The sequence below is a fragment of the Bradyrhizobium australafricanum genome, assembly GCF_020329495.1.
Lineage (GTDB): Bacteria > Pseudomonadota > Alphaproteobacteria > Rhizobiales > Xanthobacteraceae > Bradyrhizobium > Bradyrhizobium australafricanum.
In genome coordinates, this window is record NZ_JAGKJL010000067.1 from 1 (window position 1) to 42829 (window position 42829).

Below are 42829 nucleotides of genomic sequence, written 5' to 3' on the forward strand. Positions count from 1 at the left end.
AGATTGGGTGGAGAAGAAGGTCAGGCGCCATCTGGCGCGGGCACGGCAACGAAAGGGCTTCGGCTGGGAGCAGTGGAGTAAATCATGGCTGTACGATACCCTGAAGCTGTTCAACGACTACCGGGTAAAACACGGCTGACGAAAGCTGCCCAGCGTGATAGGTCCCATAAACCTTGATGCGAAGCGAATGGGGGCGCGTAGTGCGGGAAATCCGCATGCTGCGTGCGATGAGGCGGGGGCTGGAAACGTACACATCCAAGGCTCTTGGATGTGCGGCGCGCCAGTCCTCGACCCTACCACAGCTAACCTGGCGGCCACAGAGCGCGGGCTGACGCAGAAATCTGGAGGTGGAGCTATTTTGAGGAGTCCCAACGCACCCGATCTGTGATTCATTGGGTTGCATGGATGCTGATCGCGACGCGATTCCGGATGACGTTGCCGCCCTGAAACAGGCGCTGGCGGTCGAGCGCGCGAAGGCTTTGGAGATCGCCGCTGAACTCGCGGTTGCCCGCGCGAAAGCATCGGAAGACGAGGCGCTGATCGTCCAGCAGAAGCTGCAGATAGCCAAGCTAAAGCATCAGATCTACGGCCAGCGGTCGGAGCGTTCGTCGCGCCTGATCGAGCAGTTGGCGTTGATGTTCGAGGAATTGGCAGCCGACGCCACTGAAGACGAGCTGGCGGCAGAGCGCGCTGCGGCCAAGGCAACGACGGTGCGCGGATTTACGCGCAAGCGCGGCGAACGCCAGACGTTCCCTGAGCATTTACCGCGCGAACGAGTGGTGATCGAGCCGCCGACGGCTTGCGAGTGCTGCGGCGGCAATCGTCTGCGCAAGCTCGGCGAGGACGTGACCCGGACACTGGAAGTGGTGCCGCGCCAGTGGAAGGTGATCGAGACGGTCCGGGAAAAGTTCTCCTGCCGCGACTGCGAGAAGATCAGCCAGGCCCCGGCGCCGTTCCATGCCGTCGCGCGGGGATGGGCCGGCCCGAGCCTGTTGGCCATGATCATGTTCGAGAAGTTCGGCCAACATCAGCCCTTAAACCGCCAGGCTGAGCGCTATGCCCTGGAAGGCGTGCCGATCGCGCTGTCGACCATGGCGGACGCCGTGGGATCGGTCTGTGCGTCGCTCGATCCCCTGCTGCGCCGCCTCGAAGCCCATGTCATGGCGGCCGAGCGCCTGCATGCCGATGATACAACGGTGCCGGTGCTGGCCAAGGGCAAGACCGATACGGCACGGTGCTGGATCTACGTCCGGGACGATCGGCCGTTTGGCGGCGCCGGGCCGCCGGCGGCGATGTTCTACTACTCCCGCGACCGTAGGGGCGAGCATCCCCAGGCGCATCTGGCGGGGTATGCCGGCATCCTGCAGGCCGACGCCTATGACGGGTACAACCAGCTCTATCTGGCGGGACGCCACCCTGGACCGATCCGGGAAGCGGCGTGTTGGGTCCATGCGCGGCGCCCATTCTTCGCCATGGCCGATATCGAAGAGAATATGCGTCGCAAGGCCACCGGCAAGAAGGAGATCCCGCTCTCGCCTATCGCGGTTGAGGTCGTACGGCGGATCGATGCGCTGTTCGAGATCGAGCGCTCCATCAATGGCAGAAGCCCCGAAGGGCGCCGGGAGGTGCGACAGACGCTGAGCCGGCCTCTGGTCGAGGACCTGCAGGTCTATATGCGGGAGCAGCTCGCCAAGCTGTCCCGTGGGCACGACCTGGCGAAGGCGTTCAACTACATCCTGAAGCGCTGGGCGAGCTTCACGCTCTTCCTGGAGGATGGCCGCGTCTGTCTCTCGAACAATGCCGCCGAGCGAGGATTAAGAGGTATCGCTCTTGGACGAAAATCCTGGTTGTTCTGCGGCTCTGATCGCGGCGGACGGCGCGCGGCTTCCATGTATAGCTTGATCGTCACGGCCAAAATGAACGGCGTCGATCCGCAGGCCTGGCTCGCGGATATCCTTGCCCGCATCGCCGCCCACCCAGCGCATCAGCTTGACGAGCTTCTGCCCTGGAATTGGACGCCAACTTCGGCGACTGCTGCGCAAGCGGCGTGATCTGCGTACTGATGACGCTCCTACGCGACGACTAACCCGTCTGTGGCCCACGCCGGATGCTTACGATATTTATCGCTGATGTTAGTAGGGGAGATGTTGTCCAATTGTGGCTTCCGCTTCTGGCCCATCGCGACATATTGCGCTGCCGCACGAACTTGGTCGCTATAGGAGCAAAGCGGACGTAGTCACCAGTCACATGAGGCCGTCGGATCTATAGGCCACTCTCTATACGACGGGCAGGCCGAATGCGCCGCATGGCAGGCTCAATCTCTTCAGACAGACGGGTCGTGTTCGGCGTAGCAAGGAGTGGTCGGTTGGTTCGAAAAAGAGATACCTCCCTGCCGTGTTTGGGATCCCGTCCCGCCGAGGTGGAAGCTCAAGTATGACGACCGGCTTCCGGCTTACTTCTTTGGCCCAGGGGCCGCGCGGAGGATAAAGCACGTCCAGCCTGTCGCAGACCTTGGCCAGACTGTTCCCGGTGATTCCGAATTCCTCGGCCGGCCGGATCATTCACCTAGCCATTGATGTAGAAGCAATAAAACATCACCGCCAAGGCGTGGCGAGATCCCCCTAACCTTCGGCGATCAGCCGCCTTCGCTTCTGGCAGATGCCCAGCTCGATACGAGTATAGGCCTGACGAACAAAATAAGCCGAGATTTCGAGAGGAAATCCCTGCCTAGTTGTTCAGTCCCGTGAGTTTAGCAACGGCCTGGATCGGGGCCTGGTAGCCGAGGCATTTGAGGCGAGTCCGGTTGTAGTCGTGGACGAATTTGGCGATGAAGGTGTCTCGATCGGCATGGTCGATGAAGGTCCGCCGGGCGCTGCCGCGCTTTTGTTCGCGGCCAATGGCTTCGGCGATGCGCCGGTTGAAACGTTCGACGAGTCCGTTGGTCTGCGGATGGTAGGGCTTGGTCAGGCGATGCTGGATGCCGCACTGTCGGCAGAGTTGATCAAAGGGGTGGTCGCCGGAAGGCTTCCCGGGCGGCTTGTTCTTCTTGTCGACGGCGAAGCGGTCGGTGAACTCGGCACCGTTGTCGGTGAGGATAGTGTGAACCTGGTGCGCAAAATCAGCCAGGAAGCGCTTAAGGAAACCGGTCGCGGTGGCCCCGTCCCGCCTGGAATGGATCTCGACAAAGACGTAGCGGGTGGCGCGGTCGATGGCGACAAAGGCATAGCTGGTGCGGCGCTGCAGGGACGGCAGATACTTCACGTCGATATGGATGAAGCCGATGCTGGCGGTCTCGAAGATGCCGACCTTGGGTTTGTCAGGCTTGGCGAGCCGGCTGATGCCATTGCGCTGCAGGCAGCGGTGAATGGCGCTGCGGGACAGCTTGGCATTGATGCATCGCTGCATCACCTCGACGATGTCATCCAGCGGCAACTGCAGCGACGTCCGCAGCTCGCAAACCGCCCTTTCTTCGACAGCCGACAGGCTGGTCACCAGGTTCTTCGGCCGGTGCGAGCGATCTTCGACCGTCGTGCGGTCGCGCCAACGATAGATCGTGGTCTCGCTGACCCCCAGTTCCGTCGCCAATTCGGCGACCGACTTCCGGCTGCGCTGGATATAGGCGCGCGTCTTCGGTGTCGTCGTGGCGTTCGCGTGCAGGCTCAGTTCCATGACCCGAGGTGCTCCCTGACAAAGGCCACGCCTCGTTCTACACCGATTCCATCAAACCAATCAGCAGGGACCAAACACCTAGTCAAGGAGGAAACCCTCTGGGCGCCAGCGGACAACCATCACCGCGAAACTTCGCGCTTCGGACAGCGATGGATCGACCTCCGAGGCGCTCGGCTCATCGCATGTTTGCTGTGGCGTGACTGCGTGTGCTGACCCCATTTACAGGATGGGGGAGGGGGAGTTCCTAGCGCGCTGACCAAACTCGTTTGCGTGAAGGTAAAGGCGTCTGTTTGCAGTGGTTTACTAGTCTTTGCTCGGAAAACTTGATGGGGAGCGGGGTGCAATGTCGGCTCGTTTGTGCTGCGTGGCACGCTGATGATGTGCGAGGGAGCCGCGGTCCCTTAGCTTTGCTAAGGCAGAAGATCATAATCAATACCAGCCACGCTTGATGCCAGTGCCGAGCATTTCGTCGTAGAGATCGATGCGGCGATCGCGCAGGGGCTGATTGAAGCTGTTAAGCACGCGCTTGCTGCGGGCGTCCGACAAGTTCAGCTCTGCATAGATGATGTCTTCGTCGGACTTGCTGGCAGGACCGGCTAACGGGAAGCCGGTGTGGCTTACGATCAGGCTCGATCCCAGAAACGGCTGGTTGCGCTCGACGCCGACACGGTCGGCGGCGGCGACATACATGCTGTTGGAATGGGCGCCGCTCATGGCGAGGATATTCGCCATGACCATCGTGTTCGCGGGCTGGTCCGGCATCGGCACCCAGTTGGTCGGCACGCAAAGGATGTCGGCGCCCTGCAGCGCGGCGAGACGGTAGGTTTCCGGAAACCAGCCATCGTAACAGATCGCCACGGCCATGCGGCCGAATTTGGTCTTCCAGACGGGAACGCCGAGATCGCCGGGTTCGAAGAACAGGTTTTCCGAGCCCCACAGGTGTACCTTGCGATAGGTGCCGACGTAGCCGTCGGGCCCAGCGATTGCAGCACTGTTGTAGAGCGCGTCACCTGCCCGCTCGCAGACGCCGGCGACGATTACGAGGTCGTGGCGGCGAGCTGCTTCCAGCCAGGCTCTTGTCGTCGGACCATCGGGCACAGGCTCGGCCAGCGCGAAAGCCTCTCGGCGGCAAGCGAAGACATAGCCTGAATTGCAGAGCTCGGGTAGCACGACCAGCTGCGCGCCGTTAGCTGCCGCTTCAGTGATCTTCTCCAGCGAGCGTGCAACATTGGCTTGCTTCTCGCCAATCTTCGGCTCCATCTGGATACAGGCTACCTTGATCGGGCTTTCCGCGTGCATGGCAAGCACTCCGTCGGGGTTTGTCGGATCTCGCGCATCCTCAGATAATGGGATACATGTCCTTCCAGCCATGCGCGCGCTCATAGGCATCTGCGGCACGGATCAGGGTCATCTCATCAAAAGGGCGGCTTGCAAGTTGCAGTCCGATCGGCAGTCCGGCGCTATCGAAACCGCAAGGTAGCGAGATCGACGGCAGTCCGGCGAGATTCCAGGGGTAAGTCAACCGCCAGGAGGCCGCGAGTACGCTCTCATCGTTCGCGCCGACGCGTACAGTCCATTCGCCGATCGGCCATGCCGTCAGTGGGCAGGTGGGGCCGATTATGACGTCCACATCGGTGAAGATTTTCGCAAGATCGTCGATGAGCACGCGGCGGAGCTGCTCGGCCTTGAGGTAATCCGGACCTGTGACCAGCCGGCCCATTTCGACCAGCGTGCGCACGTCGTCAGTGAAGCCTTTGACCAGGCCGCTTGCCAGGTTGCGGCTGTGATAGGCGGTGGAGGACGACAGCTCGATCGCGAAGATCGCGCCCAGACCATAAGCGAGGACCGGCAACTCGAATTCGACCAGACGAGCGCCGGCATCGCGATAGAAGCCGATTGCCGCGTCGATGGCGGCATCGACGTCGGATTGGTTGCTCTCGAAGAAATGGTTACGGCAGATGCCGACGCGAAGGCCGGCGATTGGCTGGTTAAGCCCTCTCGTGAAATCCGGAACGTCGGCGTGGGCGGAGCCGGGATCATCAGGGTCGTGACCCGAAATGGCGTTGAGGGCATGGACGCTGTCGGCGACCGTATAGGAGAGTGGGCCGGCATGGTCGAGTGACCAGCTATGGGGAACGATGCCGGCGCGGCTCACGCGGCCGAAGGTCGGCTTCAATCCAACGGCGCCGCATAGTGCGGCCGGGATGCGGATCGAGCCGCCGGTGTCCGACCCCATCGCGATCGGGACCATCCGGGCAGCGACAGCCGCGCCCGATCCTCCGCTCGAGCCGCCGGGGACGCGGCTCATGTCCCACGGATTCTTGGATGGCGGCGTCACATTGCCCCAAGCGAATTCATGCATGCGCGTCTTGCCGATGATGATTGCGCCGGCCGCGCGGAGTTTGGCGACAGCAGCTGAATCAGCTCTCGCGAAGTTCATGTCGGAAGTCGCGGTGCCGGCGGTAGTCGGCATGTCGGTCGTGATGTAATTGTCCTTCACCGCCACCGGCACGCCATGAAGCGGGCCACGCCAGTGGCCGTCTGCAATTTCCCGATCTGCAGCTGCCGCCTGGGCGTGCGCATCGTCTGCGGTAAAGACGAAGCTTTCCAGCTTGCGATCGAGCGCCTTGATGCGTTCCGACGCATTCTCGACGAGCTCGACGCTTTTTAATTTTCCTGTGCGGAGGTCGGCTGAGAGTTCGGCGACGGAGCGCGTGATAGGATTGCCTTGCATCGAGAGTGCCTCAGCCTTGTCGGTCGGCCGGCAGTGGGGAGAACACGACGGCGGGATGAATGTCCGTCAGGTCGAGGCTCCGCAGCTTGGCGATTTCCTGCGCGATGGGCTGGAAGGCGGCGAGCACGACGGCCCTTCGTTCGGCGTCGAGGTCGATGCCGAGCGCATCGACGAGGCTGTCCAACTCATTCATCGAACTCTCCCTCACAACTGCAGCTGTTCTTGGACGCGCGCCGCAGCAGGCTCGTCGCCGGCCACGCCCTCATCAGCGATTTCACCGATCTTCAGCACCGCGTAGCGGTCGGCCATGGAAAAGGCGAACGGCACGTTCTGCTCCACGACGAAGATCGTGGTGCCGGCGCGCTTGCGCTCCGCCAGCAATATTTCCGACAGGTGCCGAACCATGGAAGGCTGTAACCCTTCCGAGATTTCGTCGATTAGCATCAGGCGCGGCGAGCCGAGCAGGGCGCGGGACACGATCAGCATCTTCTGCTCGCCGCCGCTCAACGTACCGGCCTTTTGGTTGAGGCGTCTGCCGATGATCGGGAAATAATCGCTGACACGAGCCAATCCTTCGGCAAAGCCGTGGTCGCTACGAAGGCCTAGCCTGAGATTTTCCCGGATCGTCAGGTCTTGGAACAGCGTCTGCTCCTGCGGCGTGTAGGCGATGGCCTTGCGCGCGATCAGATGCGTGGTCAGCGTCGTGATGTCTTCGCCGAACAGACGGATGCTGCCTTGCCTGGCCGGGACGAACCCAAGGATGGTCTTGAGCAGCGTGCTCTTGCCCATGCCGTTCTTGCCGAGCAGCGCGAAAATTTCACCAGAACGGATCCCGAGCGAGATGTTGCGCAGCACCATGGCTTCGCCGTAGCCGCTGCTCAGATCGGAAATGTCCAGGACGGTTTCGCTCATGGCCGCGCCTCTGCATGCGCGCCACCCGCATATATCGTCCGTACCAACTCGGAGCCGACGACTTGCGCCACCGATCCGTCCAAGAGCACCTTGCCTTGATGCAGCACGATGATCCGGGTCGAGATTTCACGGACGAAGTCGAGGTCATGCTCGATGATCAGCGTGCACAATCCCGCGCGCTGGACGAGATCGACCAGGATGCCGCCGATCAGCGTGCGCTCGGGCTTGGTGAGGCCTGCGGTCGGTTCGTCGAGCAGCAGCACACTCGGCTCCAGTGCCAGCACCATCGCAAGCTCCAGCGCGCGCTTCATGCCGTGGGACAGATGCCGGCACTCGATTGCAAGCTCGCGGTCGAGTCCGGTCGCGGTGATAACGTGACGGGCGCTCTCGGGCAGCGCGAGCGTCGGCGCGTGGCTCAGCAAGTTGGCGCGGTCCAGCCGATGACGGGCAAGGCGCAGGCATTGTGCCACCGTCAGCGTCTCGAACAGGCTGGTGGCCTGGAAGCTTCGGCCAATGCCGAAGCCCACCACAGCTTGTGGCGGTGTGCGCGCAATCGCCCGTCCGAACACCGCAACTGTGCCATCAGTTCGCTCGAAACCATCGGAAAGGCAGCGCATCAGCGTGGTCTTGCCGGCGCCATTCGGACCAATGATGCCAAGTAATTCACTGCCCAGCGCCTTGAACGTGACCCCTTCAAGCACCTTGAGGCTGCCGTAAGAGCGCGCCAGATCGGCAATGTCAAGCGCTGGCGCATCCGAGCCGGTGCCGACGCGGTGTCCTTCGCTGGCCTCAACGAGGGCAGGCACCGCAAGCATTGGTGCAACGTCGCGGCCGCTGGTTGCCGACCACAGCCGCCGCAAGGCGCTCCGGATCACGGGTGCGATGCCCTGGGGCAGCGCGACGATGACCAGCACGAAGATGGAGCCAACGATCAGCTTCCAGACATAGGGCAAATTGCCGGACAGATAGGCGCTCGTCACGTCGATGGCGACAGTGCCGAGCACGGGGCCGACCAGCGTACCGCGTCCGCCTAGCGCGACCCACATCACGAGCTCGGTGCCGAACACGAAACTGCCGATCTCTGGCGCAACCACCACCGTATAGCCAGCATAGGCATAGCCGGCGATCGAGGCGATCATCGCCATCACCACCATCAGCAGGATCTTGATGCGGGGCGCGTTGATGCCGAGATAGGTGCAGCGCTGCTCATTCTCGCGGATCGCTACTAGCACGCGGCCGAAATCGCTGTTGACAAAGAACCATGCGGCCGTCGTCAGCACGACGAGGCCGACACCGCAGATCGTGAACCAGGCCTCCACCGACAGGTCGAAGGTGTTATAGCCGACGAGGCCGCTGGAGGAGCCGGTGAAGGTGCCACCGGAGTAGAGTACCTGCACGAAGATGATCGGCAACGCCAGGGTCACGATGGCGACGTAGAGCGGCGAGGCGCCGTAGAAGAAGGAGACCCACCCGGTGATGGCGGCCACCACAGCCGATACCGCGATCCCGGCGAACAGGGCCAGCACCGCGGTTTGCAGCGAGAAATCCATGTAGGTGAAGGTGATGCCGGCGGCGTAGGCGCCGATGCCGAAGAAGGCGGCCTGGCCGAAGGTGAGGATGCCGGTGTAACCCCAGAGGATATCGACTGTCAGCGCGGTTGCTGCGTACAGGAATGACCGCACCATGATGTTGACAGTATAGGAGTCGAGGACATAGGGGCCTGCGACGGCGGCTGCGATGCAGAGCAGCGCGATCGAGCCGACGAAGCGGAGCCGAGTGGAGGCGACGCGCACGGGCAGCGTCGCCGTTGTGGTCGTGAGATCAGCCATGACCGAACCCCGCGGGCCGGATGCGCAGGAGGAGGGCGGCCAGCACCACGATCGTCAGTCCGCCGATGACAGGGCTTATGTAGGTGGAAACCAGCACCTGCGCGCCGCCGAGCGTGATCGCAGCGGTCGCAAGGCTGACAAGCGAGACCGACGACACCAGCACCAGCATGAACGCGTTGACGAGCCAGGGAACGCCCATGTTCGGATCGACGCTGGAGAGCGGCGTGATCAGTGCACCGGCGAGGCTCGCAAGGCCCGCGCCGATGCAGAAGGTGACGAAGCGGACATGGCCGCTATTGATGCCGAGGCCACGCGCCAAGGGCTCGTTCATGATCACCGCGCGCGCTTCGAGGCCAAGCCGGGTCGCGTTGAACAACGCTGCGATGCCGCCCGCGATCAGCGCAGCCGCAAGGATGAGAAACAAGCGATAGAACGAGTAGGTCTGACCGAGCAAGCTGGTGGCGCCGGCGATCGGTGTCTGTACGAACTGGATCTCGCGACCGAAGATGATGGTGATGACCTGGCCAATGATGATGCCGAGCCCCCAGGTTGCCAGAATCGCATCGAGCGGACGGTCGTACAGCGGCCGGATGATGAAGCGCTCGACGACGGCGCCGAGCACGACGCCCGCGATCGCTGCTGCCGGATAGGCGAACCAGGGATTCAAACCAAGATTCGTCACCACGAGGCCCGAATAGCCGCCGATCGTGAGGAAGCCGCCATGGGCAAAATTCACGATCTTGAGTACGCCCAGAATGATGAGAAGCCCGGCTGAGACGGCAAACAGGATCGCGGCGGTGGTGATGATGTCGAGGATGAGGGCGGTCATGCCGGTCTCCGCTCGGCTTCGATGCCGCCGAAGAGCGCCATGAGCCACTTCGGTGCATTAGAGGAATGGGGGAGTCTGGCACCGCTCATTAGCACGCGCAATCGTCTGGAGCGAAATGTCGTGGCCCAACGGAGCGAGAGCGACGCTCGGAACTGGACCGGCATGTCGCTCCGCTCACACGTGCTACATTGACGAACCCAATCACGCTCCCCGCGGGATCAGAGCTTCGGGCACTGCTCGCCCGGGTTGACGTTCGGGAAGCTCTTCACGATCTTCACCGAACCGTCGGACTGCACCTGACCCAGATACATCGTGAGCGGCGCGTGGCGCTGCGCGTTCATCTGCACCTTGCCCCGGGGACCGTCGAACGATACTTCGGCCAGCGCCGCGACCACCGGATCCACCGCAGTGCTCTTCGCCTTTTCGACGGCCGCCTTGTAGAGATAGACGGCGTCGTATTGTGGCACTGACAGGTCGTTGGGCGTCAGCAGCTTGCCGCCGAACTTCGCCTTCATGGCCGCCATGAACTTCTGGTTGGCAGGCGTATCGATGTTGGTCAGGAAGGAAGCGGAGATGAACACACCGTCGGCGTCGGCCGCCATCGTCTTCGCCGTGCCCTCGTCGACACTGAGATTGCCGACGACGGCCTTCATGCCGGCCGCCTTGTACTGCTTCTGCAAGGTGACGTTGGGAGCGCCGCCGGCGGTGGAGAACATCACAGCGTCCGGATTGGCGCTGCGCATCTTGGAGATGATCGCGGTCCAGTCGGTGGCGTCCATCGGTTGATATTCGTCGCCGACGACCTTACCGCCCTTCTTTTCGATGTAGGCCTTGGTAAAGGCCAGCATGCCGCGTCCGAACGCGTAGTCGCTGCCGACCAAGAAGAAAGTCTTGGCCTTGAACGCGTCCATGAAGTGGTCAACGATCGGGCCGACCATCTGTTCGGGGACGGCACCGTCTGCATAGAGATATTTGTTGCACGAGCGACCCTCATAGAGCGAGGTGTAGATGTATGGGACCTTGCCGCGGGTGACGACCGGGAGCATGCCGTTGCGGGCTGCGCTCGTCTGCATCGAGATCAGCGCATTGACCTTTTTCTGGAAGATCAGCGAGTCGGCAGCCTTCTGCGCGCCGGCTGCGCCCGAGCCGTCATCGGCGACCTCGAGCTCGACCTTTTTGCCGAGAATGCCGCCGGTCGCGTTGATCTCATCGACGGCGAGTTCTGCCGACTGCACGACCGACGGCGCCACCACGCTGTTCGCTCCGGAAAGGCCGGTAGGGATTCCGATCTTGATTGTATCCTGGGCGTTCGCAGCCAAGCTCGACGTCAGCACCAGTGTGACAACGACCGCGCCCGTTCCCAATCTCGACAACATCGCATTTGAACGCACATGATTGACCATGGCCGTGAAACTCCCCGCTTGAGCCGAAACGCCAAGCAAAAGCCTACTGCGGCTCAAAAGTGCGGCAAGCAGAAATAAGCGACGGAATTGCGCGAATTTTGGTCGGCCTTAGTCTTTATGTCGCTCACAGTGACATAAAGTCAGGTTGCTTGGCGCATCGCTCGCGATTTCGCCTCTGGAAACAAGCGCTTTGTGTGCTCAAGCCGACGCCATGCGGGCGTTCAGGCTGGCGATGCATCGCACAAAAATATTGCGGCGAGCCGAATGTGGAAGCAAGGATACCGTACCGGGCGCGCACGATCGCGATGTCCCGCAACTCCGCCGAGCACGCGTCAGCGGTTGCCGCGAACTGCGGCGAAGTGGCCCGTGAGTGCGCCACCGCATTTCGCTGCGGCGATGCGGCTGGCGCGCGTCTGATCGCGCGCCTTCTCTTCGGCAGTCCGATGGACTGTTATTGCGGACGCAGGCTTGGCTTCCGCGGGGCGGTCGTCAGGTCTCCGCAACTGTTCGAACAAATTGCTGACTAAGCCGCGCAGCCGCAGGTTCTCCGTAGCCAGATCTTTCATCTGCCTTGCCGCCGGAACGTCGAGCCCGCCAAATTGGCGGCGCCAGCGATAGAAGGTGCGCGGGGTAATGCCGGACGTGCTGCAGATCTCGGCCACGGGAACACCTGCGCTGGCCTCCCCAAGCAGCTGGAGTATCTCACTATTTGTGAATCGGGAACGCCTCATGGGATGCTCCGTCTCGTCGATGCGCATGCGACTATATCTTAGCGCCGGCAAACGTCTCGCCCATTGTGCGAAGAGGGGCCGGATGTGACGATCAGCCGTTGTCCTATGCAATCCGCCGGAGCCAGTTAATGCCGCGCCGCCACGAGATCTCAAGCGCCCACAAAAATATGGTATGGGGATACCTTGATAGCGCCACGCCGCCGGTCCTGGAAGTAAGCTCCGGCGACACCGTGACGCTTCACAGCTTTCCGTCAGGAGGGAAGGAGACCCTGCCGGATGATCTAAGTCTGGTTGCACCTGACTATCTGGCGGCGCTCGAAGCGCTGCCACCCGGGCCGGGATCGCATTTCATAACCGGCCCCGTCTATGTCCGAGGCGCCGCTGTCGGCGACGCCTTGCAGATCGACATTCTCGACGTGAAGGTCCGGCAGGACTGGGGCTTTGTATCTATCCTGCCGCTGCTCGGGACCTTGCCCGACGAGTTCACGGAATACGAGACCATCCATCCACGGATCGATCGGAAGCGCAACGTCTGCATCATGCCTTGGGGAAGCGAAATTCCACTTGAGCCGTTCTTCGGGATTATTGCCACCGCGCCGCCGCCGAGCTGGGGCCGCTGCGGCTCGCCGGTGCCGCGCGCGTTTGGCGGCAACATGGACAACAAGGAATTGCGTGCGGGCACGACGCTCTATCTGCCCATATTCAACGAAGGTGCCCTGTTCTTCGCCGGTGATGGTCATGCGGTGCAGGGCGATGGCGAAGTCTGCATCACCGCTCTTGAGACCGGCGTGACTGGAACGTTCCGCCTCACCGTGCGCAAGGACATGGAGATACGCTGGCCGTTCGCGGAAAGCGTGACCCATCTGATGTCGATCGGTCTTGACGAGGATCTCGATGACGCCGCCAAGCAGGCAGTAAGGGAAATGGTCCGGCACGTTTGCGCACGCACCAATCTGACTCGCAACGAGGCCTACATGCTGTGCTCGCTGGCTGGCAATCTGCGCGTGACCCAGCTCGTCGATGGCAACAAGGGCATCCACATGTTGTTACCAAAAGCGCTTCTGTAGCGATTTGCTTGCGCTATCGTAGTGCGCCTTAAAGCTTGGCTGACCTACATGTGGCACCTGTTCTGTGTCGCGCGTCGCTGCTGAACAAAGGCGAGCATCAAGGGGGTTTCAACGCTCGGCTCGACAGGGTTAATCACTATTCGCCGAAATGCCGACATAGGTCGATCCGACGCCAAAGTCGACTTTCGCCCGTAGCTGCCCGTCGATGTGATTGCGGCTGCGTCGGCCCTTATGGGCAGACCAGACAAGCTGCGGATCGGGCCTCCACAGTCGTTTCTGGTCAACCGAGCTGACGAAGAGGGCGGCACTTTAAATGCGGAGCCGGCTGTATGGCTGGTACATAGCAGTGGGAGCGAGCGGCGCCGCGACTAAAGGTGTCTTTGATCGCGCAGACGGGTGGTTTGGCGTGCTGTCAAGATGCCGCCAGCGCGGCTACGCCGTCCGGCAAGCGGCCTTGCGTGTGATCGAATGAACCGATGGCGCACCAGCTTACTTCTCAGCTACTGATCAAGCGGAACCACAGAACCTCGATAGCTTCGATTATCTGCAAGGGAGGGACGTTCATCTCCCAACGCTCGCTTGCGTTGTGGCATGCCGCCCGGAACGACTGTTTGAACGATCGACGAATCGAGTTCGGTCGTGAATCCGATTGTCGCCTAGAGCTCCGCGTGCGTCTCCATGGGGACAATGCGGACTTCGATGCATTCATCGAAGCGACCTGTCATCACGGCTTGCGCGTCGTTCTCGACGGCGTGTTCAATCACTTCGGCCGCGAAGCTTCGCGCTTCCAGCACGTCGTCACCGGCGGCCCGCGATCGCCGGAGGTCTCTTGGTTCCGCTTGACCTGGCCGGCGGGTGGAAAGGAGCGCTGACTGTGCGACCTTCGAAGGCCACCACCAGCTCGTGACGTTGAGTCGGCGAATGTCGCTATCGGTGGTTGCGCTTCTCGAAAAGGTCGTGCTCAAGAAGGAGGGGTCGTGCGCTACTGGAATCCAGAGCCTTGATGAAACGGCACAGAGGAAGTTGCGGCGCGCTCAGCAGTCCAGGGTCGTCTCTCGCTCCCACCGGGTCAGATGACGTGAAAAATCGCTCGACTCCTGATGCTTCAGCTTTAGAAAGGCGGGAACGTAGGCGCCGAGGCTCTCGCAGAGCAGCTTGGAGCCTTCCAGTGCGCGCAACGCGTCGAGTAAGTGAGCGGCAGCTTCTTCACGTCCTTTACGAGGTGACCGTCGGTATACATGTTGATATCAAGACGCTTGCGATCGGCTGTTCGTGGAGCAGACAGGCGATGCATGCCGGCCGACGGCTCGACGAAGCTCTTCTGGATTCGACGTCGGTCGATCACCCGCGAGTTCGCCGAGCTCTGCGCGGGATCCGTTACCTTGAACGGTCTGCACTCGGAGACTTCAAGTGGCGGTACGTCTGTCGTCCGCGGGGCTGGAGTGACGGAAATTCCAGGTGTCTTGTGAAATGATCGAAGTTCGATCAGGGCCCGCTCCTGACGGCGAACGACAAAGCATCTGATCGCCTCATCGAGGAGAGCATTGACCGCGGTCAGTGCTCCCAATCGGCTTTCTCGAGCGAGCGGGACAGCTGGTGCAGGAGATCGCGTAGTCTCTCCTTGTCGGACGGGGTGAATTCCCTGAAAAGTCGTGCGTCTCGTTCGCGTGAGACTTCCGTCAACTTGACCGCGAATTTTCGACCTTCGGCCGTCAGCTTGGCGATCGCAGCTCTGCCACGCGACCGTGTTTGTTCTACCGATACGAGCCCACGTTCCTCCAGGATCGCTAGGCTTCGGCTAGCGGCAGCCTTGTCGATATCCGCAGCGTCCGACAACTCGCTGACATTGAGCGAACTAATGCTCTTGAGCGTCATGATCAGGCGCCACTCGACCGCGCCAATGTTCCAGACCGAGCGATAATACGCAGTCGCGCCTCTATTGAGGCGCATGCCGATGGTCGAGACCAGCACGGCCAAATGTTCGCGCGCCAGCGTTCCGGCTATGCGCGCGCGGTCGTTCGACGCTTGCTCAACCTCGAGCTTCTTGGCCGCAGGCATTCCAGCAATCTCCCTCAGTAAATCTTCCCCCAAAGTCTCACTTTTGCGGCGCATTGATCCAGAGCAAATTTCTTGACAAAACATTTATTGATATATCAACATAGGATCCAATCTCCCAATTCAAAGAAAAAAGTGGCGAGAGCGACATGGAAGGAAACGGCTTGGTCGCCGGTCTTGATCAGGCGAGGACGTATGCCGGGGCAATCGATTGCGATCTTCATCCGGCGGTGCCCGGGATGGGCGCCCTCCTGCCGTATCTGGACGACTATTGGCGCGAGATGGTCTCCGTCCGCGCGCTCGATCGTCTCAATCTGAGTCTGACGAGTTATCCGCAGAACTCGCCGCTGTCGTGTCGCCCGGACTGGGCTCTCGAGGGTGGCGCGAAAGCGGGCTCATCGCTCCAGGCGATGAAAGGCCATGTGCTCGATCGGTTTCGGCCGCGCTATGGGATCCTGAACTGCCTCTACGGCGCGCAGGTCTTTCACAGCGAGGACATGGCGGCTGCGTTCTGCCGGGCGACCAATGACTGGATCAGGGATCGCTGGCTCAACCACGATCCGCGGCTGCGCGCCTCGATCGTGATCCCATCGCATAATGCGGAGCTCGCGGTGGCGGAGATCGATCGCCGTGCCGACGACTTCCGGTTCGTGCAGGTGCTCATGCTGGCGTCCGGCGAAACGACGCTGGGCCGACGCCATCTCTGGCCGATCTACGAGCGAGCCGAGCGTCTCGGCCTGGTGATCGGGATTCACGCAGGCAGCGCCTATCGATATGCGCCGACCGCCATCGGGTGGCCATCCCACTATGTCGAGGACTACGTGGCGCAATCCGCCGCGTTCGAGAGCCAACTGCAAAGCCTGATATCGGAGGGCGTGTTCGCGAAATTTCCCCGGCTCAAGGTCGTCGCAATCGAATCCGGGTTGACATGGTTGAGTGGGTTCATTTGGCGCGCCGACAAGACCTGGAAGGGCGTGCGGGCCGAGGTCCCCTGGGTCACGCGCACGCCGTCGGAGATCATCCGCAACAACGTCCGCTTCACAGTCCAGCCGGTCGATGCGGCGGACGACGGCGAGGCCATCATGCGGCTCGCCGATCACATCAAGTCGGATGAGTTGTTCCTGTTCTCGACGGACTATCCGCATTGGCATTTCGACGGGGATGCGGTCCTCTCCGGCCGGCTCCCTGACGGGCTGTTCCGCAAGATCGCCAGCGACAATGCGCTTGCCACTTACTCGCGATTGGCCAAGGCCGATCAGGTCGTGGAGGTTGTGCCATGAGCACGGTTGAACTCGAGCGACCGCGGCCTTCGACCTACAAGCTGAAAGTCATCGATTGCGACATCCATCCGGCGATGACGTCCTGGACCGAGGTGCACCCCTATCTGGAAAGACGATGGATCGAGCATCTGTCGGTCTATGGCAGCCACCTGCGCCACGCCTTCTCCGAGGCGCTGTCGCATCCGCGCATGTCGCCTGACGCTGCGCGGATCGATGCCTATCCCGAGGAAGGCGGGCCGCCGGGATCGAGCCTTGAATTGATGCGGAAGCAGCACCTCGATCCGAACGGGATTGAGGTCGGCATGTTGATTCCCCTGCGCTGGAATCCGGGAAGCCAGCGCAATCTCGACCTCGGCGCCGCACTGACCCGCGCGATGAACACCTGGCAAGTCGAACGCTGGGTCAAGCAGGAGCCGCGGTTGCGGGCCTCGGTGCTGGTCGCCCAGGAGGACACGGTTGCCTCCGTCGCCGAGATCGACGCCAGGGGAGGCGATCCCAACTTCACCCAGATCCTGATCCTGCCCAAGACAGATGAGCCGCTGGGCCGCCGGCGCTACTGGCCGATCTATGAGGCGGCAGTGCGAAACAACCTGCCGATCACGATTCATGTCGGCGGCACCAATGGGCATCCGTCGACCGGCGGAGGGTGGACATCCTACTACATGGAGGAACATCACTCGGTCGCCCAGACCATGCAGGCAGTGGTGGCTAGTCTCGTGTTCGAAGGTGTCTTGGAGCGCTTTCCTGAACTGCGTGTCGTCATCATGGAGGGTGGCCTCGGCTGGGTGCCATCACTCAATGCGCGCATGGACAAGCACTGGGCGCGCCTGCGCAGCGAGGTTCCCCACGTGAGGAAGCCACCGTCGGAGTATGTGCGCGAGCAGGTGTGGTTCAGCACGCAGCCGATGGAAGAGCCGGCGACGTCAGCCGAATTGATCGACCTGTTCGACCGGATCGGCTGGGACCGGCTGCTGTTCTCTACCGACTACCCGCATTGGGATTTCGACGATCCGCGCTACGCGTTTCGCGCCAACCTCACGCAAGCCCAGCGCGAGCAGCTTCTCTACGAGAATGCCCGCAAGTTCTACAGGCTGGACTGATGGTGAGGCATGTGGTTGCGACCGTGGATCAGATCCCGCCGGGTCAGCGCCTGCTGGTCCAGGTCAATGGACGCGAGATCGGCATCTTCAATGTCGAGGGCGAATATTTCGCCGTCGGCAATCGTTGTCCGCACGAGGGAGCGTCGCTGTGCAAGGGGCGCATCGTCGGGCTCGTCGAGGCAGCAGGTCCGGGCGACTATCGATACAGCCGTCGTGGCGAGTTGTTGCGCTGCCCGTGGCATGGCTGGGAATTCGATCTGCGCACCGGGCGGTCGTGGTGCGAGCCTGATCGCACCACGGTGCGGAGTTATAAGCTGAAGGTCGAGCCCGGCGGGGCGCTGATCGAAGGCGAGCTACGCGCCGAAACGTTCCAGGTCACCATCGACAAGGAATATGTGGTCCTGGAGATCTGAGGACCGGCGAAGCAAATAGCGAATAAAAGATTTTGGGAGGAGTAACGTGTTGTTCAAGCGAGTGATGCCGGCGGTTGCCGCCTGTCTTCTCAGTCTGTTGAGCGCCGCGCAAGCCGACGACGGTTCTTGGGACAAGGTCGTCGAGGCCGCCAAGAAGGAAGGCAAGGTTGTCGTCTACAACATGGCCCTGGGCGCGCCCTACTTCAAGGACGTGCTAAAGTCGTTCGAAGGAAAGTACGGAATTTCGGTCGAGAGCCTCGACCTGCGCGCGAGCGAGCTTGCCGAGCGCATCCGCACAGAGCAGGCGGCCGGCCGCTTCCTGGGTGACGCGGAAATGGTCACGACGACCATGATCGAGGAGCAACTCAAGAACGGCGATTTCGTGCAGAAATTGCCGCCGATTCCGAATGCCGCCCATCTGCGGCCGCCCTTCAAGGCCAATGAATACAGCGTCCCGGCGTTCATGCAGCCGATGGGTATCCTCATCAACACCCGGCTGGTCAAGGAGCAGGACATTCCGACCAGCTGGAATGATCTCAACGATCCCAAATGGAAGGGCAAGATCCTCTCGGACGATATGCGGCCGCTCGGCAGCGGAAACACCATGTTCGCCATCCTGGAAAAAACCATGGGCGCCGACTTCAACCAGAAGCTCGCCGAGCAAAAGCCCGTGTTCAGCCGCGACATGCGAAACGACGCCCGCCGCGTCGCGCGCGGCGAGTATGCGATCTATATCCCGCAGATCTTTGCCTTCACCTCCGATCTGAAGGGTCTGCCCGTGAAAGTCGTGATTCCGAAGGAGGGCGCACCTTACGCGGAGATGGATCTCGCGGTGCTCAGGAACGCGCCGCATCCCAATGCCGCGCGTTTGTTCATCGACCACTTCCTCAGCGTCGAGGCGCAACTGCTCTACGCCAATGCCTGGATGCTGCCGGTGAACGCTGCGGCTGCCGAGCGCGCCAATCCGGACGCGCAGCAGTTCGTGAACGCCAAGATCATCGGTCCCGCAAAACTGGCTGAGCGTACCTCGATGATGGACCTCGCCAAGAAGCTCTATCCCTGAGAGGGCCATGAGCATTTCAACCGGAGAGGGAGTGAACGACCTGGTCGAGAGGCGCTCGGCCGCCCCGAGCGGGCTCGGGCGGTGGCTGCAGGCGACTGCAGCGGGCCGCGTGACTGCTCTCGCTCTGCTCGTCGCCATTCTCGCCTTCCTTTCCGTCTATCCGTTGTCGATGCTGCTCTATGGCAGCCTGCATTCGACGCCGCCCGGGATGGCCGGAACATTCAACCTGGATGGCTATCGCGATGTCATCACACTGCAGAGCGCGGTGACACTCCTCAACACCATCGGCATTTCACTGGCCAAGACCATTCCTTCCGTGGTCCTAGCCGTCTTGCTCGCCTGGATTCTGGCGCGAACCGACACGCCGTTCCGGGGCGCGCTGGAAGTCCTGATCACGCTTCCATTCTTCATTCCCCCCATCCTCACTGCGATGGCGTGGGGCATGCTCGGCAACCCGCAGGTCGGGTTGCTCAACCAACTCTATCAATGGATCACGGGATCCGAGACCGCGCCGATCAACGTCTATTCATATGGCGGCGTGGTCTGGCATATGATGCAGTATTCGGTGCCGTTCCTGTTTCTCCTCATCGTCGACGCGTTCCGCGCGATGGATCCGAGTCTCGAAGAGGCGGCGACGATGTGCGGAGCGTCGCGCCTGAGGACCTTTCGTACGGTCACCCTGCAACTCATGCTGCCGGCGCTGACCGGCGCGGCCATTCTGAGCTTCATTCGCGGCATCGAAAATTTCGAATCGCCACTGTTCTTCGGCTCGCCGGCCGGAATTCGGGTCATCACTACCGACATCTACGATTCGATCAACCAGCGGTCGCCGCCGCAATATCAGTATGCAACCGCGATCAGCTTCGTCATCATGGCGCTGCTGTTCCTGATCGTCCTCCTGCAGCGGCGGATGCTGCGCGGCCGCAGCTTTCAGACCATCACCGGCAAGGGCTATTCGCCTTCGGTGATGAAACTCGGCGCATGGCGATGGGCAACCTTTGCGTTCTGCGTTCTATTCTTCGTAGTGACGGTGGTTCTCCCGGTCGGCCAACTTGTCATCGGCTCGTTCTTCAAGTTCTTCGGATTCTATCAGTGGGACATGCTGACGCTCGAGCACTACCGGGAGGTATTCGGCAGCAGCGAATTCTGGCGCGGGTTCAACAACACGATGTTGCTGGGTCTGGTCGGGGCCACCTTGACCATGTTGCTCGGCGCAACCGTCGCCTATGTCTCGGTCCGTACGAAATGGCGCGGCCGGCTGTTGATCGATTCGATGGCCTGGCTGCCCTGGATGATGCCCGGCATCGTCCTTGGCGTCGGGTTTCTCTGGGGGTTTGCACTCTTGCCTCACAGCATTCCGATCTACGGTACGATCTGGGCGCTGTTGTTGGCCTACATCTCGCTCGGGACGCCGCTTTCGGTGCGCGCCATGTCAAGCGCATATGCGCAGCTTTCGTTCGATCTCGAGGAGTGCTCCCGGGTGCACGGCGCAAGCTGGCTGCAGACGATGAGGCGCATCGTTCTCGCGCTGGCGTGGCCGTCCTTCGCGGTCGGCTGGGTCCTGGTGTTCTTCGGCATCATGCGCGAACTGAGCGCATCCGTTCTGCTCTATTCAGTCGGCTCCGAGGTGTTGTCGGTCGTCTTGCTGAAGCTGTGGGCGAACGGCAATGCGGAGCAGGTCAGTGTCATCGGGCTCATCATGATGGTTCTCGTGATCATCTTCCGATGGGTTCAACTCAAGTTCATCAACAGCCGCATCGGTGGAATGTGACCGGGCCTGGATCATGCCATGTCGAATGTCGTCCTTGAAAAGGTGAGCCGCGACTTCGGTGATTTCGTCGCGGTTGACGGAGTCGATCTGCGCGTCAGTGAGGGTGAATTCGTGACCCTGCTGGGGCCCTCGGGGTGCGGCAAGACCACGACGCTGCGGATGGTCGCAGGCCTCGAGCAAAATACCGGCGGTCGCATCAGCATCGGCAACGAAGTCGTCAGCGACGCGGGGCGCGGCCTCTTCGTTCCCTCGGAGCGCCGCAGGCTCGGCATGGTGTTCCAGTCATATGCGATCTGGCCGCATATGACGGTTTTCGAGAATGTCGCGTACCCGCTGCGAGTGAGACGCAAATCCACGGCTGAGATCGGCGACCTGGTCGGCAAGGCGTTGCGCCTGGTCGAGATGGCGAGTTTTGCCGAGCGGCCGGCGCCGGCATTGTCGGGAGGCCAGCAGCAGCGGGTGGCGATCGCGCGGGCCCTCGTCTTCGAACCCAAGGTGCTGCTGCTCGACGAGCCGCTCAGCAATCTGGACGCAAAGCTTCGTCTGCAGATGGGCGACGAGTTCCGGTCGATCCAGAAGCGGCTAGGAATGACGAGCCTGTACGTGACGCATGATCAGGCGGAAGCGATGGCTTTGTCCGATCGCGTGGTGGTGATGGATCGCGGCCGGATCCAGCAGGTCGGAGCGCCCGAGGAGATCTACCGCTACCCCGCAAATCGGGTTGTGGCGGCGTTCTTTGGAACACCGAACCTGCTCGAGGCCAGCGTCGAGGCCTGCGCGCGGATCGACGACCACCGTGTGCGGCTCGACGTCGTCGGAAAAGGCTGGCGTGGAGCATGCGAGTCGGCAAGCGAGATCAGGCCTGGGCAGGCCGTGACCGTGATGGTTCGTCCCGAAGACGCCCGTATCGCACCGCCCGATGCGGCCCGCAAAGACCATGAGCTTCGGTGGTCCGGGCAGATTGCGCACACGATCTTCCGCGGACCGACCCGGTCAGTCGTCGTGCAAACCGACGACGGCCGCCTCAATGTCGATGCGCCATCGTTCGGCGACTTCTCGGTCGGCGACAATGTGACCGTCCTCGTTCCGCAGCGGTCGGCCTGGGCGGTGGCGGAGCAGGTCGGCACAGGCTCGTAGCCGGTCGCGCCTGGATGTCTCTCAGCGATAGATCTGCTGAGCCAGGGACAGCATCTCGTTCATGCGTTCGGGATCCGTGGTGCCGAGAAGCTTGGTGGTCTCGATCTGCGCCACTGCCGGATCGACACCTGTCAGCGCATCGGTTGTGGTCGGCAGCAGGCCGAGCTTCGCCAGGCTCTGCTGCATCGTCTTGCCGAGGTAATGCTCCATCAGCAGCCGTGCAGCGTTGGGGTGCGGCGCATTCTTCAGCAATGCGAGATCGTAGCCGACATAGGGCAGTCCCTCTTTGGGCGCGATGAACTTGACCGGCAGGCCCTTGAGTTCGAGCAGTGATGTCAGGCTGTCAGGGATGTAGAGCGGGAGCTCGCCGCGGGCCACCCGCCGCTCGTTGGCGGGTATCTCCCTGCTGAACTTCAGTTCCTGCTGGGCGAGCTTGTCGTGGAAGCCGCGGCCGTAGAGGTCCTGCAGGACGGAGAACAGCACGCCGCCGCCGCCCAGCGTCCGCAGATCGTCGCTGAGAATCTTGCCTTTCCAGCGCGGGTCCGTCAGGTCGAGCCAGCTCTTCGGTTCGTCCGCCGACTTGACCAGCATGGTGTTCGCCAGGATGCCGTAGACGATCGCAAAAATCGGTAGCCGCATGCCGTCGGTTGGGAAATCGGCCTTGAGACGGCCGAGACTGGGGAGCGGACCGTGCGGCTCGAAAACGCGCTCCTCCTTGATCTGCAGCGTGGTCGTGGTCCGCCCGTTTTCGGAGACGTCGGCTGCGTTGCGACCTGCGGCCTGCTCGATGCGGATACGCTCCCGGACCTCGCTTGCCCGTGCTTCGAGGATGTCCACGGTGATTCCGTAGGCGGACTCGAAGTCCTTCTTGAGCTCCTTGTGCGCAGCAAGGCCGACGAAGGCGCTGTAGAGAACCACGCGGCCTTCCTTCCTTGCCGCGGCGACGAGTGCGGACCATTGCTCGTCCGCTCGCGCCGGGGCCATGATCGTTGGCAGGATCGGGGAGGCCGTCAGCCCGAACACCGCAGCGCGGCGCGTGATGCGCCCGCGCTCCTTCCAATCCGGCACGGACATCGGCGCTACTCCGCCGCCTGCTGGTTCGGTGCGCGCCAGCGAATGGCGGTCTTCAACTTGTCCTGATAGGCCTCGAGCCAGTCGATCTTCGCGTCCGCGTAGTACGATCCTGCGCGCGCGTTGAAGAACACCTCGGCATCGTCAACGCCCGATGGCACGGTGCCATCATTGGCGAATGCCCGTGCCGCGTTGAGCAGGCGGCGTCTCGTCCGCGAGATCATCACGTCGCTCGGCGCGAGATGTTCCTTGGTATGATCAACGATCGGTCCCATGCTTTCCGTGACGGCCTGGTCCTGCATCACGATGTTGCGGATGCCGGTGTAGATCATGTTGGTGCGCTGAGCCTCGCGGTCGATCTGCCAGTCATTGCCGATGTTCTGGACCGGACGCCAGCGTCCAAACCAGTCCGTGGTGTTGGGCAGATAGTCGAGACCGTCGGCTCCCGGGATGCCGCCGCCGGATTTCAACTTCGAGCTTGAGTAGGTCGCGCCCTTGGCGCGGCCGCCATAGATCGAGATCAGCATCGTGTGGGTGTCGTCCATGGGTACCCAGGCCTTCGCGACCACATGGTCGGCGAAATCGGCGTTCGGCGTCTGGGTCCAGAACGGCAGGCAGAAATGCGCCATGCGCCAGTGCATCTGACCGTTCGCTTCCGGCCGAAACGCACCGTACATCGTTCCCCAGTCGGTCTCGGTGACCTTGTACTCCGGTGCGCGGTTGGAGACGGTGTGCCGGGCTGGATGGCCTTCCTCGAAATCGTCAGGGTTGATATGGCCTGCGTGCAGGAAGCCGAAATGCGATGTGTCGATGTCGCCTTCGAGGCCCTGCAGCCAGTTGGCCTCCCGCTGCAGAATGGTGACCGTCAAATCCTGCTCGGGGACGAACAGTGCCTCGAGCATCGGCATCGGCGGTGCGTCGGCGCGTGCGCCCATGTAGACCCAGATGAGACCGGCGCTTTCGCGCACCTTGTAGCTTTTTGCACGGACCTTTTCCTTGAAATCCTGCGGGGGAGGGACGTTCGGCATTTCGAGGCAGCGGCCTTCAACGTCGAATTTCCAGCCGTGATAGACGCAGCGGATGCCGTCGCGCTCGTTGCGGCCAAGGAACAGTGAGGCGCAGCGGTGCGGACATTGATGGTCTAGCACGCCAACCCGGCCCGAGCTGTCACGGAAGGCGATCAGCTGCTCGCCAAGCAGCATCAAGCGCATCGGGTCACCGTCGACTGGTAGTTCCGAAGAGAGCGCGGCGGGGATCCAGTATTGCCGCATCATCTCGCCCATGACCGTGCCTGGGCCAACCAGCGTCAGATCCTGGCCGTCAGTCGATTTCGACATAGCGAACCTCCTTGCTTTCTTGATTGGTTATTATTTTCATTATGCAAATAATTTGCCCCTGCGTCAATGACGCTTGCGAACGCCTGACGGGTTGAGAGGTGCGGCACGACCCGTTATGGTTCTGCTCCCAACATCGCGAGCAAATCTTCTTGAACAAACTCAGCACGATCCTCCCACTTGAGAATTGGACCGGATACCGTTTTGGTCTCATCGCTTCGCGGCTGGGTAGCTTTATCGCCCCTATGTATGAAGAACGTTACGAGCTGACGATGCCGGCCTGGCGAAGCCTCGCGGTCATTTCCAGGCATCAGCCTCTGACTGCCGCGCAGCTTGCCACGCTAACCTCGTCGGATGCCTCCAAGGTGGCCCGGGCGATTGATTTGCTGGTGCGCCGCGGGCTCATTCATCGAGATCTGGACAAGGCCGATCGACGGCGCGCTAGCCTTAGATTGTCGGCCGAGGGCCGCAAGGTCTACAAGGATATTGAGAAATTTGTTGTTCGGGTCGAGCGTAAGCTCATGGCCGCGCTCGATCCGCACGAAGTTGAGGTTCTTAGGCGAAGCCTCGATAAGCTCGATCATCAACTGGAGACCGAGATCAAAGCGAAAGGCCGAGAGAAATTCCTATAACTACCTTCAGGTGCAGCAAGTGAACCCGCGAAGGATCGCGGGCGAGTCAGCACCAGCGAGACCAGCTTGAATGGCATTCGCATTCCCAGGCGCTGCGCTGGGCGAGGGCTTCCTAAGGCGCTGTTAACATCTCGCCGCATCCATTGTCTGCCTGGTTGGTCGCCGCCTCCGCCGACGTGTCAGGATCCGATCTGATGATCACCGGCTCTCTCGGACAAGAAATCCAAGCATGCTGTCTTCGAAGTACATCTGGCAACAGCCGGTATTTCTCTTTCCGATGCCTCCTATCTCAATACGTAATTGCTCAAGACATACGGTGTGATCGGGGCTCGAACGAGCGCTCTTGACACCAAGTTCGGTACGTAGTCGTGATTGCCTAACGCCAACAGTTTTCCTGATAAACTAGGTGTTTCATGTCGCGCTTTCTGCCGTCAATGAACGCTTTGCGTGCATTCGAAGCCTCTGCGAGGTATGTCAGCTTTACGTTGGCGGCCAACGAACTCGGCGTCTCGCAGGCGGCCGTCAGTCGCTTCGTGCGCATCCTGGAGGAACATCTGGGAGTAGCTCTCTTTGTACGGCTGCAGAACGGACTGGAGCTAACGGAAGCCGGGACGCTATTAGCACCGGGGCTGCGCTCTATTTTCGAGCGCGTTGACCACTTGATGCGAGAAACACAGGTCCGTGGCCGTGTAACTAAAGTGCTGACCGTGGGTATTGGCCCGACCTTGGCGACGCGATGGTTGATCCCGCGGCTTGGGCGCTTTACTTCAGCTCACCCGGATATAGAGATTCGGATTGCAACGGGCGGCGCGGTAGCACCATTCAATGAGGAATGGACGTGTGCCATACGACTGGGGCAGGACCCTTGGCCAGGGTTCGTCGCTCGACGACTTTTCACCATGGATCTCCTTCTGGTCTGCGCTCCAGAGATGGCTAGGCAACTTCGCCGTCCTGCTGATCTGGCTAACGTCCCCCTTCTTCGCGTTCGGCATGCGCCAAATGATTGGTCGCGTTGGTGGGCGGCTGCTGCTCTGCCGATGGAGATACTGGCTCGGATTACGCCGGGCCCAGTATTCGATTACTACGGCCTTGCTCTCCAGGCCGCCGCGGACGGTCTTGGAGTTGTCCTGGCGATGCGTGCCTACGTGGAGGAGGACATAGCGATCGGACGGCTGGCATCTCCGTTCCCTCTAACGGTACCGAAGATCGACGCATTCTACCTAGTCCATCGCCCGGGCAAGGAGCGAGATCCTGGTTTACAGGCCTTCACTGATTGGCTGGAAATCGAGATTGTCGAGCCGGCAGCGGTCAACAGCGTCAATTGAGCCGCAGCTTGATACAAATTACCCTGCTATCCCTTAAAGGCAGTTGCTTCATAAGCAGGTACTCGACGGGAAAAGTCGTCCAGCCAAGCGACTAGCTTCGGACGGGCGCCACGCCATTGGCCGCCGAAGCGAAGATCAAGAAAGCCAAGACCACAGGCTTTCGCTATCGCGCCGATATGCGGTCTATCATGCCACTCGAATGACGCGTCTTCCAACGCATCGAGAGCTCGATCGACTTTGCCAGCCTGGTGTTCAAGCCACTTGTCGCTGTGTGCGTCGACAGATCGCCAACGCTTTTCGTAGGCCTGAAGCAATGCCGCGTCTGTCATTCCCGAGGCCAATGCGTGTGAGAGCAGGACATTTATTCGATTGCTGCCACTTGGAATCACCGCGTCGCCGCCGGCAAGGTCGTTGAGAAACTCAAGAATGACGAGGGAATCATAGATGGCCCTGCCGTCTTCAAGCAGTAGCGTCGGTACTTTACCAAGCGGATTCTGTGTTCGAATCTCGTCTGCTGGGTCGTAGGTGTCGGCAAGACTCACTCGCACTTGACCTTCAAGCCCCAGGACCGAGACGGCGATCCGAACCTTTCGCGCATAAGGTGAGGTTGCGGAGATGCGAAGGATCATCATGGATGGTTCTTTCGTGATCGTAATTCACTTGGCGGTCGCGCTGATCGCACACGATCGACGGGAGGGCAAGGCGTCATCGAACAGTACTGCCGCGGAGGCAGGCCTATCCATTCTCAGCACTCGTGGAGCGGCGGCGAACTCGATACGAGCGCGGCTCCGGAAAAGATCTACCTCAAGAATGACCTAAAAAAGTTGGGTCTGACGCCCAACTTTCTCTGTTTGCACTCGTGCCGACGTGGGCGCAACACGTGTCTCTATGTCTGCCCTAACAATCCTAGGTCTCGCCGCGCTGATGACGGCGACAGCGTTCCTCTCCGGCATATTCGGCATGGCCGGTGGCCTGATCCTGATAGGAGTGCTGCTAGCCATCATGCCGGTCCCCGCAGCCATGGCGATGCACGCCATAACTCAGATGGCATCGAATGGATGGCGGGCATTGCTGTGGCGGCGCCACATCATTTGGAGTCAATTGGGTTTCTACTCTCTGGGCTGCGTCGCCGCGCTGGCCGTTTGGTCGTTTGTGCTCTTCGTCCCGGACAAACCTATGGCGCTACTTAGTCTCGGGATAACGCCGTTTCTTGCTCGCGCCATGCCCGCCAATCTTCGACCCGATCCAGAGCGTTGCACGCATGGATTGGTCTACGGCATGATCTGCATGTCCCTCATGCTGCTCACGGGTGTAACCGGGCCGCTGCTCGACACATTCTTCCTTGGGGCAAAGACGAACGACCGTCGTGGTATCGTCGCGACCAAGGCCACTGCACAGGTGTTGGGGCACGGTTTCAAGCTCGTCTATTTCGGCGGTTTAGCAGCGGGAGCCGCTGGGCTAGATACAATGCTGCTGCTTGCAGCAGTCGCGGCATCGATGCTTGGCACGACGCTGGCCCGACGCGTCTTGGAATCCATCAGTGATAGCCAGTTTAGGTTATGGGCGAGCCGACTGATTACCGGGGTCGCGGCCTGGTACCTCGCGCAAGGGAGCTACCTTCTCTTAGTCCGATAACTGCACTCCAGCGGCCAATTGCGAGGCACGCGAGGAGGGCGGCAAATCAGAAAGTAAACGTGTCGGGCCGAGTTTGGAGAATCCATCTGCAATGAGCGGGCGGCTGCAGTTGAACGGGCGCTCGTGTCGGTGGTCGACATAACGTCTAGCGAATAGATGCTGAGAGGGGAGTTAGTATGTCCGGAATGGTCTCTGAGAGGACGATCAAGACAGTGTCATTGCGGCTGATGCCGGTTCTATTTATCTCGTACGTCTTGGCTTACATCGACCGCATCAACATCGGGTTTGCGGCCCTCAAAATGAATGCCGACTTGAACATATCGCCGTACATCTTCGGCTTTGGAGCTGGCGTATTTTTTCTGAGCTATTTCATTTTTGAGATCCCGAGTAATCTTGCGCTGGCGAGGTTCGGCGCCCGAAAGTGGATATCTCGCATCATGGTTTCGTGGGGTATCATTTCGGCCGCAATGGCTTTCGTACAGGGGCCCACGAGCTTCATCATTGTTCGCTTCTTGTTGGGAGCTGCAGAGGCCGGTTTCTTCCCTGGCGTGATCCTCTACTTGACGTTCTGGTTTCCTCAGCAGTACCGGGCCCGGATCATTGCCGCGTTCATTGTCGCGGTGCCCGTTTCGCTCGCCTTGGGCGGCCCGATCTCGACAGCGATTCTTCATATGGACGGGATCGCAGGCCTTAAGGGGTGGCAGTGGCTGTTCTTCCTTGAGGGGCTACCGACGGCCTTATTCGGCCTAATATTCCTCACTGTGATGCCGGATAGGCCGCGCGACGCAACTTGGCTTTCTGCCGAAGAACGTAACGCTCTCCAGCGCGCAGTTGACGACGAGGAACGCGCCGTAGCCATAGCGCACGGAACTCGTATCCTAGATGCGTTGAAAGACACTCGAGTCTTAGCACTTTCATTTATTTGGTTCGCGAATACGACAGCCAACCTAGGGCTGGCGTTCTTTTTGCCACAGATCTTGAAAGGTCTCGGTCTGACTGACATGCAGACCGGGATCACGACGTCCATTCCATACGTCTTTGGGACGCTTGGGATCTTAGCATTCGGCTACATCTCGGATAGGTACAATGAGCGCCGATGGACGCTCTGCGCCGCGCTCGGCCTTACCGCAGTCGGATTGATCACAGCTGGGCTCTTGACTGGCTCGTTCCTTGCCGTCGCGGTCATGGCAGTCGCTGCGATAGGTATCTATGGCGCAAAGCCGCCGTTTTGGCCGCTTCCCACGACGTTTCTCACGGGTAGCGCGGCCGCCGCGGGGATCGCATTGATAAACTCAATTGGAAACCTGGGCGGCTTCGTAGGCCCCTATGCGATAGGCTGGATCAAGGAATCAACGCACAGTTTTGAGGCTGGCCTCTATTTTCTTGCCGGCCTCACACTTCTTGCGGCTGCGCTGACGCCCATTGTGGTCAACGCTCGCTTCACGAGTGGGCAGAAATCGAACCCCCGACTGAAGAGGGCCTGACCTAGATCTACCGAAAGGAACACGACTTATGAGCATTAGCCTAGCTCGCGTTGAAGCTTTCCTCTTTCGTGCCGAAGTGAAGGAGCCCGTGAAGACGTCGTTTGGCAGCATCCCGCGTCGTAGTGTTCTGCTGCTTCGCGTTGAGGATACTGACGGAGCGCACGGATGGGGGGAGGTTTGGTGTAACTTCCCGCCGTTCAGCGCCGACAATAAGATGCGCTTGCTCGAGACAGTCATTTGCCCGGCAGCGCTGTCGAGCACATACCTCGATCCAGCGGATGCTTGGCACACGCTGACCGCGCGCACGCATCGGTGGGCACTTCAGGGGGCAGAACCCGGCCCCTTCGCTGCTTGTCTCGGCGGTCTCGATCTTGCACTCTGGGATCTAACGGCGCGCCGCGAGAACAAGACGCTTCGTGCACTGCTCAATACGCAGCAGGCGCTTGATGCCGTTCCCGCATATGCCAGTGGTCTAAATCCAGACACCGCGCCAGAAACGGTTGCGCGATGTCGTGAAGGTGGCTTTCGAGCCTATAAGGTGAAGGTTGCCTTTGGCGCGGATAAGGACACTCGCGTTGTTTCCAGTCTTGCGAAGGATCTTCGAGCAGGTGAGCGTCTCATGGTGGACGCAAACCAAGGATGGGATCTGGTCGAAGCGCGTCGCATGGTGCCTCGGTTGGGTGCCTTCGGTCTTGGTTGGATCGAGGAGCCGATCGCTGCCGATAGACCTTTATCGGAATGGGCTGAACTGGCCTTGTTATCTCCTGTTGCTCTGGCCGGCGGCGAGAACGTGATGGGTTACGAAGGTTTCTCGGGCCTCATCGGCGACGGTTATCACGGCGTCGTTCAGCCAGACATGCTGAAATGGGGCGGTGTGACAGGTGCCTACGCCGTGGGACGGCGTGCAGTGATGGCAGGTCGCTCGTATTGCCCACACTGGCTAGGCAGCGGTGTAGGGCTGTTAGCAGCGGCGCAAGTGCTCGCTGCTGTCGGAGGTCCGGGAATGCTCGAGCACGATGTTATGGAAAATCCATTGCGCGAGGCGCTTGGCCAACCGTTCCCGCGTGTAACGAATGGAGCTTTTCCGCTTCCTGACGGCCCAGGATTGGGTGTTGAACCCGATCTCCAGCGAAGCGAAGAGTGGCTTGTGACCCGCGCAGAGTACCGTGCACCGAAGCGCTAGATCGAGACCGCATTTCGGACGGAGTCGAAGCAGGGCGGCTCTACTTAGCTATGATAGAATTCTTGGAGTGACAGATGTTAAGGTGCTTGCTGCTTACAGCAGTGATCTCTCAATCTATGGCGATCCTGTCCACGTCGGCTCCCGCACTAGCCGAGAACAAACTCGACAGCGAGCCTTTCACGATCGCGCGGCAGGGAAGCTTCTTTGTCGGTGGGAGGGAGATAAAGAGTGATGCTTTATCCACTATCCCGCAGTTCTCGCCGCAGGGCACGATTCTTGTGGACCAGATGTATGTTCACTATCAGGTCCCCCTCAATCCGAAGCCATACGCCATCACCTTGGTTCATGGCTGTTGTTTGACTGGCAAGAGCTGGGAAACCACACCAGATGGCCGGATGGGCTGGGACGAGTACTTCGTTCGCCGTGGCTTTTCGGTTTACAACGTCGATCAATCCTGGCGCGGCCGCTCAGCTGCAAGCCCTGTTGCCGTGAACTCCGCCAAGGTCGGGAAGGTGCCAGCCGACAGTTTGCCGGCGTTCATTTCCGCCGGACGGGAGGGGGCCTGGCCACTATTCCGCTTCGGGCCAGAATATCCGACTGCTTATCCAGGCCTGCAGTTTCCGATCGAGGCCCGGGAGGAATTCTGGAAGCAAATGGTGCCCGATTGGAACTATTCGATGACGCCGCCTGTACCGTCGATTCAAGGGCTCGCCGAGTTGTCACAACGTATCCAGAACACGGTTCTGATCAGTCATTCTCAGTCGGGAATATATCCATTCCAGACCGCTGCGATGAGCCCAAAGGGTATCGCTGGCATCATCTCCCTCGAGCCAGGGGCATGTCCCGCTCCAGAGTTCGACATGACCAATCTAAAGCCCATTCCAATCCTCATTCTGTTTGGGGATTTTGTCGAGACGTCAGAAGCGTGGTCGAAGAGGCTGCAGGGCTGTCAGAGCTTTGTCGCGGCAGCTAAGGCGGCGGGAGTACGAGCTGAAGTCGTGTCGCTTCCGGATGTCGGTTTGCATGGCAATTCTCATATGCTTATGCAAGACAAAAACAACTTGGCGGTTGCGGACTGGCTCATCGACTGGATGTCCAAGCGGATCGGTTCGGGCGGGTCGCGATAAGGATCACAGTGCGTTCATGGATGCGGACACACGGCTCCATCTGGCGATCGCCCGTGCCGCCAACAATCCAATTTTTGAGAACATCGGATCGACAATTCAATCAATCGTGCGGACCTGGTACCCGAGGACGTATTACATCCCTGAAACAAATGAGAGAGAGATGTCGGAGCATCGAGCAATCGCCGACGCGATCGCCATCGGCGATAGCGACGGAGCAGGGAATGCGATGCGCGCTCATCTCGTCGCCGCCAGCACCGATTGCGCCGAACATTTGCCGGGGGCGGGATCGCTCGTCTACGGACCATCAAGACTAGGCCGTGGCAATCAGGCGGTCGCAATCCTCGTAATGACGAGCAATCAATGCATGGCGCGGCAGGCGGCATCGACGCCGATCGGGTCGGTCGACTGTTCTCGATCGGTGCGGGTCGCTCGAGGTGACGTCGGCCGGTTGATGGCGAGGTGCGGGATCGAAGTCAGATCCGCCGGGCGCTCTGCGCAATGGCGCGAAGGTGCGCGGCGAATTCCGCGGCCTTGCCGGTGAGCGTCTCACCGCGGCGAGTTAGAATCCCGAACCCGCTCATGCGCGATTGAATGGGCAAACGAAGTCGATAGAGCAGGCCAGTCGTCAGATAATCCCTTATTGCCGGCTCGGATAGCATTGCAACCGCATCGGACCGCTTCAGGAGCTGGATAACGGCCAGGAACGAATTTACCTCGATTACATCCTCCGGCGTCGCCATTCCCGCCTTGCCGAACTCGTATTCGAGTATCTGGCGTACCGGCGTGGCCATCGACTGCAGAATCCACCGTTCGCCGGCGAGATCGTTCAGCTTGAGCTTCCGTCGTTTGGTGAGCGCGTGCCCGGCGCGAGCGACGACGCACAGACCTTCATCGCCAAGGGGCTCATAGTGGTAGAGGTTGTGTTGACTGAGATTGTTGAAGCGTCCGACCGCGATGTCGACCGTCCTTGCTTCTAGCATCTCGATCACATGATCGCTCGACTCGCCCCGCAGCTTGATCCTCAACAGCGGTTGGGCCTGCTTCATCTGGGTCACCGCCCGGGCGATTATGTCGGGGGCCCCGATGATGGCTCCGACAACGAGTTCGCCGATGCCTCCATCGCGCCTTGCATCAAGCGCGACCTGCATGCGGTTGAACTCCGACAGAACCCGCGATGCGAACGTCAGTACTTCCCGACCGAGCTCCGTGATCTGCATCCCACGCGGCTTGCGATCGTAAATCTTGAATCGCGCCAGCGCCTCGAGTTCCGCCAGCATCTTTGTCGCGGTCGGCTGCGTGACGTTGAGGGACGCCGCCGCCTTGCCGAGACTTCCCTGATCCCCAAGCGCAATCATCAGCTGAAGCTGTTTGAGACGGAGCTGATAGGCGAAGGCGGAGGCTTGCGTAGACGCCATCTGACATTCCAAATCCGAATACCAATCATTCAATATTCGATTGGACGCGCCGTGGATAGCCTTCGATGATCGGGCAACAAAATCAAAAGCAGGGGGGCCAGATGACTGCCGAGGCTTATGACGTCGCAGCGCGCGCCAAATTCCGATCGGCAAGTCTGTTTGCCCGGGTCAAGGCGGTTGCGGGAGCCGGGATCGGCAATGTGCTCGAATGGTACGACTTCACGGTCTACGCCTATCTCGCTGGTATCCTTGGGACCAAGTTCTTCGTGGCTGGGGACGAGAACACCGCGCTGCTGGCGACGTTCGCGGTGTTCGGCGTTGGTTTCGTGGCCCGTCCACTCGGCGGTCTCCTGATCGGCCTGTTCGGCGACAAATACGGCCGCAAGCCGGCACTTCTGCTGACTTTTCTGATGATTGCCTGCTCAACCGGCCTGATAGGTGTCCTGCCGACCTATGCCTCGATCGGCATAGCAGCTCCAATTCTCCTGGTGCTCGCGCGCCTCATGCAGGGCCTTTCGGCTGGCGGCGAGTGGGGCGGCGCGGCTTCCTTCCTGGTGGAATGGGCGCCGGCGCATCGACGCGGTTTGTACGGGAGCTTGCATCCGTGCGCGATCACCTTGGGCCTGTTGCTCGGCTCCGGCGTGACCGGGGGGCTCACCACGACGCTTGGGTCAGCCGTCATGGCCGATTGGGGCTGGCGCATACCGTTCCTGGTCGGCGCCTTGATCGGTCCGCTCGGCTTCTATGTTCGACGCAACGTGGATGAGACACCGATTTTCAAGCGCGCCATGCTTGAGCCGACGTCGGCAGTATTGGAAACCTTCTCCATGGCCCGCACGATGGTGCTCGCGTTTGCTTTTCCGGCCGTCCAGTCTGTGGTCACGTATGTCTTTGTTAGCTATTTTCCGACGTTCACGCAAAAATATGCGGGGCTTTCGCCCAGCGCCGCGCTCTGGTCCACGGCACTGGCGACGTTGGTGATGGGTCTGTCATGTCTTGCATCGGGCTGGGTATCCGACAGAACAGGGCGCAGGTTCAACATGATCGCAGCCTGCGGCCTGTTGATCTTGTTATCCTACCCCCTTCTTTCTCTGGCTTTGAGCAGTGCTTCCATTTGGAAGGTGATCCTGACGCAAAGCGTTTTTACAGCCTTGTGCGGGCTGTTTCTCGGAAGCATGCCGGCTGCGCTTGTCGAGATGTTCCCGACCAAGCGGCGGCTTACCGGATTGACGACAGCTTATAATCTGCAGTCAATGATGTTCGGCGGGTTTGCTCCGTTCATAGCATCGTGGCTGATCACGCAAACCGGCGCGCCGATCTCTTTGTCCTATTTCATCATCTTCTCGGCATTCGTCTCAGGCGCAGCATTGCTGTTGATGCCTGAGACCGCAAGGAAGGAATTGGATTGATACAGGCCGCGACTCTGTGACAGCGATGGATGCAAAGATCTGATCGTGTCGGTCGCGCCAGTCGAAACGAGCGTTCAACGAGGCAAAAAATGCGGCTTCGCGCTACAATGCTGTCGCATGCTCAACTCAGGAGAGATTATACATGTCGGGTTTACAACGAGGCAAGCCATAGGCGCCATCGCCTGCGTGGCGACGGCAAGCCTCATAAAATACAATGCATTGGCCGCTGGTCAAAATCGCGATCAATCAGACATATCCGCTTAAGGACGCTGCCAAGGTTCACGCCGACTTCGCCGGGACGAATAGCAACGGGATCGACAGTACTCCTCGTCTAGAGCAACGTGACACCTGAAGTGCGTCGCCAAGGCAAATGGCGATCCAAGCGCCGTCGGCGAGCTCGCAGCGATGCTGATTTGACAATAGCAGAACAAGAACTTGCCGATGGAGAAACGTCAATTCTGTGTCCTGGTTTCGGACAGCAGCCAGTCGCGGAATGCAGCAATCTCCGGCCTGCCAACGTCGGTTTCGCGGCCGACGAGGTGGTAACTGTCGGCGGTTCGTACCACCAGCGGACGGATCGCCAATAGTCGCCCCGCTTTGAGATCGTCCTGGACCAGTTCCAGATGCGCCACCGCGATGCCGAGCCCGTCGATCGCCGCTTGATAGGCTAGCGAGGAATTGCCGAACGACAGTCCTTCGCGAAAGCTCCCGGGTGTGACGTCCGCCGCCTCAAACCAGATCCGCCAATCGTGCGGGCGCTTCATTGAATGAAGTAATGTGCGGTCGAGCAGCTCTCGTGAATCGTGCACGGGTGGATGCTTGTTGAATTCGGCGGGGCTACAAACCGGCAGCAGCTCGATCGGAAACAGCGTGTCGTAACGCACGCCGGGCTTTGGAATGGCGGGAGTCTGAATGGTGAAGTCCACCTCGCCAGCGCTCACATCGACGAGATCGTTGGCGATCGTGACCTGCACATTGATGCTTGGGTAAAGGGTATGGAAGCGCGCGAGCCGCTTGACCAGCCATTTCATCGCCACCGTGGGAAACAGCCGTATCCGCACCACGCGATTCTGCTTGTCCCGGCGGCTGACCTGGGTCGCGAGTTCGATGCGATCAAAGGCTTCGGCAATGGCCTGCGCGTACTGTTCGCCCTGCGTCGTCAGCTTGACGTCGCGTTGATTACGGACGAACAGGCGCAGGCCAAGGAAGGCTTCGAGTTGGGCGATATGCCGGCTGACGGCGCCCTGCGAGACGTTGAGCATTTTGGCGGCGTGGGTGAAGTTCTCGGAGCGGGAGGCGACCTCGAAGGCGCGAAGTGCATTCAGCGGGGGCAATTTTCGGGCCATCAGCGCCTCCCACTGAGGGCTGATCGCGTCCGCGCCGCATTCTCTGTGTTGCTCTGAAGATAAGTCATCGTCGTGATGAGTAAATTAGCATACTCGGCCCAAAGCATTCCGCCTATTTTGACCGCATAAGCGGCGCTGAAACGCCGCTACTTGCGGGAGAAACGCTTTCTATGACCACCCCCGTTAACGCCGCGGGTCGGCTTGACCGGCTCCCGATGGGCGCATTCCAGTGGCGGATTCTCAGCCTGATCGGCCTCGGGATGTTCTTCGACGGTTTCGACAACCAGATGGCCGCCGGCGTGTTGGGCGCCCTCGTTAAGGAGGGCTGGTCGAACATGGAGACCAATGCCCACTACATTTCCATCACCTTTGCCGGCCTCGCCATTGGCGCGCTGATGACGGGGTTGGTCGGTGACCGGTTCGGCCGGCGTTTTGCCTATCAGTTCAATCTTCTGATTTTCGGCAGCATGTGCCTGCTCTCGATGCTCGCGCCCTCGATGACCTGGCTGATGGCGATGCGTTTCTTCATGGGAGTAGGGATCGGCGCAGAATATGTCTGCGGTTACGGCATGGTCAGCGAGTTTGTGCCGCCGCAACGGCGCGGTTGGGCGCTTGGCCTGATCAGCGTGGTGTCGATGGCATCGACATTCGCCGTGAATTTTACCGGACTATTCGTCATTCCGGCACTGGGATGGCGGCCGATGTATCTGATCGGCGGTTGCGGCGCATTATGGGTCTGGTTCCTGCGCCGCAAGCTTCCGGATTCGCCCCGCTGGCTCGAAGCGCGCGGCCGTTATGAAGAAGCCGAAAAGATCATGCAGGATATCGAAGCTGAGGCCTCGAAGGCGGGGCCGCTCCCGCCGGTGACATCAGTGGCCGCGCCTGCGCCGGCCTGGGTACCGATCTCCATCCTGTTCTCGCGCGGCGTCGTCACCCGCACCTTGCTCGCGATGGCGGTTTGCATCACCTGCCTGGTCGGTTCCTACAGCTTCTCCTATTGGGTGCCGACCTTCTTCGTCAAACAGGGGCTGAGTGTCACGAAGTCGCTCAGCTTTGCGACCGTCATGGCGCTGGGCAGTTCGCTCGGGCCGCTGGTCGGCATGCTGACCTCCGACTGGATTGGACGCCGTCGCGGCACCATGTTTGCGGCCTTATGGTGTGGCGTGTTCGCGCTGGCGTATTCGCAGCAGACCGACCCCGCCTGGGTGCTGATCTTTGGTTTCCTGTTGCAGGGCGGCATGAGCCTGATGATCGGCTTCGGTCTCGGCGGCTACACGCCGGAGTTGTTTGCAACCGAATATCGCTTCCGCGGCTCTGGCATCGCCCAAATGACGGGGCGGATTGCTGTCATCGCATCGCCCTACATGGTTGTGTCGCTCTACGACAATTATGGTCTCCCATCAGTGCTCTACGCCATTGCGTCGCTTTATCTGCTGTTAGCGCTTGGTATTCTCTTGTTCGGTATCGAAACCAACCAGCGCTCCCTGGAATCGATCGCGCCAGCGCGCGATGGCGAAGCGGCGGTGACAACATCGCGCTCCGCTGAAAGCGCGGCCTGATCTGGCCGCAATCCCGACATCCACACCAGAGCTCACGAAAAAGGAACTGCACATGGATCAAACGCTGCTCATCTTGGGCGATACCAACATCCAGAACCGCGAAGATCCTTTCAGCGCATTCGTCAATGTGCGTGACATGCTGACATCGGCCGATGTCTTGTTCGGACAGCTGGAAGGCCCGCTTGCCGAGCCCTCGATCGATCCCGCGCGGCCCGATATCCCGCACAAGAAGGGTTGGCGCCATTCGGGCGTCAAGGTAGGTCCGGCGCTCAAGAAGGCGGGCTATGTCGGCGTGAGCTGCGCCAGCAACGTGGCCTATCCCGCGAGCGCCGCCGTCGCCAGCGTCAAGGCGCTGGATTCGGCGGGGATCCTCCACTGTGGCGTTGGCGAAACGCTGGCCGAGGCCAGGAAGCCGGCAATCATCGAGAAGAACGGGGTTCGTTTCGGCTTCTTGAGCTACACATCAGTGTTCTGGCCGAGCAATCACGCCGCGTCAGCCAACAGCCCCGGATGCGCCACCATCAAGGCCCACGCCGCCTATGAGCCGGGCCCGCGCGCGCTGGAAATGCCGGGTGCTGAGCCGATCACGCATACATTCGCAGACGCCGACGAACTCGAGGCCATGCGGGACGATGTCCGCGCTCTGCGGACCAAGGTCGACCTTGTGATCCTTTCATGCCATTGGGGCGTGTCGTCCAAAGAGGAGCCAGTCGCATATCAGCGCGAAATAGCCCGAGCCGCCATCGACGTGGGGGCAGACATGGTGTTCGGCCACCATCCGCATGTGGTCCAGGCCGGCGAAATCTATCAGGGTAAACCGATCTTCTACAGCCTTGGCAATTTTGCGTTCGACTGGGACGTTATGCGCGGCCGTCATCTCGATGGTCTGGCGCTGCGGTGCTTGATCGCGGGGAAGAAGATCACCGAAATTGAATTACTACCGGTCCGTCGCAACGAGCACAACGATATCTGCGTACATAGTGCAGACACCGGCGCGGGCAAGGACATTCTCGGCCGTTTCGAGCAGCTGAGCAGGAAACTCGGAGACTCAATCGTCTTGTCGAGGGCCACTCACCTGCGGCTTGAGGGTATGTAAGGTTAACGCGGCTGCTGACTCCCCCGAGCCGTTGTTTTGCCGAGCGATATCCAATCAGGGGAGCAAGAGGCCTCGCTCCTGACTGCGAGGAAAGCGCCTGCCGCCTGTCAAACATTCTCCTTGGGCGGAAAAGCCCTGGATCTTCCATGTACCACTGTATCGCACTCGCCATGCGATGCTCGTCGTCTTTGTGAACTTGCGCGCGAAAAAGAAGCACGTATCTGTGCGGTCGCCGCGCTGGGCGACAACGAGTGTCCAGTAAGATGTTGATCTTCTTGCACTCAAACCTGCAACCAGAACGTATGAGTGGCCGAACGAGGGCCGTTGACCTTTCGTTTCAGGGGCGAAGTCGCACTGACGGTCTCATGCTCCGAGCACCGGCTCCTTGCCGGTGAAGGCCCTGAGTATATTCGCCGTCAGGCGCGAAAGACCGTTGTCGCAGCCGTTCCAGGCCAGCGCGCCGGCATAGGCGATGGAGCCGACCGAAAACACCCAGCCGCCTCCATCGATCGGAAACAGGACCATGTCCGATCTCACCACGTCAGGCCGCTGTGCGCCTCCCTGATCCGGGAGCGAAAGAGTGAGATCCTCGATGACGAGCTGATACTCGTTGCCAAGCCCGGTCGAAGTCCCGAGCACATAGGCATGCTCGGGACTTCCGAGCGTAACGTCGTACCTGTCGACCTCGTCTCCCACCGCTCCACCCAGCACATAGCCGTAATCGCCGACGATTTCCTCAGTGATGCCGTCGAACAATTTCGCGGCGGGCGAATTGTAGCTCGCCTCCAGACGCCGATAGCCGCAGCCCTTCGACCATCCCTCCGATGCGAAGCCCACGCCCAGCATCTTGTTCGGGGCGCGGCCGCGCGTGCGCCAGATGCCGCCGGCTTCAGTCGTCGCAACATGGGTCCGTTCGCCATAGGGGGCATCCCAGCAGCGCGTGCCGCTGTTGTCGCGGCGCACCTCGATGACCCAGGGCTTTGCACCGAGCCGGCTCGTTACCCAGTAGAAGCCGTTGCCGCCAAGATACATGACCCGTCCGCCGTCATGCAGGTATCCGTCGAGGATATCGAGGCCGGTTCGTGTCCAGTATTCCGGGTGCGAGCCCGTGACGATCGCCGCGTACCGGTCGGCCAGGTTGCGGCCGCCACGTTCGAAATCCTCGTCGGTTGCGACATGATATTCGATGCCGAGGTGCTCCAGCCATTCGACGATGTACATGTCGACGGGAAAGTGACGGTATGAGCCCGTTAGCCAGTTCGGAAAACCAGGGCGGACGTTGAACAGCGGTCGTCTGCGGCCCGAATAGCGAACCGGCGTTCCGTCGGCATGGGTATCGTAGCAGGAGCGGCCCGGCTCGGGATGTGAGAACAGGTACTGTTCGTCCTCGGGCACCACCTTGTCATGAGGCATCACCGATGAGAAATCGAGCGAAGCCAGGTGGTCGTTCGCATAGGCCAGATAGGTGTTGGTCGGCACCAGGAACAGCACGGGTGCCGAGGTGCCCAGGACCGGTCTGACAAACAGCGGAAAATGATTGCGGCGTCCGCCGGCCTCGAGCCGAACTGCGTAGACTCCGCTTTGAAGGTCCTCCGGCAGGCGGAATTCGAGATTATACCTCCAGCCGGCATCCACCATGTCGTCGTCGTGGAATTGCAGCGCACAGTACTGCTCGGGAACTTCGACGAAGGAGTCGCTTCGCCCGTCCCAGTTGCGTCCGGTCACACCGCGCTCGACGCCGTTGACAAGGTGCCCCTGTTCGCCTCCAGCGTCCGGCTCAATCGTCTCCGACGCGAAGTCCCTGCCGAGTTTCCATGCTGCCCATGCCGGCTGCGTGGGAGTCTTCCCCGCGTGCCATGCGGCGATCATCTCGGCGGATGGCTTCGCGAGGTGCAGCGTTGGCGAGTCGATCTTGCCATTATATGGCTCCAGCGGCGACCCGGACCGGCCGATGCCGGCCGCCGCGAGCAGGAGCGTTGCCGCATTTGCCGTCGCGCCGGTTGCCGCGCGGAGCGTGCGTTGTGCCCCAACCTTGGCATCAAGACGCCTGAGGTCGATGCAGACCTCGCCGTCGCCGATGGTAGTCAGGATCGAATACCAGTGTTTGGCGATGATCGCATCCGGCAAGACTGCGAGCGTTGCGCTGCCCATTCGAAGCGCAAGACCGCCTGAGATGATGACGAGCGCGACGTCGCCAATCGACCAGATGGCCTGGGGCGCGCTCCGCTCGGGGACGGTCGGCCATGCCCAGCAATGGACGCTGATCGCCGCATCGTTGATCGGTGAGGGAAGCGGAAATTCGGCGTGCGAGCCGACCACCGTGGATTGCACGCCGCCGGAAACGGTGCGGTCGAGCACCGACGAGAAATCGACCACCTTGCCCTCGATCGCTTCGTCGCGCCCGGGACCCGAGACCAGTCGCACGAGGTTTGCGCGGACGGTGGCGTGCGGCGTGCTGATCGCGAGCCGGACGACATCGCCGGGCTCGCAGGACCACTCCTCGAAATAAGCCTGGATATCCATCTGACGCCGCCCACGCTCGCTGGTTAAGTCCGCTTCGGACGCGCAATGTCCGAGCGCGCGCCCATCATTCGCGGATCAAAGCCGGCGGGGAAACATCTGTTGCGGCATTCTGGAGTCCGGGAGCAACAACACTGGAGAAGCGGACAGGCGCGCCGCGGCTGGTCCCGAAAGTCCGCGTCACAATCCGCGCAGGAACCGGTCGCCGAGCGCGACCGTTCCGTCGGTGTAGCCCGTACCCAGGCGTCGTGCGGTTTCGGTGTCCGAATGCGAAGCGAGCCAGGCCGTCAGCAGCATGCGCCTGAGCATCACGAACGCAGGCAGCATGGCCTCGTCGTCGCGCGAGACCGGTGCGACGGTCCGGTATCCCGCAAGCCACGACTGCTGGAGCAGGTCCATCACCGGCTCGTGCTCGATGAAGCTGACGGCCGCGGCGAAGTCATAGAAGAACCACGAGAAGCCGCAATCGTCGAAGTCGATGACGCCGAGCCGGTCGCCTTCGACGAGCAGGTTGGCGAGGCGGAGGTCGGCGTGAACGAGGCCAAACCGCTGCTCGCCCCGTCCGTAAGCCTCGACGCGCCGTTCAAGTTCGTCGGCGACCCTTTGCAGTAGCCTGCGGCCATCGTCGCGCAGGCCAAGACCGGCGCGCCAGTCACCCCATAGTGGCCGGCGGCCCAGCATGGCATCGAAATCCCAGACCTTGCGCTGGAACGTTGATGGCATTGTCCATCGGCGGCTGTGCGCGTGAAGCCGCGCGCTGGTCGCGCCGAGCTTGCCGAACCAGGTGGCCAGATCGTCCGAGGCGTCCGGCTCCTTGCCGCTGAGGAATTCGAATGCAACGACGTGTCGTGTCGCGCCACTCAGGGGAATGAGGCATAACAGGTGTCCCTCCCGATCGGCGACCGGGCGCGGCGTGAGCACCACGTTGTCTGCGATCACGGCGTCAATCCAGGCGAGCTCGGACGCAATCTCGTCAGGTGAGTGATAGCCGGGCCGCTGCACGCGCAACACGAGTTTTTGCCGAGCGGCCGGATCTTGCGCGAGAAAGGTGGTGTTCTCGGAATGGCTGAGAAAGGCGAGCGTCGATTGCGATGATAGTCCCCAGCGCGGCAGGCTCGCGGCAAGAGAGGCCTGCATGCTCTCGATGAGGCCGGGAGTCATCATCGCGGCCAACCGACCGTCTCGGGGTCCGCGAGGTCAAGAAGGCTCGCGATGATGCGATCGGGAACGACGTCCGCCACCGCATTGAAAGGGACGTCGCTGGCGAGCAGGATCGACCGCATGCCGGCGGCCTTTCCTGCTGCGATATCGGTGGCGATCTGGTCGCCGACCATGACGGTCTCGTGCCGGGCGGTGCCGAGATGCGCCAGCGCCTGTTCGATCAGGAACGGTTGCGGCTTGCCTAGGGTCCGTACTCAATAAGGATTCACGGTTGGGCTAAATCGTGATTCAAGGTCTCTAATTTGAGGAGGCCTTGATGCGCAAGCAACTCTACTGGTTGAGCGAGGCGGAGTGGAAGCGTCTTGAGCCGTTGCTGCCGCGTGGACGGCGCGGTGCACGTCGGGTGGACGACCGGCGCGTGATCAGCGGGATCGTACACATGCTGCGGTCGGGAGCGCGTTGGCGGGATTGTCCGCCGGAATACGGTCCCTACACAACGATTTACAACCGGTTCAACCGCTGGAGCCGACAGGGTCTCT

At 60.9% G+C, this 42829-nt stretch carries 37 protein-coding genes and 2 pseudogenes; 20 read left to right on the top strand and 19 right to left on the bottom strand.

Going from position 1 to position 42829, the window contains the following annotated elements; translation table 11 throughout:
• The first annotated feature begins 401 nt into the window (after positions 1 to 401).
• Positions 402 to 2051, top strand: coding sequence for an IS66 family transposase (gene tnpC / locus J6525_RS37820; protein WP_225648442.1), 1650 nt, complete (start codon positions 402 to 404; stop codon positions 2049 to 2051).
• Positions 2052 to 2727: 676 nt separating this feature from the next.
• On the opposite strand, the gene J6525_RS37825 is transcribed toward tnpC, so the two are convergent.
• The 9 genes from J6525_RS37825 to J6525_RS37865 form a co-directional block, all read right to left on the bottom strand.
• Positions 2728 to 3669, bottom strand: a complete 942-nt coding sequence (locus J6525_RS37825) for an IS481 family transposase (RefSeq protein WP_225648443.1) — start codon at positions 3667 to 3669, stop codon at positions 2728 to 2730.
• 429 nt (positions 3670 to 4098) lie between these two features.
• Positions 4099 to 4968, bottom strand: coding sequence for a nitrilase family protein (locus J6525_RS37830; RefSeq protein WP_225648472.1), 870 nt, complete (start codon positions 4966 to 4968; stop codon positions 4099 to 4101).
• Positions 4969 to 5008: 40 nt separating this feature from the next.
• On the bottom strand, positions 5009 to 6403 hold the full coding sequence (locus J6525_RS37835; protein ID WP_225648444.1) for an amidase: 1395 nt from the start codon (positions 6401 to 6403) through the stop codon (positions 5009 to 5011).
• A gap of 10 nt (positions 6404 to 6413) precedes the next feature.
• Positions 6414 to 6596: a hypothetical protein gene (locus J6525_RS37840; protein ID WP_225159605.1), complete on the bottom strand. Its 183-nt coding sequence runs from the start codon at positions 6594 to 6596 to the stop codon at positions 6414 to 6416.
• An 11-nt stretch (positions 6597 to 6607) separates the two neighbouring features.
• Entirely contained in the window at positions 6608 to 7261 is a 654-nt protein-coding gene (locus tag J6525_RS37845) for a branched-chain amino acid ABC transporter ATP-binding protein (protein ID WP_376708617.1), read from the bottom strand.
• Between the two features lie 50 nt (positions 7262 to 7311).
• Positions 7312 to 9144, bottom strand: coding sequence for a branched-chain amino acid ABC transporter ATP-binding protein/permease (locus J6525_RS37850; protein ID WP_225648446.1), 1833 nt, complete (start codon positions 9142 to 9144; stop codon positions 7312 to 7314).
• A complete protein-coding gene (locus J6525_RS37855; protein ID WP_225159598.1) occupies positions 9137 to 9973 on the bottom strand; it encodes a branched-chain amino acid ABC transporter permease in 837 nt (278 codons plus the stop codon). Before J6525_RS37855 ends, J6525_RS37850 begins: the two co-directional genes overlap by 8 nt.
• A 218-nt stretch (positions 9974 to 10191) precedes the next feature.
• Positions 10192 to 11349 carry a substrate-binding protein gene (locus J6525_RS37860; protein WP_225648473.1) on the bottom strand — a complete coding sequence of 386 codons (1158 nt, stop codon included), beginning with the start codon at positions 11347 to 11349 and terminating at the stop codon, positions 10192 to 10194.
• A 359-nt stretch (positions 11350 to 11708) separates the two neighbouring features.
• Entirely contained in the window at positions 11709 to 12134 is a 426-nt protein-coding gene (locus J6525_RS37865) for a transposase (RefSeq protein WP_225159596.1), read from the bottom strand.
• A gap of 101 nt (positions 12135 to 12235) precedes the next feature.
• On the opposite strand from J6525_RS37865, the gene J6525_RS37870 reads away from it, so the two are divergent.
• Both J6525_RS37870 and J6525_RS37875 read left to right on the top strand, forming a co-directional pair.
• Entirely contained in the window at positions 12236 to 13174 is a 939-nt protein-coding gene (locus tag J6525_RS37870; protein WP_225648447.1) for an acetamidase/formamidase family protein, read from the top strand.
• A gap of 476 nt (positions 13175 to 13650) precedes the next feature.
• Complete coding sequence (locus J6525_RS37875; protein ID WP_225648448.1) at positions 13651 to 14046, top strand: alpha-amylase family glycosyl hydrolase; 396 nt, start codon at positions 13651 to 13653, stop codon at positions 14044 to 14046.
• A gap of 162 nt (positions 14047 to 14208) precedes the next feature.
• Here the strand turns inward: J6525_RS37875 and J6525_RS37880 are convergent.
• Positions 14209 to 14432, bottom strand: a pseudogene (locus tag J6525_RS37880) (type III glutamate--ammonia ligase); the annotation flags it as partial.
• Positions 14433 to 14728: 296 nt separating this feature from the next.
• The gene (locus J6525_RS37885) at positions 14729 to 15232 is read right to left on the bottom strand and encodes a MarR family winged helix-turn-helix transcriptional regulator (protein WP_225648449.1); all 504 of its coding nucleotides are present in this window, start codon (positions 15230 to 15232) and stop codon (positions 14729 to 14731) included.
• Positions 15233 to 15378: 146 nt separating this feature from the next.
• Here J6525_RS37885 and J6525_RS37890 point away from each other — a divergent pair, with 146 nt between their 5' ends.
• From J6525_RS37890 to J6525_RS37915, 6 genes are read left to right on the top strand one after another with little or no spacing between them, the layout of a single operon-like run.
• Positions 15379 to 16509, top strand: coding sequence for an amidohydrolase family protein (locus J6525_RS37890; protein WP_225648450.1), 1131 nt, complete (start codon positions 15379 to 15381; stop codon positions 16507 to 16509).
• Positions 16506 to 17609 (top strand): amidohydrolase family protein, encoded by a 1104-nt coding sequence (locus tag J6525_RS37895; protein ID WP_225648451.1) that lies wholly within the window; start codon positions 16506 to 16508, stop codon positions 17607 to 17609. Before J6525_RS37890 ends, J6525_RS37895 begins: the two co-directional genes overlap by 4 nt.
• Positions 17609 to 18022, top strand: a complete 414-nt coding sequence (locus tag J6525_RS37900; protein WP_225648452.1) for a Rieske (2Fe-2S) protein — start codon at positions 17609 to 17611, stop codon at positions 18020 to 18022. Before J6525_RS37895 ends, J6525_RS37900 begins: the two co-directional genes overlap by 1 nt.
• Before the next feature lie 46 nt (positions 18023 to 18068).
• The gene (locus tag J6525_RS37905) at positions 18069 to 19085 is read left to right on the top strand and encodes an ABC transporter substrate-binding protein (RefSeq protein ID WP_225648453.1); all 1017 of its coding nucleotides are present in this window, start codon (positions 18069 to 18071) and stop codon (positions 19083 to 19085) included.
• A 7-nt stretch (positions 19086 to 19092) separates the two neighbouring features.
• Positions 19093 to 20856 carry an ABC transporter permease gene (locus J6525_RS37910; RefSeq protein ID WP_225648454.1) on the top strand — a complete coding sequence of 588 codons (1764 nt, stop codon included), beginning with the start codon at positions 19093 to 19095 and terminating at the stop codon, positions 20854 to 20856.
• A gap of 18 nt (positions 20857 to 20874) precedes the next feature.
• Positions 20875 to 21993 (top strand): ABC transporter ATP-binding protein, encoded by a 1119-nt coding sequence (locus J6525_RS37915; protein WP_225648455.1) that lies wholly within the window; start codon positions 20875 to 20877, stop codon positions 21991 to 21993.
• Between the two features lie 21 nt (positions 21994 to 22014).
• On the opposite strand, the gene J6525_RS37920 is transcribed toward J6525_RS37915, so the two are convergent.
• The gene (locus J6525_RS37920) at positions 22015 to 23067 is read right to left on the bottom strand and encodes an ABC transporter substrate-binding protein (RefSeq protein WP_225648456.1); all 1053 of its coding nucleotides are present in this window, start codon (positions 23065 to 23067) and stop codon (positions 22015 to 22017) included.
• A gap of 5 nt (positions 23068 to 23072) precedes the next feature.
• Positions 23073 to 24401, bottom strand: coding sequence for a Rieske 2Fe-2S domain-containing protein (locus tag J6525_RS37925; RefSeq protein ID WP_225648457.1), 1329 nt, complete (start codon positions 24399 to 24401; stop codon positions 23073 to 23075).
• Between the two features lie 149 nt (positions 24402 to 24550).
• Between J6525_RS37925 and J6525_RS37930 the strand changes: the two genes are divergently transcribed.
• Both J6525_RS37930 and J6525_RS37935 read left to right on the top strand, forming a co-directional pair.
• Entirely contained in the window at positions 24551 to 25030 is a 480-nt protein-coding gene (locus J6525_RS37930; protein WP_225648458.1) for a MarR family winged helix-turn-helix transcriptional regulator, read from the top strand.
• Positions 25031 to 25443: 413 nt separating this feature from the next.
• Complete coding sequence (locus J6525_RS37935) at positions 25444 to 26355, top strand: LysR substrate-binding domain-containing protein (protein WP_225648459.1); 912 nt, start codon at positions 25444 to 25446, stop codon at positions 26353 to 26355.
• Positions 26356 to 26381: 26 nt separating this feature from the next.
• Here the strand turns inward: J6525_RS37935 and J6525_RS37940 are convergent, their stop codons facing one another.
• Entirely contained in the window at positions 26382 to 26987 is a 606-nt protein-coding gene (locus J6525_RS37940; protein WP_225648460.1) for a glutathione S-transferase family protein, read from the bottom strand.
• A gap of 256 nt (positions 26988 to 27243) precedes the next feature.
• On the opposite strand from J6525_RS37940, the gene J6525_RS37945 reads away from it, so the two are divergent.
• The 5 genes from J6525_RS37945 (at position 27244) to J6525_RS47660 (ending at position 32325) form a co-directional block, all read left to right on the top strand.
• Positions 27244 to 27990, top strand: a complete 747-nt coding sequence (locus J6525_RS37945; protein ID WP_225648461.1) for a TSUP family transporter — start codon at positions 27244 to 27246, stop codon at positions 27988 to 27990.
• 176 nt (positions 27991 to 28166) lie between these two features.
• Positions 28167 to 29474, top strand: coding sequence for an MFS transporter (locus J6525_RS37950; RefSeq protein WP_225648462.1), 1308 nt, complete (start codon positions 28167 to 28169; stop codon positions 29472 to 29474).
• Between the two features lie 28 nt (positions 29475 to 29502).
• Positions 29503 to 30657 carry a mandelate racemase/muconate lactonizing enzyme family protein gene (locus J6525_RS37955; protein WP_225648463.1) on the top strand — a complete coding sequence of 385 codons (1155 nt, stop codon included), beginning with the start codon at positions 29503 to 29505 and terminating at the stop codon, positions 30655 to 30657.
• 86 nt (positions 30658 to 30743) lie between these two features.
• On the top strand, positions 30744 to 31784 hold the full coding sequence (locus tag J6525_RS37960; protein ID WP_225648464.1) for an alpha/beta hydrolase family protein: 1041 nt from the start codon (positions 30744 to 30746) through the stop codon (positions 31782 to 31784).
• A 16-nt stretch (positions 31785 to 31800) separates the two neighbouring features.
• Complete coding sequence (locus J6525_RS47660; RefSeq protein WP_376708618.1) at positions 31801 to 32325, top strand: FadR/GntR family transcriptional regulator; 525 nt, start codon at positions 31801 to 31803, stop codon at positions 32323 to 32325.
• Here the strand turns inward: J6525_RS47660 and J6525_RS37970 are convergent.
• Complete coding sequence (locus J6525_RS37970; protein ID WP_225648466.1) at positions 32258 to 33352, bottom strand: LysR family transcriptional regulator; 1095 nt, start codon at positions 33350 to 33352, stop codon at positions 32258 to 32260. The two genes, J6525_RS47660 and J6525_RS37970, sit on opposite strands and share 68 nt — an antisense overlap.
• Here J6525_RS37970 and J6525_RS37975 point away from each other — a divergent pair.
• A complete protein-coding gene (locus J6525_RS37975) occupies positions 33301 to 34608 on the top strand; it encodes an MFS transporter (RefSeq protein ID WP_225648467.1) in 1308 nt (435 codons plus the stop codon). The two genes, J6525_RS37970 and J6525_RS37975, sit on opposite strands and share 52 nt — an antisense overlap.
• Before the next feature lie 452 nt (positions 34609 to 35060).
• Here the strand turns inward: J6525_RS37975 and J6525_RS37980 are convergent, their stop codons facing one another.
• Positions 35061 to 35954, bottom strand: a complete 894-nt coding sequence (locus tag J6525_RS37980; protein WP_225648468.1) for a LysR substrate-binding domain-containing protein — start codon at positions 35952 to 35954, stop codon at positions 35061 to 35063.
• A 170-nt stretch (positions 35955 to 36124) separates the two neighbouring features.
• Between J6525_RS37980 and J6525_RS37985 the strand changes: the two genes are divergently transcribed.
• Together J6525_RS37985 and J6525_RS37990 are read left to right on the top strand one after the other, a co-directional pair.
• Complete coding sequence (locus J6525_RS37985; RefSeq protein WP_225648469.1) at positions 36125 to 37513, top strand: MFS transporter; 1389 nt, start codon at positions 36125 to 36127, stop codon at positions 37511 to 37513.
• Positions 37514 to 37565: 52 nt separating this feature from the next.
• Positions 37566 to 38609: a CapA family protein gene (locus J6525_RS37990; RefSeq protein ID WP_225648470.1), complete on the top strand. Its 1044-nt coding sequence runs from the start codon at positions 37566 to 37568 to the stop codon at positions 38607 to 38609.
• Positions 38610 to 38972: 363 nt separating this feature from the next.
• Here the strand turns inward: J6525_RS37990 and J6525_RS37995 are convergent, their stop codons facing one another.
• The 3 genes and pseudogenes from J6525_RS37995 to J6525_RS38005 all read right to left on the bottom strand — a co-directional run.
• Complete coding sequence (locus J6525_RS37995; protein WP_225648471.1) at positions 38973 to 41132, bottom strand: N,N-dimethylformamidase beta subunit family domain-containing protein; 2160 nt, start codon at positions 41130 to 41132, stop codon at positions 38973 to 38975.
• 177 nt (positions 41133 to 41309) lie between these two features.
• A complete protein-coding gene (locus J6525_RS38000; RefSeq protein WP_225648474.1) occupies positions 41310 to 42293 on the bottom strand; it encodes a phosphotransferase enzyme family protein in 984 nt (327 codons plus the stop codon).
• Positions 42290 to 42523: pseudogene (locus J6525_RS38005) on the bottom strand (HAD hydrolase-like protein); the annotation flags it as partial. The gene J6525_RS38000 and the pseudogene J6525_RS38005, both read right to left, overlap by 4 nt.
• Positions 42524 to 42606: 83 nt before the next feature.
• Between J6525_RS38005 and J6525_RS38010 the strand changes: the two are divergent.
• Positions 42607 to 42829 (top strand): transposase (locus J6525_RS38010; protein WP_225647758.1); only part of this gene is annotated, 223 nt, incomplete at its 3' end.

Bases quoted from the DNA above. Each gene is read 5' to 3' on its own strand.
- J6525_RS37920 (WP_225648456.1), bottom strand. From the start codon at position 23,067: ATGTCCGTGCCGGATTGGAAGGAGCGCGGGCGCATCACGCGCCGCGCT.
- J6525_RS38000 (WP_225648474.1), bottom strand. From the start codon at position 42,293: ATGATGACTCCCGGCCTCATCGAGAGCATGCAGGCCTCTCTTGCCGCG.
- J6525_RS37840 (WP_225159605.1), bottom strand. From the start codon at position 6,596: ATGAATGAGTTGGACAGCCTCGTCGATGCGCTCGGCATCGACCTCGAC.
- J6525_RS37890 (WP_225648450.1), top strand. From the start codon at position 15,379: ATGGAAGGAAACGGCTTGGTCGCCGGTCTTGATCAGGCGAGGACGTAT.
- tnpC (WP_225648442.1), top strand. From the start codon at position 402: ATGGATGCTGATCGCGACGCGATTCCGGATGACGTTGCCGCCCTGAAA.
- J6525_RS37990 (WP_225648470.1), top strand. From the start codon at position 37,566: ATGGATCAAACGCTGCTCATCTTGGGCGATACCAACATCCAGAACCGC.
- J6525_RS37875 (WP_225648448.1), top strand. From the start codon at position 13,651: ATGGCGCACCAGCTTACTTCTCAGCTACTGATCAAGCGGAACCACAGA.
- J6525_RS37885 (WP_225648449.1), bottom strand. From the start codon at position 15,232: ATGCCTGCGGCCAAGAAGCTCGAGGTTGAGCAAGCGTCGAACGACCGC.
- J6525_RS37860 (WP_225648473.1), bottom strand. From the start codon at position 11,349: ATGTTGTCGAGATTGGGAACGGGCGCGGTCGTTGTCACACTGGTGCTG.
- J6525_RS37865 (WP_225159596.1), bottom strand. From the start codon at position 12,134: ATGCGCATCGACGAGACGGAGCATCCCATGAGGCGTTCCCGATTCACA.
- J6525_RS37855 (WP_225159598.1), bottom strand. From the start codon at position 9,973: ATGACCGCCCTCATCCTCGACATCATCACCACCGCCGCGATCCTGTTT.
- J6525_RS37945 (WP_225648461.1), top strand. From the start codon at position 27,244: ATGTCTGCCCTAACAATCCTAGGTCTCGCCGCGCTGATGACGGCGACA.
- J6525_RS47660 (WP_376708618.1), top strand. From the start codon at position 31,801: ATGGATGCGGACACACGGCTCCATCTGGCGATCGCCCGTGCCGCCAAC.
- J6525_RS37900 (WP_225648452.1), top strand. From the start codon at position 17,609: ATGGTGAGGCATGTGGTTGCGACCGTGGATCAGATCCCGCCGGGTCAG.
- J6525_RS37935 (WP_225648459.1), top strand. From the start codon at position 25,444: ATGTCGCGCTTTCTGCCGTCAATGAACGCTTTGCGTGCATTCGAAGCC.
- J6525_RS37985 (WP_225648469.1), top strand. From the start codon at position 36,125: ATGACCACCCCCGTTAACGCCGCGGGTCGGCTTGACCGGCTCCCGATG.
- J6525_RS37910 (WP_225648454.1), top strand. From the start codon at position 19,093: ATGAGCATTTCAACCGGAGAGGGAGTGAACGACCTGGTCGAGAGGCGC.
- J6525_RS37995 (WP_225648471.1), bottom strand. From the start codon at position 41,132: ATGGATATCCAGGCTTATTTCGAGGAGTGGTCCTGCGAGCCCGGCGAT.
- J6525_RS37830 (WP_225648472.1), bottom strand. From the start codon at position 4,968: ATGCACGCGGAAAGCCCGATCAAGGTAGCCTGTATCCAGATGGAGCCG.
- J6525_RS37950 (WP_225648462.1), top strand. From the start codon at position 28,167: ATGTCCGGAATGGTCTCTGAGAGGACGATCAAGACAGTGTCATTGCGG.
- J6525_RS37850 (WP_225648446.1), bottom strand. From the start codon at position 9,144: ATGGCTGATCTCACGACCACAACGGCGACGCTGCCCGTGCGCGTCGCC.
- J6525_RS37835 (WP_225648444.1), bottom strand. From the start codon at position 6,403: ATGCAAGGCAATCCTATCACGCGCTCCGTCGCCGAACTCTCAGCCGAC.
- J6525_RS37870 (WP_225648447.1), top strand. From the start codon at position 12,236: ATGCCGCGCCGCCACGAGATCTCAAGCGCCCACAAAAATATGGTATGG.
- J6525_RS37980 (WP_225648468.1), bottom strand. From the start codon at position 35,954: ATGGCCCGAAAATTGCCCCCGCTGAATGCACTTCGCGCCTTCGAGGTC.
- J6525_RS37915 (WP_225648455.1), top strand. From the start codon at position 20,875: ATGTCGAATGTCGTCCTTGAAAAGGTGAGCCGCGACTTCGGTGATTTC.
- J6525_RS37975 (WP_225648467.1), top strand. From the start codon at position 33,301: ATGACTGCCGAGGCTTATGACGTCGCAGCGCGCGCCAAATTCCGATCG.
- J6525_RS37895 (WP_225648451.1), top strand. From the start codon at position 16,506: ATGAGCACGGTTGAACTCGAGCGACCGCGGCCTTCGACCTACAAGCTG.
- J6525_RS37845 (WP_376708617.1), bottom strand. From the start codon at position 7,261: ATGGTGCTGCGCAACATCTCGCTCGGGATCCGTTCTGGTGAAATTTTC.
- J6525_RS37955 (WP_225648463.1), top strand. From the start codon at position 29,503: ATGAGCATTAGCCTAGCTCGCGTTGAAGCTTTCCTCTTTCGTGCCGAA.
- J6525_RS37825 (WP_225648443.1), bottom strand. From the start codon at position 3,669: ATGGAACTGAGCCTGCACGCGAACGCCACGACGACACCGAAGACGCGC.
- J6525_RS37940 (WP_225648460.1), bottom strand. From the start codon at position 26,987: ATGATGATCCTTCGCATCTCCGCAACCTCACCTTATGCGCGAAAGGTT.
- J6525_RS37925 (WP_225648457.1), bottom strand. From the start codon at position 24,401: ATGTCGAAATCGACTGACGGCCAGGATCTGACGCTGGTTGGCCCAGGC.